Source organism: Clostridium aciditolerans (assembly GCF_016316925.1).
GTDB classification, from domain to species: domain Bacteria; phylum Bacillota; class Clostridia; order Clostridiales; family Clostridiaceae; genus Clostridium_AM; species Clostridium_AM aciditolerans.
The window spans coordinates 273-57,943 of record NZ_JAEEGB010000018.1 but is presented as its reverse complement, the minus strand read 5'-3'; the positions used below and the strand labels follow the sequence as shown (position 1 = coordinate 57,943).

Below are 57,671 nucleotides of genomic sequence, written 5' to 3'. Positions count from 1 at the left end.
GCTTTACCTTCTGCTTCAAGTAGCTGAGATTCTTTTAGACCTTCTGCACGTCTAATATTTGCTTCTTTCTCTGCTTCTGCTTGTAATATTTTTGATTGCTTCTCACCTTCTGCTCTTGCTATAGCACTTTGTCTAGCACCTTCTGCTTCAAGAATTACAGCTCTCTTATCTCTTTCTGCTTTCATCTGCTTTTCCATAGCCTGTTGAATTTCTCCTGGTGGTATTATGTTTTTAATTTCAACAGATAGAATTTTTATTCCATAAGCATCTGTAATATCGTCAACAACTTTTAAAAGCTCAGAATTTATCATATCTCTTCCTGATAAAACTTCATCAAGTGCCATATTTCCTACTATGTTTCTCATGTTTGTTATAGTTGAATAAATTATACCTGATTTGTAACTCTCTATGTTATAAATTGCATCTTTAGGATTCATCACTTTATAAAATATAACATTGTCTACTGATATCTTTACATTATCCTTTGTAATAACATTTTGAGGTTCAATATCAAGTATTTGCTGCTTTGTTGAAACCTTTTGTCTAACAAAATCTGCAAATGGAATTACTAAATGCCAACCTGGTTCTAATATCCTGTGAAATTGACCAAATCTTTCAACTACATACACATATCCAGTATTAACAATTTTAATAGAAGACATAATAGTAGCAATTATAAAAAACAGAATAATTAAAAATAAAATTTTTCCAAACATTTTCCATCCTCCTAAATCTTTTTAATAATTATCTTATTTCCTTCAACGCCTATAATTTTCGCCTTGTCTCCCTTTTTAACCATCTCACCTTCATTTTTAGCTACCCAATATACTCCATCTATTTTTACAGCCCCATTGCTTACTATGTCTTCATCCACAACAATTTCTTTTCCTAAATAGGTCTGTTCTCTAGTTGGTGTAGGCTTTACAGACATCTTAATACTCTTTTTAGCCATTGGATACCCAACAGCCATTAATATAGCACTTATTGCTACAAATATAATAGACTGAACTGCAAAGGAACAACCTAGTATTTGTGCTATAATTGCTGCAATAGCTCCAATTGTAAACCAAACAAATATAAAAGCACTAGTTATAATATCTACGAGCAGAGCTATAGCACCAATAACTACCCATAAAATAATAGTACCTGTCATAGCAACTCCCCCTTCCTTATTACATAATCTTTATAATATATATGCCTCATCTTATATAAGTTATGTTTTTATAATACAGTATGTTATAAATTAAATAAAGTTTTGTTTAATATCAAAATGTGATATTAAATACCGTTTTATCATATAAATCGCAGTTCTGGACAAGCTCTCTTACATTCTCTTGAAATATTTACAATTTGCATATAATTGTATCTTAAACATCTTCCCAAAATAAGAAGTCAAAGATGCAACTTTGAAGATGCCTTATATATTACTTTCTATACTATGTCGAACTTCTCCTGTAAGTGAATTAATATAATTTGACAATTTATCTTTTGTAATTGATAATTATATTGAAATAGGCTGACAATATTATTTAAGTAAGGCATCTGAAATAAAATAACAAGTCAAATATACTAGCATACTGACTAGTTATCTTTTTGAAAATGCCTAATACAAAAATGCTAGTTATATAGCATACAGCATTTAATAAGGGGATGATATAATGCCAATGGCTGACTTTATAAGAGTAGCAGCTGCCTGTCCAATAACAAATGTAGCTGATATAGAGTTTAATTTAGAAAATATTAAAAAATGCATAGATACAGCCGTAGAACAAAATTCTAAACTTGTAGTTTTTCCTGAACTGTGCATAACATCCTATACCTGTGGCGATCTATTTGAACAAAAACTATTACTTACTAAAGCCATAGAGGGCTTACAGCATTTATGTAACTATTCTAAGGGAAAAGACATACTTATAGCAGTAGGCGCACCTCTTACATATAATTATTGCTTATATAATTGTGCATATATAATTTTTGAAGGAGAAATTCTTGGAATAGTACCTAAGAGCTTTATACCAAATTATACAGAGTTTTATGAGAAAAGATGGTTTACGGAAGGGGTAGGTCTTATTGATGAAGAGGTAGATTTATTCTTTCAAAAAAATATTCCCTTTGGAACTAATTTAATTTTTACTTGTGGAGATTTTAGATTTGGTTTTGAAATCTGCGAGGATTTATGGACTGTCATTCCTCCTAGCAGTTATCTTACTTTAATGGGTGCTAACGTTATAGGTAACTTATCCGCATCAAATGAGGTAGTAAGCAAATCAGAGTATAGAAAAGAGCTAGTTAAATCTCAAAGTGGAAGATGTATAAGTTCATACATTTATGCTTCCAGTGGAGTTTTTGAATCTTCCACAGACTTAGTTTTTAGTGGAGATTTGCTCATAGGTGAAAATGGAGCCCTATCAAGCTATAATGATAGATTTCAAAGAGAAAATCAAGTTATAACATCTATTATAGATATTAATAAATTAAATAGTGAAAGACTTAAGAATGTAAGCTTTAGAGACAGTATCAAATTACTGCCTTTTAAGCCCTTAAATATAGAATTTGAATTTAAAAATATTAATTATGGCATATTCGATAGATATATTGATAAGCATCCATTTGTGCCTTCAAATGAAGCTGAAAGAGAACTGCGCTGCAAGGAAATATTTAATATACAAACCTCAGCTTTAGCAAAACGAATTATACATACAGGACTTAAAAATGCAGTAATTGGTATATCTGGCGGGCTGGACTCTACATTAGCTCTTCTAGTTATAGTAAAGACCTTTAAAATGCTGGATATTCCAATGGAAAACATAATAACAGTAACTATGCCTGGCTTTGGAACCACAGATAGAACATATAATAATGCTATTAACCTGTGTAAAAATCTTGGCACAGAACTTAGAGAAATAAATATAGTTCCTGCTTGCCTTCAGCATTTTAATGATATAAATCACCCTGCTGAGAAACATGATGTTACATATGAAAATGTTCAGGCAAGAGAAAGAACTCAAATACTTATGGATATAGCTAATAAAGAAGGTGGTCTTTTAATCGGAACTGGTGACCTATCCGAGTTAGCACTAGGTTGGTGTACCTATAATGGTGATCACATGTCCATGTATGGTGTAAACGCTTCTATTCCTAAAACACTAGTTAGATATTTAGTTAAATATGTAGCTCAAAAGGAAGTAAGAGAAGAAATATCAACTATACTAATGGATATACTTGCTACTCCTGTAAGTCCTGAACTTTTACCTAAAGATAGCGAAGGAAATATAGCTCAAAAGACAGAAGATATAGTTGGTCCTTATGAATTACATGATTTCTTCTTATATAACTTTATAAGACATGGCTCTACTCCTGAAAGAATATTATTCTTAGCTAAACATGCATTTAAAGGAGATTATGACGAAGCAACTATAAAAAAATGGCTGGATACATTTATAAGAAGATTTTTTACCCAACAATTTAAACGTTCGGCAATGCCTGATGGACCAAAGGTTGGTACTGTTAGCCTTTCTCCTAGAGGTGACTTCCGAATGCCCTCAGATGCAAGCTATAGTCTTTGGAAAAATAGTTTTTTATAAAGGTTACTTGGTCGAAAGTTAACTTATACCACGTAAATTATTGATGATATTTAGATAACACAAAATTTTTAAGAGGACAATTGACAGAGGACAGTGGACAGTGAAGGTGAGTTTTCTTCCTTACGTCAGAAAACTAATTTATTTTTGAGCTCGTTTCACTAATGTGAAACATCGACTTATAATATAATTAAAGATTTTTCGTAGTGTAACGTAGAAAAATCATCCTTCATTGTCCTCTGTCAATTGTCCTCTGTCCTCTAAAAAATGCGACCCATTTTTTTACTTTACGAATTGAATGCCTATAACTAAAGTAATAACTTTTTATAACTTTAATCATAGGTTAACTTTGTTTTTGCTTAGTTTTTCTTTTAGCTCTAAAACTATATATTATGAAAATAACAATAGGCATAATGAAAAAATTTATAAGGCACATAAAATCATAAAATTCTAAAAACTTAAATAATCCTATCAAACTATTAGTAGTACATAAAGCACCTATATATACAAGTGCTGATATTGTATAAGGTAAAAATCTTATATTGCATATCTTTTCTATTTTCAACTCTTTTAAAATAAGTAGTGTACAAAAAAGAGTTGCTACATATTTTGCAAACCAGCCTGATATAACCTGAAATATTACATAAAATTCCCCGCTAGCAATAAAACCAAAATAGGATATTAACTGTGTTTGTATAAGCTTAGGAAAAATTATAATGTTTGCCCTTTCAATAGAAAAAGTGGTTAGAATTCCATTTGTTGAAACGATTATCATCTGTACAACAAAGATAAGGGTGAAAATCGCACATCTACGTACTCTTTCTTTCTCTTTGATTTGAGCTAGATATGGTAAAGCAATTGCTGCAGATGCATATAGCCCTAAAGCCTTTGCTGTTCCTATAAAAAAATCTAAACTTATACCTTTTTCAAAGACGGGAAATAATCTTCTGTATTCTTTAAAATGATAAGTAAGTATATAAAGGTTTATTCCGTTTATTACAGAAATAATTATACTAACCATTATTACTATAATTACAGAGTTTTTTCCTTTTAAGACTGAATATAATCCTGGAAGAACAATAAAAAGTGCAATATACCAATTAGGACTTTCAACAAATAAATTATAATGTACAACACTGGTTTCAAGTGAGGCACTTCCCAATAAAGATAAAAACAATGTGACTAAAAATAAAATTAGAAATATCCTTCCTAATAGTCTCCCTATAGCATATGTATATATTTCATATAAGCTAAAACATTTATTTTTTACACATACCTTTATTATATAGTTAAAGTAAAATATTATAATTATCCCCGCGATTGTAACGGAAATCCAACTCTCTTTTTTAGCATGCCTCATGAATACTTGTGGATAGGTCTTAAGTGCTGGTATTGTTGTAGCACATATTATAAAAAATAGATGTTTAAAGTTTAACTTATCCATTACCATTCTCCGTTCTTTATTGTAAATATTGCTACAAAAATATTATTTACTAAACAATGAATGTTATCCTAAAAAAAACAAATAATAAAAATGGTGATGTTTATGAATGAATACTTACAATATATATATTTAAAGCTAAAATCTAGCTCAGACTTTAAGCATAGGGAATTAAAGTGTAACCTTGGCACTATTAACTTATTTTTTATAGATAATCTTTGTGATTCCAAATTCATAAGTGAATATATTATTGCCCCATTTATTAGAAATGATAATATAAAGGCAGATATAGAGGACGTAAAAAAGAATGTTCTTTATAGTAATTCTATAGGAGATATTAAAACAAAAGAAGATGCAGTCATTCATATTTTATCTGGTGATGTAGTTATAGTTTTTGATTTTATAAGTTCAGCAATATATTGTGAGGCTAAAGGATTTAGTAAAAGAAGCATTTCAATACCAATAGCAGAAGCGGTATTAAAGGGTCCTAGAGAGGGTTTTAATGAAGTTATAGTAGATAATATTTCATTAATAAGAAGAAAAATTAAAAATGGAAACCTAACTGTTGAACTTCAACTTTTAGGTGAGAAATCTAACACTACTGTAGCCTTAATATACCTTAAAGGCTCTGCTCCTAATAACTTAGTAGATTATATAAAGAAAAAGCTATCAAGTATTAATCTAGATTTTTTATTAGATATAAATTATATACAAGAGCAGTTACAATGCAAATATACCTGCTTTGATACTATAGGATATACCGAAAAACCAGATATAGCTTCATCTAAAATATTAGAGGGAAAAGTTGTAGTCTTAGTGGACGGAACTCCTTTTGCATTAATTGCACCATATTTTTTTATAGAAAACTTTCAAACCGCTGATGATTATTATTTAAATAAATATTACTCAAATTTTACAAGATTATTAAGAATATTTGCCTTTATGATATCCTTGTTTTTACCTGGTATATACGTAGCATTAACCACACATCATTTTTCGCTAGTTCCTTTAGAGTTTATATTTAGACTTGCTGCATCTAGAGCTGATGTTCCTCTTCCTCTTGCAGTTGAAGTAGTAATAATGACTTTTTTCTTCATATTTTTAAGAGAAGCTGGTATAAGATTGCCTCAACCCATAGGGCAGGCAATTAGTATAGTAGGAGCATTAATATTAGGTGATGCAGCAGTTGGAGCTGGACTCGCTTCACAAAGCACAGTAATAATTGTTGCACTATCAGCTATAACCTCCTTTTTAACTCCTAAGCTTAACACTGCAATGATATTCTGGGAATTTATCGTTATAGTTTTATCATCATTACTTGGACTTATGGGATTTTTTATGGCAATTTTTATATTTTGTGCACATGTCGGTTCACTAAACAGCTGCGGTTATTCTTATTTTATGCCATTTACTACATCAGAACAATTTGATTATAGAGATTTAGCCGCAAGAGATAATCTTCAAGATATTTCTAAAAATATGCTACAAACAGATGAGGATGAAAGAAAATGAAAAAAATTCTTTTATATTTTCTTATTTTAAGTACATTTCTTTTTAACGGTTGTTTTAACTATACAGATATAGATAAAGTAATATTTACAACTTCTGTAATAGTTGATGTAGATGAAGAAGGTATGCCAGTAGTATATGAAGAAGCTTTTAAGCCATCAAGAGGTGGAAAGGCTTCCTCAGGAAAAGGCTCGAGGGTATTATTCCAAGGTACTGGAAAGACTCTCTTTGAAACCTTTAGAAATCTGAATTTATCTTCAAGCTATAAGCTTAACTATACTCAATGTAGAGGTATTATATTTACAGAAAAAGCTGCTGAAAAAGGACTAGACCGCTTCATAGATGTGTTTGATAGAGGTCAGGAATTCGTCATACGATCTGATATTGTAATTTATAAAGGGGATCCAGTAGCATTGATTAATGCTAAGCTTAAGGAACAAGATTATATAGGCTTGTTCATACACGATCTTATTTATAATACTCCTTCCTCATCCCGAGGAACTATACTAAGCTTAAATGATTTTTTAAATAAAAATTACTCTCAAAATAATACTTGTGTTGTACCAATGATAGAATTGAAAAAGAACCAGTTGGAGGATAAGGTTGCAATAAGTGATGGAGCTATAATAAAAGATTATAAAATGGTAGGAAGACTTCGAGAAGCTGAAACTGAAAGTTATAACTTTATAATCGATAATATAAAGGGAGGAACTTTGGAGGTGTCTAACCCCAATTGTTCTAATAACTTTGTAACCTTAGAAATTCTGAGGAATAAAACAGATACAAAGGTATATTATGACGGTAAGACAGTTACTCTAAGAAAAATAATAAATACAAGAGCAATTATAACTGAAGCTCAAAAGAGTTTAAACTTTGATCAAGATACAATTAATGATATTCAAAAGAATGCAGAATCAAATATAAGAAAGTTTTCTTTACAGCTATTTGATGAATATAAAAAGAAAGGTCTTGACATATTTGATGTGGCAGAGAGCTTTCATAGAGCATATCCTCATAAAAAGGTTGAAGGTAACATAATGTATAAAACTGAACTATTAGTTGAACCACACGTATTTGTAGAAGGTTCCACAGATACAACTAATTTTAGATAGAAAGTGGTAAACTGCTTTTGTTACCACTTTCTAAAAATCATTAAGTATTACATGAATCTCTACATCTTTATTTATAAATATCAACTAAAAGACCTGCTATATCATCAATAGTTGCTGCTACACCTAAATTTTCTTTTTGATCATTGACAAGCATTTGTGTAAGCTCTTCAAGCTTTTGATCAATTGTTTCTACTGTTATGAAATATTGTGTTTGCCAAAAGCTTATATCCTTTTTTACTTTGTACATGTAATTTAATACAGATTCAAGATAATCTTTTATCATTTTTTTATAGGACTTAACATCTGAATAACATTTAGTTATTGCAAGTCTGTTTCCTTTTTTCTTTATATTATCAAACATTTCCTTAAGTTGTTGTTCTGACCTTCTTTCCATTTGTGAGTTAAAGCTTTGAGAAAAATCTTTTTTAACAGTTATGGATTTCTTCTCAGCAGGAACACTGGTTGTTCTTCCTACTCTTGATATTTCCATGTTTTTACCTCCACGTTTTTATACTAATATGTATATCGATAGATATCTTAATTATATAAATATTATATCTAATATTTATATAAATTCCATAAATAATTTTTTTCTAGGGAAACTAACTAGAAAAAAATGAGGATGACTCATTTTTTAACTTTGAGTCATCCTCACCGTAATTAATTTATATTATAGTCCTTTTTCATAAGCCTCTACCATCTTCTTAACCATTTGTCCTCCAACGGAGCCATTTTCTCTTGAAGTAAGGTCACCATTATATCCTGGTTTTAAATCTACTCCAACTTCTCTTGCAGCTTCCATTTTGAATATATTTAATCCCTCTCTAGCTTCTGGTATTAATGCTCTATTCCCTCTACTTGCCATAGTAAGTTCCTCCTCATTAAATTAATTAAATTTTTAGTATAAAGTTAAGCTTTAACTTTATACTAAAAGTTTGTACAGTTTTTAAATTTATACTCTATTTAATTGCATGTAAAAATGTAAGTGTTTATTTTTATATCCTTAAAATTACTCTTATACTTTTTCTTTAACCTGCACATCCTAAAAACTGAGGTGAATATTTATGGAAAAAAATAATAACACAAATAACCAAAATTCTGCTACTGAACAAAATGTCTCTGAATCAGGCTCTCCTATAAGCGGAATGTCTGCTGAAGAGCTCTACAGGCAAAAAGAAGAATATGATGCTAAATTTACACTTTACAAAGGATCTATACCCAATAGATAAATATGAAAATAGTCTTAGTGATCATAAATAATTGTTAAACTCATTTAGTTTTTACCTTTAGATAAAGAAGACTGATTATTTTCAGCCTTCTTTACTTTTTATAAACTTTAATATAAAGTGGTATTAAATGGATTGCTTTAAAATTATTTTAAATCCTTAGCAATATTCTAATACACATTGGAGTGAGTTTCATGAGAAAATACTTTATAATATTTTGGAGCTTTTTTAAAATAGGAGCATTTACTTTTGGTGGGGGTTATGCAATGATTCCCTTAATAGAAACAGAAGTTGTTAAAAACAAAAAATGGGTTAATAAAAATGAATTTTTAGATATATTAACAATATCCCAATCCTTTCCTGGCGCTCTTGCTGTCAATACCTCTATATTTATAGGTTATAAAATTAGAGGTGTACTTGGAGCAATCCTTGCGCTTCTTGGGACTATTCTTCCATCTTTCTTAATTATACTTTTTATAGCTGCTTTTTTTATGCAATTTAGGAACTACTATTACGTAAATTTAATATTTAAAGGCATAGGAGCTGCAGTGCCAATGTTAGTGTTAATCGCCGTAGTTAGTCTTTCCAAATCACTAAAAAAAGACTATATAAATTTATTTATAATAGTAGCTACAGTTATTTGCATTAATATTTTCAAAATCCATCCAGTAATAACTATAATTATAGCTGGTATATATGGTTATCTATTTTTAAGAAAGAGAGTTGAATAACTATGCACATAATACTTCAAATATTTTGGACATTTTTAAAAATAGGAGCCTTTAGCTTTGGTGGCGGATATGCAATGCTGCCTTTAATTGAAAGAGAAATTGTTTCAAATCATCATTGGATCAATTATAAAGATTTTATAGATATAATAGGTATTTCTCAGATGACTCCTGGGCCTATTGCCATAAATTCTGCTACCTTTGTAGGATATAAAGTTTATGGTTTTTATGGAAGTGTTGCTGGAACTATAGGTGTTGTCACCTTCTCTTTTCTCCTTGTTTCTATAGCAACCCATTATATAATGAAATTTAAAGAATCCAAAGCAATGAAATCCGTGCTTCTTGGAATGCGCCCTGCTCTTATAGGTCTTATAATATCTGCTTTTTTATCTCTAGCCAAGGAATCTTATCATGATGTAAAAAGTGTTTTTATAGGAATTTTTATTATGGCTTTACTATTATCCAAAAAGCTTCATCCAATCCTAATAATAGCTGTTTCAGGCATTGCAGGTATATTAGTTTATAAATAAAATATAAAAGAAGTTGCTGTATTCATCAGCATACTTCTAATTTTTATTTATCCTTATATTAATTCCATTTTTATCGCATCTTATAAAATCATTTTTAACTACTATATTTCCGTGCAAGTCACTTCTTAAGACCAGAGCTCCCTTGTTATGTATTCTTCTTATTATATTATCATCTGGTGTTCCTATACCATCACAAGTCACAATAGCAACCTTGGGTTTTACAACGCTTATGAAGTTTTCTGTACTGCTAGTGTCTAATGAATGATGTGGTACCTTTAGAATATCACACTTTTCAATAGCACCCTCTTTTAACATATCTTCTTCCTCATTTTTTTCACAATCAGCAGCAAATAAATATTTTATTCCATCTATTTCTCCCTTTATTACTACTGAATTATTATTTTCTATCATGTCATCCTCTTTCAAAGGCCCTACTGCTTCTAGTTCCACCTTCCCTTTTTTTAGTTTCCAACCCTCACCTATATTTTTTACTTTTGCTCCACTTTGAGCTAATCCTTTATATAGATTAATTTTTATTTCATCATAATGATTAGGTATTAGCACATCTTTTACTTTTTTACTTTGAACTAATCTTAAGAGCCCACCATAATGGTCATCATGATAGTGAGTAAGTATAATCGTGTCTACTTTATCTATAGAATTCGATTCTAGGTATTTTAAAATTCTATCAAAATAGTATGCTGCTCCTGTATCTATTATATAATTTTTATTCCACGCTTTAATTAAAATACAATCACTCTGCCCTACATCTAAAAAGTGAACTTCATATCTATCCTGTTTAGCATAACCAGTGCCGCTAATCAGGACTATAATCGTTAGAATAAATATAACTATCCTTTTTTTCATCTGATCACCCTCGTGGAGAATATTTTATTATATAGTTTTTTATGTTTATAAAAATTTATCCCAAAACTTGATTAAATAAAAAAAAATTTATATAACCAACTACAGTTCGTAAAATAAAAATTTTGCGACGCAATTTTTTTGAGAGGACAGAGGACAATTGACAGAGGACAGTGAAGGAGGATTTTTCTCCATTACACTACGAAAAATCTTTAATTATTTTTCAACACTAGGCGACTTTGTCGCAAGCCGTTAGGCTGTATCAATTTGTCAATGCTCTGTTTCAGATGCTTATTTAATAGCTATATTCAAAGGTTAAAAATTACAGGCTGCGCCAAACTAATGTCAGAAAAGCCATAAAAGCTTTTTCAAGAAAGAAATTTTAGTGAACTTATTTACTTCTACGTAAAAAGTTAACGGCACAAGTACGCCCTTTCGGGCTACGGGCGAAGCCCTTTAGGAATAAAAATTTTAACTGAATCATAATGGAAAATTTTAAAAAAATAAATTATCCACTAGAACTTGACACAAACTATTTTTGAGACTCGTTTCACTAATCTCAAACATCGGCTTATAATATAATTAAAGATTTTTCGTAACATAGTGGAGAAAAATCCTCCTTCACTGTCCTCTGTCCTCTGTCAATTGTCCTCTGATAAAAATTTTGCGTCGCATAATTTTTAAATTACGAATTAAAGATAGTCAAGCTTCAGCTATGCAAGATTTAATATATACTTAAACTACTGATGCTAATATTAGTAGCTCTTCATTATCTCTATATATTTTATCAAACTGAGTTAATGGCAGAGGATTTTTTCCTTTACCTACTTCTATAGTAAATCCAGGCCTCCTAAATTCTTTAATAAACCAATCCTTATACCCTGCGTAAGAAGTTATTCCAGTGGTGCTCTCTAAGGAATAACCACTTACTTGTGAAAATAGTGTTCCTATTTTTTTAGATTCAGGAGGAGTCATTTCATCATATTGCCAATAGATAACCTCTCCTTGAGAATGATAAGCTAAAACTAATCTAAAATTATGTGCCCTTGTAAAGTTAACAACGGCCTTAGTTTCCGGCTCCGACTCTGGATAAGGTCCTGAATATCTTGTTGGACCAGGTCCATGTACTCCGTAAGCTGCCTCTGCTTCTTTTGATAACTCCCATGATGCATTATAATTATGATTTAGATCTACACCTCTTATATTAGCTTCCCAATTTTTCGAAAAATCAGTGCTTCCATTGTTCCATTTTATCAAATCATTATAATAAGGGTTATTTCTACTAAGACCGTTAATTACTAAATCGACTCCGTCTGGATTTACCATAGGCATTATAAATATAGCACTTCTACCCCATATTTCACTTATATTATAACCTCTTATAGTTCTAGCTTCTGTATAAGCTTTAGCCATATTTTCTATGAATTTCATTAGAAGCGGTGCAGTAATCCACTCTAATGCATGATGTGCCCCGTTATAAAAGACCTGATTAGGACCATCACCAAGTCTAACATAATATAGCTCTCTTCCAAGTACACTATTTCCTGCAGAACCTAATTCTATAAATGGATACCTAGCCTTTAATCCCTGTAAATCGCGTTTTAATATATCGTAAGTATAATTAACATTAGTATCAACAACATCAATTCCATAGTGTACTACAATCTTTGATCCAGGCCTTAAGTTATAAGGGTCGATTCCTGGATTAGCTACTATTATTTTATAGAGCTGTGTATAATACTTTGCCGCAATACTATAAAGCGTATCACCACTTTTTATAGTGTAAGTATCATAACCAACTATAAATTTTTCCAGTGCATTATAAGTAGCTGGTCCTATGATTCCATCTGAAGTCAAGCCATTATCCCTTTGAAAGGCTCTTACAGCTTCTTCTGTCATTCTTCCGTATACACCATCTACCGGTCCAGGATTATACCCTATTTTCTTTAAGACTGCCTGTATTTTCATTACCTCAGTTCCTCTAGAACCTAATTTTAATATCTCCATACTTATTCACCTAATATTGATTACTAATAACATTTTATAATTATACTTTTAATTAGGTGAACAAAAAATTAAAATACCAAGGAATAAATATTTTATCTCCCTTGGTATTTTCAGAATCCTATTTATATGCTTCAGCTTCTTCTAAATAATGCTCTGCTGCTCCTTTAACATATTCCTTTTCTTCTTCTGAAAGTTCTCTAATAACTTTTGCTGGTGACCCCATGCATAAGACTCCAGAAGGTATTTTTTTATTAGGTGGTACAAGACTTCCAGCACCAATCATTGTTCCTTCTCCTATTTCCGCGCCGTCTAATATAATTGATCCCATGCCGATTAATGAATGGTTTCCAATTTTACATCCATGTAAAACTACATTATGGCCAACAGTTACGTAATCCCCCACCTCAGTAGGTGTACCACTAATATTTGCATGAACAGTGCAATTGTCTTGGATATTTGAGCCTTTTCCAATATGAATAGTATTACTATCACCCCTAATTACTGCTCCAAACCATACACTTGCCTTTTCATCTAAAGTTACTTTTCCAATAACTTCAGCGCTATCAGCCACAAAACAACTCTCATGCACTTTAGGAGTTTCATCCTTAAAATTTCTAATCATCTAATCATCTCCTAATCTATAAAATTTAGATATAATAAAATCTTGTCTAAAATACTTATCCTATTATATAAATTATACCTAATTTTTCAAATTAGTTAAATGATTAAACAAAATATCCATGGGTAAAATTATATTTAATATATTCTACAAATTAATAAATACTTGCGATTAATAACTATTAACCGTGAAATTTGCTCGATTATGTAAAATTGTTATTGTTGAATTTAATATCCATGTAGTCTATAATAATATCATCACTACATGTAGTGGTTATTTTTTTCTAATACCACTACATGTAGTAAGATTGTATATATATTCCTGTATATTAAGTTTCCATTATATGCAATTTATATATAAACTATTTATATTAACACATACAAGGAGGTAGCTTGGGTTGAGTTACATAAAGGATTTACTAAAAAGATATTACACAAAGGATTTGTCAAAGGATAGCAGTAAAACAGTTTTCGATTTATTTAAATGGAAAAAAGTCGACGTATTTTTAAAAGATCATAAAACTGGCAAAGTATTAGTTGATATGAAAGACTTAGAGTTTCCTGAGCATTATTCTCAAACAGCCTGCGATATTATAGCTTCAAAGTACTTTAGAAAAGCAGGAATACCTAATGAAATTGGCTATGAAAACAGCATGAAAGCTGTAGCACATAGAATGGTTAACTTCTGGTGTGAAGCACTAAAAGATGAAGGTATCATAAAAACGGATGAAGAGGCTTCTATTTTTTATGATGAATGTGTCTATGGTCTATTAAATCAGATGTATGCACCTAATTCACCTCAGTGGTTTAACACAGGGCTGGCTCAGTCTTACGGAATAAAGGGAAATAAACAATCAAATTATTACTTTGATGAAAAGGAAGGCAAAGTCGTTGAAAGTCCAGACAACTATTCAAGAACACAGGCATCTGCTTGTTTTATATTGTCCATTGAAGACAAACTTTTAGGACATCATTCAATCTCTGAACAATATGTTACAGAAACTAAGCTTTTTAAGGGTGGATCAGGCACAGGCACAAACTTTTCATGTATAAGAGCGAAAGGTGAAAAGCTATCAGGTGGCGGAGTATCCTCAGGGCTTATGAGCTTTTTAAAGGGTTTAGATAGAAATGCTGGGGCTATAAAATCTGGCGGAACTACTAGAAGAGCTGCAAAAATGGTATGTCTTGATATAGACCATCCAGAAATCATGGATTTTATTACCTGGAAAGCAAAAGAAGAGAATAAAGTTAGAGCTCTTGGAAAGATGGATTATGACATAGATATTGATGGCGAAGCATATGAAACAGTTTCAGGTCAAAACAGCAATAATTCCATAAGACTTTCTGATTACTTTATGAAAAAAGTTGATAATCTGGATAAAGAACCTGATGCAACTATCGAACTTAAGGGCAGAGTGGATTCAAAATTAAATAAAGTGACAAAGGTTTCAGAGCTATGGGAATCATTTAATTTTTCCGCTTGGCAGTGTGCAGATCCTGCACCTCAGTTCAGCGATACCTTTAACGCTTGGCATACATGTCCTGCCGGAGAGGACGGAATTCTAAATGCTCCTTATAATAAAATTAATTCTACAAATCCTTGTGGAGAATACGCATTTTTAGATGACTCCTCCTGTAATTTAGCTTCAATAAATATATATAAATTTTATAATATAGATACAGGTAAATTTGATATAGACGGGTATTTACATATAATAGGACTTACACAACTAATACTTGAAGCTTCAATACAATGGGGCCAATATCCTACAGAAGATATAGCAAGAAAAACGTATATGTTCAGACCAACAGGCTTAGGTATATCTAACATTGCATCGCTTTTTATGGTGATGGGATACCCTTATGATTCCAAAGAAGCTAGAGCCTTAGCTTCATCCTTAATTGGTACTTTAACAGGATATTCTTATTATGTATCCTCAATTATGGCAAAGGAAGTAGGCTCTTTTGAAAAATTTGAAATCAATAAGCCTTATATGATGAGAGTTATTAGGAATCACTCAAGAGCTGCGGGAGTAAATTCTAAGCTTTTAGTTAACCAAGGTATAAACATGGACTTTTCTGATGAATTTGAAGGATTAAACTATGATCCACTAAAAGTAAATCATGAAATTTTAGAAAAAGAAGGTCTAAAATATATTAGCCATACTCTTAAAAATGCTTGGGTTAAAGCACTAGACTTAGGGTCAAAATTCGGCTATAGAAATGCACAGGTTTCAGTTATAGCTCCTACTGGTACTATATCTTTTGCTATGGATTGCAGTGCTACATCAATAGAACCATTCTTTAGCCATATCGTTTATAAAAAGCTTTCTGGCGGAGGATTCTTGACAATAATAAATCCAGTTATAACCGCTGCATTAAAAAAGCTTGGCTATACTAAGGATCAAATTAGCGATATTTTAGATTACGTAGTACAAAAAGAAACTGTAACAGAGAATGGATTTACTTATGAGAAAATATTAGATGGTAAAATTGAAGGAGCACCTCATTTAAAAGATGAGCACCTAGCTATATTTGATACATCAAATCGCTGCGGAAGTGGTGAAAGATATATAGCTCCAACGGGCCATGTACTTATGGTATCCTGTATAACTCCGCTTATATCTGGGGCAATATCCAAAACTGTTAATTTACCTAAGACAGCACCGGTAGATGATTTTAAAAATGTTATTTTATCCTCCTGGAAGTTAGGAGTTAAAGGAATTACGTTATACAGAGATTCCTCAAAGGCATCACAACCATTAAATACGAGTTTAACTGACGCCTCCGATTCAAAGCTTGAGAACTTAACTTATAATCAGCTTCTCGCGCGTGCTAAAGAACTTCAAAAAGGGGTTAGATATTCAAGACGTGATAAACCTGTAGGCATACGTCGTGGCACTACGCATCCAGCTCAAATAGATGATGTTAAAATATACACTACAGTTAATAGACGTGAAAATGGTGAAATCTCTGAAATATATATAACTACAGATAGAGAAGGAACTATAATTACAGGATTATTAAACTCATTATCTAAATCAATATCTGTAATGCTTCAATATCATGTACCTCCTCAAGATATAGCAAGAATGCTTAGAGCTCAAAAGTATGAGCCATATGGTTTTGTGCAGAAACATCCTTATATCAAATATGTTACTTCTATATCTGATTTAATTAGTAAGGTAATTGATATTGAACTTGGGGATTTCTCAAGATGTCAGGTTAAGCCTGAAAATTATGGTGAAGATAGTTTATCTACTAATTTTGAAACGGCTGTGGCTTCATCTGAAACATGTGAAAATAACTTTAAAACAAAAAAGGTAGATGGAGAAAGACTTTATGGTTTTAGCTGTCCAACTTGCGCAAGCACTAGAATGGTACGAAATGGTACCTGCATGGTTTGTCTTGACTGTGGTTCAACTACAGGCTGTAGCTAAAAGCCAAGATATGTTCTAAAAATTGAATATTTATACCTAAGTTAAAGGCACTATTTATTAAATTATTATATAAATAGTGCCTTTTTTTAATACATAATTATAAAATGAAACCTGTTATAAAATCAATGTGCTTATTTCAACAGTATCCTTTGAAGATAATCCCATGCCATTTGCTTCATCAGTATCTACATGAAATTCTAAGCTATAATTAGGATTTACTCTAACTACTACCTCACCCAATATCCCTTTTCTTTCTCCAGAAATAGCTACACAAACTTTTTGACCGTTTGTTACATTAAATATTTGTGCATCCTCAGGTGCCATATGTATATGTCTCTTAGCAATTATTGCTTTTTCTTTTAAAACAATACTTCCTTTAGGTCCGGCAATACAAACTGTTTCATTTGCAGCAAATTGTCCTGGTTGTTTTAGATCTTTTAATTTACTCATCTGATAACCTTCACCAAAAAGTATCTCTAAATCAAACTGACTTAAATGAATATGACGATTAGAAATACCTACAGGGATTTTCTTTGTTTCTGCATTAGTTCCTAGGTGCCCATTTATATTATTTGCTATATTTATTGCTAATTCTTTATCATTATTCATAATTTCATATCCTTTCAAACATTTTAGCAGTTGCAACCTCTGATTCTATAATAATTGCTGTCAATCCTCTTGCCTTAATCATCCTTGGTGCATCCTGCCTCACTCTAGTATCTCTCTTTTTTATTTAATATACTATTTTACGTCTACCATCCTCCATGCAGTTTTATCCAGCATATGCTCTCCTACAGATGTTGTAGCGTTTATAAACATATGATTAAATTCTCCTAAGCTTTTACCTGGAATAATAATGTGTATGAATTTTCCTGATATCGAATGATTTGCTCCCTCTATATTTGTTATTGAAATACTTGAATTATTTTCAGCCACCATCTTATTATCTTTTATTTTAAGACTAAGCCTAGATGTTTTATCTTTATTAAAGAGTATAGCATTTACATCATAGGTAGTTAGCTCTTCGATTTCTGAATCTGCTTCTAAAAAAATATGTAAATTATTTTCTTTAGAAACTTCTGCGTACACTCCTGTAATATCTGCATTTCTACTAATCTCCAAAGTTAATGTATCTTGCAATGGATCAGTAATTATTTTATTTCTCTCTTCAGGTTTTATCTCATTATCATTTCTCACATTTTTTATACTATTGAAATTTGGGTATTCGCCTAAAAGCTCATTTTTTCTCTCAAAAGCAGTTATAAGCGGCTTTAATGCTCTAAATTGAGTTTTATAATCTTGAATAGCTTGAGCTTTTTCTTCTATATCATTGTTATTCATATCTAAAGCATACCAATTAGTACCTATACCTATTAGCTTTTTTGGTGGCACTAAATAAAGAGAGGTATTTCTTTCGAGTGGTGTTGGCCAATCACCTCTGTGCACGAGATATAACCATAATTTTTTAGGTGTGTAATTCATAGCTGTTAAAGTATATTCAACAAAAGCGTTAACCGCCCAATGATCTGGATGTCTATCATTTGGATGAGGCATAACTATATAGTTTGGTTTATACTCTCTAATTATTTTAGTCATGTCAGCAACTACATTTTCCCCAGCATAAGTAACATCCTTTGTATAACTATTAGAATAAGGGGACTTATTCGATTGAGTAAAGCTACTCGTATAAGGATTACTTTTATCCCAATTATAATTCCAAAGATATGCCATTCCACCATCTGGATATCCTAAAAATATTATATTTTCTTCAGGTAACCCAAGTCTTTTTAATGCATCTATACTTTCCTGTTGTCTTGTGTAACCAAATTTCACAAAATCACTTTGTTTAGGAAATGGATTAAGATAATCTAGCTGCACGGCACTCTTAAAACCATCGCCATTAGTAATTAATACAACCTTTACCTCAGCACCATTTTCAATAGATTTCTTTATAAATTCTCCAGCTCCTAGTACTTCATCATCATTATGTGGAGAAAATACTATTACCTTTGATCCCTTTTCAGGTAATTGCATACTGCTCATATTAAATCTTACAAAATAATTAGAAATGAATTCTCTGGAAAAAAATATAATAACACAGGCTGTGATAACAATTGCCAGGATTGTTATCACTCTCCTTGCTAATTTTCCTATTTTCATATATATCCCCTTTAAATTTTAAAAATTATACCTCTTTTTTGTCAAACACATAATAACCCATTGTAAAAAAGATTGCCGCATAGGATAACATCATAAATAGAGTGTTAATGTTTCTTAAAAAACTAGTATTCCCTACTGACCAAATTGAATACCAGTTTAAATAAGATGTAAAAATAATATTATTAAGTCCTTTTATAAATAATGATAATATTTTAATACCAATAAAAGATAAAACACATGTAATTAACGCTCCACTGCTACTTTTAAAAAACTGTGCTATAAAAGCCGCAAATATAGACAAAACTACTGCTGGAATTATATCAATAAAATATGCAAAAATAATTTGTGAAATACTCTGAATCATAGGGCCTTGATGTAAAAACATTATAGAAATCATAGATACAATAAGAACAACTAATAAGTTTATAATAATATATACAGCTATTGCCGCATTCTTAGAAGTAAAAATTTTCAATCTATTTATAGGCCTTATAAGTACTAATTTCAAGGACCTATCTCCAACTTCGCCTGAAAATAATTCTGACACTACCATAAATATAAATAAAGGTAAGAATACATTAGTAAATATGCTTAATGTCATCAACGGAAAACTCAAAGAATCTAAAGCTACAAATACAAGCTTTGCTTGAATACTGGAAATAAAAAAAGCTGATAGAAAGCATATAATAGCTGTAATTGCTAAAAATACTGTTATCTTTTTCTTTAGGAAAAGTTTTTGAATTTCATTTATTATATTTGCTTTAAGGCTATTCATTATCTTCATTTCTCCTTTCAGTCGAAACACTGGGTGATTTTGCTCGTTTCCACCAGCAAAATTACCCGTTAAAGTCCATTTAGGACTTTAACCTCCTTTTATTTATCTCATCCATATAGAAATCCTCTAAGGAGGCATACTTTTCTTTTATATTATTTATTTCTTCTCCTGAATTTATTAATTTACCTTTATGAATTATAGCCACTTTACTGCACATAAGCTCTATCTCGTGTACAAGGTGACTGGATATAAAAAATGTTATTTTTTTCTCACTAGCTAACTGGATTATTAAGTTTCTCATTTGAACTGTGCCTTCTATATCTAATCCATTAGTAGGTTCATCTAAAATTACCAACTCAGGTTTAGACAAAAGTGCTGAAGCTAAGGCCAACCTTTGTTTCATCCCTAAAGAAAATTTAGATACTTTCTCATCTTTAAATTCCTTTAGTTCAACCATTTCAAGTATTTCATCTATATCAGATTCTTTAATATTACTATAGAATCTAGAAGCTATTTTTAAATTGTTATATGCACTCATATATTCATAAGCATCCGCTGTTTCAATAATTGCTCCTACTTTCCCTAGAGCTTTTTCAAATTGAGTCTTTATATTAAAACCTAAGATTTTAACTTCCCCACTCTCAAACATATTTAATCCCATAATTGACTTCATTACCGTAGTTTTACCTGCACCATTTGGTCCAAGAAAGCCAAAAACATCTCCTTTATAGACATCAAAACTTATATCTTTTACCCCTCTTCCATTCTTATAGAGCTTAGCTAAATTCTTTACTTCTAAAACCTTTTCCATACTATTTCCCCTCTACAAATAATATTAAAAATTGAGCAAGATGTTAACTTGCCCAATTCTTACAGTATTGATCTTTCTCTTATTAGATTTTTCGGGAATCCAATCGTTAATCTCTTTCTCTAAATTGCCCAGTTATAGTTTTTACTTGTTTTCCAGTTAAATCAACAGTGTCTGGAGTTGTACTGTTTATATTTGATAAATCTAAAGTAGCATCTATAGTAATCTCATGTGTTTTTCCCTGAGCATCTGTACCTGTTAAAACTATTTTAGCAACTTGATTGTCAAGTATATCGTTCTTATTGATATCTCCATTTACTTGTACAGACTTGATTTTTATATTGCTTTGAAGCTGTGGAAGTATGTTTCTTAAATTAACATCTCCAGCTTTATTATTGTGAATTGGTTCATCACTATTTTTAACCATAGCCATTGATGCTAAAGCATTTACTAATGGTGTTACTTCATTTTCATTTAAATTTATAGATACTTTTTTGCTACCATCATTATTATCAGCTGTAGATACATTATTTTTCATGTTACCTACTAAAGTATCAACTACAGTTTCTACACTTTTAGCTATTTCAGGATTTTCAGCCTTGTCTTTTTTATTTGTATTTTTATGTTTATTTTCTCTTACATTGTATACATCACTATTACTTGATTTAGAAATACTTTTTCCATCCTGTGTATATGTGCTAAAGGTTTGGCTTCCATTTCCTGATTTTACTGTAGTTACTTGACTCATACCATTAGAAGCTAAATTAATTTTAGCATTAGTACTCATGTCAATTATATTGCTACCATTATCAGATACAGATACTTTTAAATTTGCAGTTTCATTCTTTACGTTTTTAGTATCCTTTATAGCTGCTTTATAAGCTTCATAACCTGATAGTTGTGAAGCATTCGCATAGGCAGTTCCAAAAAGTACAGTTCCACCTATAACTAAACTAGTTACCATTGCAATAAGTTTTTTATTCATATTTTATCCTCCAAGCCATTATAAAATTTAGAAAGTATGTGTGACCTTCTATGTATTAATCATAGTGCTCTATCATTAAATTCACATTAACTAATTCTTAAATTTTCCTAAAGAGGAATAATGAATTCATAAGATATAAATAGGCCTTGAACATTTAAAAAGTTCAAGGCCTATTTATGTGGTTTCAAATAATAGTAATATACCAATCAATTCATTCTATATATTCTTCTACCTAAATCTCTTCATTTTCTTCATTGTCTAAATAAAGTTCTTCAGAATCACGATCATAATTAAAAAGTTCAGCATATCTACCCCAGTCTATTATAATGTCCATTATTCCTTCCATTTCATGCTGTGGGAAATGCTTCTTAAATAACTCCTTAAAAAACTCTTCCTTCATGGTATGATTTCTCTTATTGTTTAAAACATTCATTATAAGTCGGAAAGTAGATATATTCTCTAGTTGCTTTCTGAACAGTTCTTTACTTTCATCTTTTTCTAATTCTACGAACTCTCTTCCAAGCTCTGTTATAAAAATATCTCCTTCTCTTACCTCTGCAAAGTTAAGCATAGAAATACCTTCTATATTAGGAAGAAGATCATCTATTTCCATCATTAAATCTCCTCCTAATTGGTATATGTCCATCTTTCCTCCATTATCATCTATAAGTTCAAGGAGACCTGACATCACACCTACATGGGCATTTGGAATCTGAACTGGCTTTTCCCCAGCTTCTTTTTCCTTACCTGAACTTATGCTTTTACTTAACTTTTCCTCTTCGTTATCCTCAATTTTCCCCTTAATTAATAGCTTATACACACTATCTACTAGCCTTTCAAACTCCGGTGATTTTCTATTCCTCGGATGCGGAAGATCTATCTTTATCTCTGCAATTATATGTGCAGGATTTCTACTAAGCATTACAATCTTATCTGCCATAAGCACTGCTTCTTCAATACCATGAGTAATCATTATAATGCTTTTTATAGGCATTCTTTTTTCCTGCCATAATTCAACTAGTTCCGTTCTTAAATTCTCTGCAGTTAAAAAATCTAATGCTGAAAAAGGTTCATCTAAACATAAAAGCTTTGGCTCTACTGCTAATGCCCTAGCAAAGCCTACTCTTTGCCTCATTCCACCAGAAAGCTCTTTAGGATAAGCTTCCTCAAATCCATCAAGACCTATTAGACTTATAAGTTCTTCAGCCTTTCTTCTCATATAATCCTTTGGGAATCCTTTAGCCTTAAGTCCTAGCTCAACATTTTCACGAACAGTAAGCCATGGGTAAAGGGCAAAGGTCTGAAAAACGATAGAAGCATATGGATTTACTCCAGTTACTTTTTGTCCATCAAAAATCACTTCACCATTATCGGGTTTTACCAAACCAGTTATAGTCCTCAAAAGTGTTGATTTACCTGATCCAGAAGGGCCTAGTATAGCTATATATTCACCTTCATTTATAGTTAAATTTATATCTTCTAAAGTAGGCTTATCTGAGCCACCAAAATATTTTGTAATTCCTTTAACCTTTATAAACTCTTTTGCATTCTTCATATTTCCCACCCCTTTATAGTTCTATTTTAAATTTTTCTTCTGATAAGGTATATAATCTTTTCCATAGGGTTTTATTAACCCCAACTACCACAATACACATAACTAAAGTTCCTATTAGAAGTAGAGGGTAATTTCCTTTTTCTGTCGCTTCTGATATAAGAGCTCCAAGACCTATTGTTGATACAGTTCTTCCTCCGAAGTTAACATACTCCGACACAATACTTGCATTCCAACATCCACCAGTAGCCGTTACCATACCAGTTAAAAGATAAGGGAATATTGAAGGAAGAATAAGTATCTTCCATTTTTTCCATCCAGTTACTCCAAAAGTCTTTGCCGCCGCTTTTAAATCTTCAGGAATAGCCATTGCTCCAGCAATTACATTAAATAATATATACCACTGAGTTCCCATAAGCATCAAAAGCACAGAAGCAACATTCAAGCCGCCAAGTTCATTCATAAAAAATACTAATATAACAGGGAAAAGTGCCGTTGCAGGGATTGATGCTACAACCTGAATAATTGGCTGCAGAATATTTGCAATTTTTTTGTTCATACCTATAGCCACTCCTACAGGTACTGTCCATATTAGTGCTATAATTTGAGCTGCAATAACTCTTAAAAAGGAGTAACCTACAGCAGGTAGTATTCTTCCCCACTCATCTTTTGAAAGTTGCATTAACAGCTTAAAAGCATTGAATCCTGAATATAAAAGTAATCCACAAATTAATATTCTAAAAATCCATTTAACTGTAAAACCTATACCTTTGCCTTTAGTTTCTTCTCTATTTGAAAGTTTTACTACAAATTTATCTATAAAATTATTTATTTTTTCTGCAAAAGGTTCAAATATTTTTTCAAGTAAAAATTCAATAATTACAGATCTTCTTAAAAGAGTAAGAACAAAGGATCGAGGTGCTTCATTTGATTCAGTGAGCTCTATTTTAAACTTATCTGCCCAAACAGTTACAGGTTTCCAGAACAATTGATCTAAAAGAACAATAACAAGTATTAATGCAGCGATTCCCCATGTTAATGCTCTAGTATTTCCTTGGCTTGCTGCAGTTTGTAAAAAAGAACCGATACCTGGCAGTCTAAAGTCCTTACCCTTTAATGTAAACATCTCACAAGCCATAAGAAAGAACCATCCACCTGCCCAAGACATCATACTATTCCAGACCAATCCAATAATTGAAAATGGAACCTCTAACTTTTTAAAATTCTGCCACTTATTTAATCCAAATACGCTAGAAGCTTCTTTTAAATCCTTAGGTAGTATTTTTATAGAATGATAAAAGCTAAAAGTCATATTCCAAGCCTGACCTGTAAATATTAATATAATACAAGATAATTCCAAACCTACATTATTATTAGGGAATACCGCTATCAGGCCTAAAACTACAGCTGGTAAAAATGATAATACTGGTATAGATTGAAGTATGTCTAACACTGGTACCATTATCTTTTCAGCTTTTTCATTGTGTGCCGCAATATATCCATATACAAGTGTGAATATTAAGGATAAAATATATGCTGCTGTCATTCTACCAACTGATTTTAAAACATACATTGGGAGATTTCTTATATCCGTTGAAACCTGTATTCCACTAGTGCTTACGTTCCCTCTTATTCCTGGGGAAATTGCTAGATATAATACTGATGCAATTGCTAGAAATATAATTATATCGAGAAATCCAAATTTCCTGTTAACTATTGTCTTTTCTACTTTCATTTTACTCACTCTCCTTCTTATTTAATCAATAATTATCACCATCCTCTGTATCCATAACCACCGCCACCTTTCATTGACTTAGACCTATGACGGAAAACACACTAGCTTACTTACTAGTTATTTTCTTTCATATGATCCTTATATAGAAAAAAATAAAAGAGCCCTAAAAAAGGCTCTAAAACTCCAAATACGAATAAATAAACATTCTTACAAATATCCTTCGTTGAGCTTTAGCACTATATAGCTTTGAGTTAAACTCAGCTACATTAAGTAAAACCTTAATCCGGCAGTACCTGTTGACCCATTGGCATCTTTCGATATTTTTGGGCAGTAGCGTATATCTAGTATAGGAGCCTCACCTAACAATATATTATTTAATTTTTGTCTAAATTTATCATACCTTGTAAGTATAGATTTTTTTATTCAGTTTGTCAATAAAATATGTAGTTTTTCCTGTTAAGTTTAATTTACATGTAAAGTTATATTTTAGGATAATAATTAAAATCAGAATTTTTATCGACTAAATGTTTTCGTATAGTATCTAACACTATAGGAATACCTATTTTAATTTTGTCCTCATTAACTTTACTTATACTAATTCTAAAATAATTATTAGTTTTATATTCTCTTAAAAAGCATGTACTTGTATCTAATAATTGTATATTCTTATTGGATAATGTGTTTATTATCTTCTCATATCTCAACTCATTATCTACGTATATACATGCAAAATATCCTGATTTAGGTACATTCCATTTTATTTTAGGATGTTGAAATAGTGAAATCGTATCTTTTAAACAGCTCATTCTATCGGAATATAATTTACTGATTTTTTTCCTATGTTTATTAAACATCCCACTCTTTAAGTAAATTTCCAAAGCACCTTGAGATAAGATTGGGCTATTCATATCCACCCATTTTTTGTATTCTAGGAAAGTATTCATTAGCAGCTTAGGTAGTACAACTGCTGCAATTCTTAAACCGGGAACAAGAATTTTTGAATAGCTTTTTAGATAAATAACCTTTGAAGAAGTGTCATAGGCAAACATAGGATCTGATTTTTTATCTATTTCTAAATCCGCCATGATATCATCCTCAATTATATATACATTATATTTTTCCGCCATTTTAACTATTGCTTCTTTTTCTTCTCTAGTATATGAGTTTCCTGTTGGGTTATGAAACCTAGGAATAGTATAAAAAAATTTAATATTACCGTATTTAAATAGCTTTTCTAATTCATGAAGATTAATACCACTTAATCCTCTTTCAATTCCTAGAGCAGAAACATTGTTTAATTCTAGAGATTTAATTATTCCATAATAAGTTGGTTGTTCAACAAGAACATTAGACTTTCCATTTGGAAATGGCATGGTTGCTAAAATATTTAAAGCTTGCTGAGATCCTGTAGTTATAACAATATTATATGACTTGGTGAATATTTGATATTCTTTAAGATGGTCAGCTAAAACTTGAATTAACGAATTTAACCCACGAGGATCACAATAAGTAAATAGCGTTTCTTTATAAAGTTCTATAGCATTATTTAAACAGTGTTGAAAATTTTTATAGGGCAGAGTATCAATATCAGGAGCTCCTGAGGAAAAGTCAATTAGAGGATTTTCAAAAGAATTATCACTGGAGAAATCACTTTCTAATACATAATATCCACTTTTAGATAATGAATAAATGATATGTTCCTTTTCGAGCTCATTATATGCTTTTAAAACAGTACCGATACTGCATTCAAATAATTGAGATATACTTCTTAGAGAAGGTAATTTTTTCTTTGCTGTAAGATTTCCATTTAAAATCTCATTTTTAATATATTGAACAATCAGCTGATATTTTAGCAATTTAAACAGCTCCCTTAATTTTGTACTATAACAGTTATAAATTTTGTTTGTTGATACTTTAATTATACTATAATAGTATGAACTTATAATAAATGTTTACTAAGTTTAAAGGGGATGTTAATATGAAAAATGCTATTAAAACTGTGAGAGTTGCGGCAGTCCAAGCGGCTCCGGTTATTATGGATCTTGACGCTACTGTTGAAAAGACTTTGGCTTTAATCAAAGAAGCAGGAAAAAAGGGTGCAAACATAGTAGTTTTTCCTGAAGCATTCATTTCCGCTTATCCAAGAGGACTTTCCTTTGGATTTGTTGTCGGCAGCAGAACAATGGAAGGACGTAAAGATTGGCAGCGTTACTATGAAAATTCTGTATCAGTACCTAGCGATGTTACAGACATTCTCGGAAAAGCAGCTCAAGAAGCTGGAGTATATTTATCTATAGGAGTTATAGAAAAGGATGGTGAAGGACTAAATAATACTCTTTACTGCACAAACCTGTTCTTTGGGCCTGATGGAAAACTTTTAGGGAAGCATAGAAAACTTAAACCTACAGGCACAGAGCGCTGTATTTGGGGGGAAGGTGATGGAAGTACTCTCACAGTGTTAGACACACCTTATGGCAAAATGGGTTCCTTAATATGTTGGGAAAACTACATGCCATTAGCTCGTATGGCCTTATATTCTAAAGGCGTAACTATTTATATTGCTCCTACAGCGGATTCAAGAGAAGAATGGCAGTGTACTATGAGGCATATAGCCTTAGAAGGCCGATGTTTTGTAATCGGATGTAATCAATATGTTGAAAAAAACATGTACCCAACAGATCTAAACTATTATCATGAATTAGAATCTCAACCAGAAGTTATGTGCCCTGGCGGCAGCTGTATAGTTAATCCTTTTGGAAAATATGTAGTTGATCCTGTTTATAATAGAGAAGAAATTTTAATTGCTGACTTGGAATTAGATGAAGTTGTACAAAGCAGAATAGACTTTGATGTAGTTGGTCATTACTCAAGACCAGATGTATTTGAACTTATTATTCATGAATAACATACCTATTAAAACTATTTTAAGCTTGTCTTAAATAAACATTTATGTTAAAATTAGCAGGAAAGTAATTATTGTTAAAAATTTAATAAAATATAGGTGCAGTTAATACACTGCTTAATAGGGAAGTTGGGTGAAAATCCCTCACGGTCCCGCCACTGTAAAAGAGAAGTTCTTATAATAATGCCACTGGCGTAGTCTGGGAAGGCTTATAAGAATGATGATACTTGAGTCAGGAGACCTGCCTATATCGTTTGTTATTCTTTAACCTTACGTGGATATAAGGTGAATAATTATTACTGAATGCTATAATTTAACTAAAAATAGTTAACATCTGTTGCTTTTTTAGATTTTATTATTGATTTAGATAAGTTATTTAATCCCTTTAACGTAAGTTAAAGGGATTTTATTTATTTAAAAATTAATTAAGGGGGAATCATTAATGAAAAAAAGACTATTATTTATTTATGTATTGGCATTGGTGCTTTCAGTTCCATCAATAGCCTATGCAATGCACATTTCCGAAGGATTTTTACCTCCTAGCTGGTGCATATTCTATTTTATACTCTCTGCTCCATTTTTTATTTTAGGTATGAGAGACATAAGAAAAGCTACATTAAGAAACAAAGACATAAAAATGCTTCTTGGCCTTGTAGCTGCATATTCTTTTGTACTTTCAGCGATGAAGATTCCATCAGTTACAGGAAGCTGCTCCCATCCTACAGGTACCGGTTTTGGCGCAATTATTTTTGGTCCATTTGTGATGGCTGTTATTGGTGTATTGGTACTAACCTTTCAGGCTATATTCCTTGCCCACGGAGGTATCACAACTCTTGGCGCAAATACTTTTTCAATGGGCATAGCAGGTCCAATAGTATCTTACACAATATATAGGCTTCTAAAACATAAAAACAAAAAAATTGCAGTGTTTTTAGCAGCTAGTATTGGAGATCTTGCTACATACTTTATAACATCAGTTCAGCTTGCACTTTCTTTCCCTGCTAAAGATGGAGGAGTGTTTATATCTTTTATAAAATTTGTCTCTATATTTGCAGTAACTCAGCTTCCACTAGCTATAGTTGAAGGAATAGTGACAGTTATGATATTTGAGTTTATAGAGAAACATTCAAAGAGTGAATTACTATCATTAAACGAGGTGATTTAATATGAAAAGGAAAAATCTATTACTTATTTCTTTTTGCATTATACTTATCGTAGGTTCTTTTATCATAGGCTCTAAAGGCGAGTTTGGAGGAGCTGATGATCAAATAGAAGGAGTAATTTCTGAAGTAAATAAAGAGTATACACCTTGGTTTAATCACATTTGGGAACCACCATCTGGTGAAGTAGAAAGTTTTTTATTTGCATTCCAAGCTGCTGCAGGCGCAGGCTTTGTAGGATATTATATTGGTACGAAGCATAATATTAAAAATAATAATGTACGAGAAGCTAACTAGCCTAGAAAAAAATATAGTGATTTTGTATTTAAAATACAAAATCACTATATTTGAATAAAAAAAAAGCCTACATGGGGGAGCATGCGGCTAAATAGGGGATATTGTTTAATGAAAAGCTTATTAACATCAATAAAACCCGGTGTCCTATTGATGTTTTTCGACTTCATTTACAATATTATAATAGCATTAATTGCATAATCAGTCAATATATTTTCAAAAAATATTTTTTTCGACATTATTCCAAACATTATTCGACATATCTCATCCTGAAATTATCTAGAATTCTTATCTCCTATAAAATTTAATACTTATATTCATTTAAAAGTATTTAACTAAGCAACTAGATGCACTATATACTCCTATGCAAGTCAACATTTTTATATAGGAAGACTAACTAGAAAGTTAACTTTCGGACTTATAACCCTATATAAAAATAAAAAGTTCCTAGTAAATACTAGAAACTTCTTACAATTACTTCTTTTGATTATTTTTTACTCTATTTGGTTTAGCTTTAGGCTTTATAACAACATTACTTTTACTATTTTTTGTATTTCTTGCCCCTCTATTAGCTGTATTATATATAGCTCCACTTCTCAAATCTACAAACCATAAAAACAGTACTATGAATATCGCCGATTGAACATACTGCCACACAGTACCATTTATATTATATTTAAAATATGCAGCTATCACAGTCGGTACAAAGAATGCCGCTATAGCCAACCCCAAAATCAGCCACTTATTTGGATGTAATTTTGATAACACATGGATTTTTAATTGGTTATAAACTACTAAGAATATAATTACAAAAAATAAAATTTGAAATGCAACTTGTAACCATAATGGCATTTTATTTTTCCCCCTTTGAATTAGTATATATTACTTCTATTATTATACACTTTTAAATTTATAGCAATACCTTTATAAATAGCTTGTTAAGTATTACTGTAATTTTTTCATAATTACGTTATAATAATATTGAAATATTTTTATAGTATATTAAAATATTATTAAATGACTATACTAAATATTATATGTATCTTCAAATTAATATTAATAAAAGTATTTTTTATTAATACAATAACATTTAGATTATCAAATTAACAAAAATTTCTGTTATAATAAAATTACTTACTTTGTTAATATTATACCAATTATAGAAATCATGTTATACAATAAATGAGGAGTGGTAACAAATGAATTTAAAGGTTAACGGATTAGACGATTTGGATCTTCAAATTTTGGATATACTTATCAAAGACTCAAGAACGCCATTTTTAGAAATAGCAAGACAATGCCATGTAAGTGGAGGAACTATTCATGTTAGAATGAAAAAAATGGAGGATATGGGTATTATAAAAGGCACAAAACTTATAGTGGATAATTCAAAGCTAGGTTACGATGTCTGCTGCTTCATTGGAATTTATCTCGACAAAGCTAGATCCTACAATTTTGTACTTGATCAATTGAAATTAGTAAAAGAAATTGTTGAGCTTCATTATACTACCGGTCAATACTCAATCTTTGTAAAGGTTATCTGTAAAAACATTGCAGATCTTCAAAACTTGTTAATGAATAAAATTCAATCAGTAGAAGGCATTCAGAGAACAGATACATTCATATCTTTAGTTCAATCAATTGATAGAAATATGGAACTTAATATATTAGATAAATAAATTATAATTTTAGGGAAATTTTTTCCCTTTTTTTATTCTTTACTTATATTTTTTAAAAATTTGCGAATACTATTGTTGTACAAAATTATAAAGGAGATGTGAATATGAGAGCACTAGATGTTATTGCACTAATATTAGTTGTTATAGGTGCTATAAACTGGGGACTAATAGGATTCTTTCAGTTTAACTTAGTAGATTCATTATTCGGCACAATGTCTTCATTTAGCAGAATAGTATACGCACTTGTTGGCATAGCAGGATTATATGCTCTTTCATTTTTCGGAAGAGATAGAGACAGAACTAACGATCCAGGAGAAGTTAAATAATTATTAAAATTTAAAATATCTCTAAAAGGGAAAGAGGAAAGTCTTGTAAAAGCCTTTCCTCTTTCTATATTTAATTTAATAAAAATTTGGGGCAATATTATTTGAGCTCCACTTTAATGCCTCTATTTAAAGTATTGCTGTAGTCTATAAATTCATATACATCCTTATCAAATAATTCGCTGAATTTCTTTAGCTCCTCTAAGTATATATCCTCTATAGCTTTATTTTTTCCTTCACAATAAAGTACTATTTCTCCTATTACTTTATGTGCATCTCTAAAAGGCATTCCTTTATTTACAAGATAGTCTGCTGCTTCTGTAGCGTTAAGGAATCCTTTTTTAACTGCATTAAAAGTGTTTTCTTTTTTTACTTTTAATGAGGAGAGCATACCTCTCATAATTTTCAAACAGCTTAATATCGTATCTAAGGAGTTAAAAAACTGTTCTTTATCTTCCTGCATATCCTTGTTATAGGCAAGGGGAATGCCTTTCATAGTGGTAAGCAGTGCTATGAGTGATCCGTATACTCTCCCGGTTTTACCTCTTATGAGTTCTGCAGCATCCGGATTCTTTTTCTGAGGCATAATGCTGCTTCCAGTTGAGAATTCATCATCTATTTCAATAAAATCAAACTCTTTACTACTCCACAATATTAACTCTTCGCTTAAGCGACTTAAATGCATCATCATTATAGAAAAACAGGACAACAACTCTATAACATAATCCCTATCGCTTACCCCATCTAAAAAATTATCTACTGGCTTTTTAAAACCTAATTCTTTAGCAGTAAAACTTCTATCTATATTATAAGTTGTTCCAGCTAATGCACAGCATCCTAATGGACTTTCATCTAATATCTCAATGGCATTTAGCACTCTCTTTTTATCTCTCATAAGCATATTGTAATAAGCCATAATGTGATGCTTAAAAGTTACTACCTGTGCCCTTTGAAGATGAGTATATCCTGGCATTATACAGTCATTCTCTTGTCCTAGTTTTACTATTGTATCTTGAAGTGCTTCTATATTTTCGATCACTTCAAAAGCTTTTCCTTTTGCATACAGTCTTAAGTCTACTGCTACCTGATCATTTCTGCTTCTAGATGTATGCAGTTTTTTACCAACCTGACCTATTCTTTGTATAAGATTCATTTCAACAAAACTGTGAATATCTTCGTAGTCACCTTCTATTTCAAGGTTTCCATTTTCTATATCTGAAAGTATTGAATTTAATCCTTCTAATATGCTTTTACATTCTTCCTCTGTTAAAATTCCACACTTAGTAAGCATCTTAACATGTGCAGTGCTTCCTTGTATATCTTCATAATAAAGTGTTCTGTCAAAGCTTAGAGAACTATTAAAGTCCTCCATAAGCTTATTTTCAGCCTTCTTAAATCTTCCACCCCAAAGCTTCATGATTAAACTTCCTTATTTTTTTCCATCATAGCTTTAATCTTTAGCGGAAGACCAAATAGATTTATAAAGCCTTCTGCATCTTTGTGGCTATATGAACTTGCACCGAAGGAAGATATACTTTCATCATAAAGAGCATATGGTGTATCTATACCTGCTACCATTACATTACCTTTATATAACTTTAATTTTACTGAACCTGTTACATTTTTTTGAGTAGAATCTACAAAAGCATCTAATGCTTCTTTTAATGGTGTAAACCACAATCCATCATAAACTAATTCTCCATATTTTTGTGATACCATTTGTTTATAGTGGAAAGTTTGCTTATCAAGAGTTAATCTTTCAAGTTCCTTATGTGCTGCGTAAAGAATTGTTCCACCTGGAGTTTCATAAACTCCTCTTGATTTCATTCCTACTAATCTATTTTCAATTATATCAATTATTCCTATTCCGTTTTCTCCGCCTATTTTGTTTAATGTTTCTATTAATGCTACTGGTGCTATGTCCTCTCCATTTAACTTTGTAGGTATTCCTTGCTCAAAGTATACTTCTACATAAGTTACTTCATCCTTTGCCTTTTCAGGAGGAGTTGTCATAAGATACATACCTTGATTGTGCTCATTTTGCGGCTTCTCAAGTTCTCCGCCTTCATGGCTTAAGTGCCATAAATTTTGGTCTCTTGAGTATATCTTTGCCTTAGTTACAGGTATCTCTACTCCCTTAGATTTAGCATAATCTATAGCATCTTCTCTTGACTCTATATCCCATATTCTCCAAGGTGCAATTACCTTTATTGTAGGATCAAAAGCTGCTATACCAAGCTCAAAACGTACCTGGTCATTTCCTTTTCCTGTAGCTCCATGAGCTATATATTTTGCTCCTTCAGCATGTGCTATTTCAACTAATTTTTTCGCAATTAATGGTCTTGCAAAAGAAGTTCCAAGTAAGTATTTTTCTTCGTATACAGCTCCTGCTTTTATACCTTTAAATATATAATCTGTTACAAATTCTTCTACCACATCTTCTATATATATTTTTGAAGCTCCAGTTCTTAAAGCTTTTGCTCTAACCTCTTCCATGTTATCTTCTTGACCTACATTTACACAGGCTGCTATGACTTCTAAATCATAGTTCTCTTTAAGCCATGGAATTATTATTGATGTGTCCAATCCTCCTGAATATGCTAAAACAACTTTATCTTTCATGATAATTCCTCCCCTTTTTTAACAAGGAATTGAGAATGAGAATTTATTTTCATCCTCAATCCGATTTAATATCTTATTTATTTAAATGATTATTTTTAATTTACAATACTTTTTCTAAGAAAGATTTGGTTCTTAGTTCTCTTGGATGTGAAAATATCTGTTCAGGTGTTCCTTGTTCTACAATTTTTCCTCCATCCATAAATATAACTCTATCAGCAACTTCTTTTGCGAAGCCCATTTCGTGAGTTACAACAACCATTGTCATTCCTTCTTTTGCTAAATCTTTCATAACATTTAAAACTTCTCCTACAAGCTCAGGATCTAGCGCTGAAGTAGGTTCATCAAACAACATTATATCTGGATTCATAGCCAAGGCTCTTGCAATTGCAACCCTTTGCTTTTGTCCACCAGAAAGCTTTGATGGATAATAATCCATTTTATCAGCTAAGCCAACCTTTTCAAAAAGCTTTTTCGCTCTCTCTAACACTTCATTTTTCTCTTCTTTTTTTACTACAACCGGTGCTTCCATAACATTTTGTAATGCTGTCATATGAGGAAATAAATTAAAGTTTTGAAAAACCATTCCCATCTTTGTGGTTATCATTCGAAGCAGCTTTTTATTTTTAGGATTTAACTCTTCACCTTCAATAACTACTTTTCCACAATCAATTTCTTCAAGGTGGTTAAGACATCTTAAAAAAGTACTTTTCCCTGAACCTGATGGCCCTATAACAACTAGAACTTCTCCTTTTTTCACTTTCACATTTAAGTCTTTAAACACTACAAGGTCATTGAACTTTTTAGTCAAGTTTGTAGCCTCTATCATATACTCCTCTGGGCTAAACTCTATATAATTATTTAATACTGCATTTTCCATACTATTTCCCCCTCTAATCTCCTCTAATTCACGGGTTATCTATCCATAAACTTCTAACTTTTTCTCCATTAGTGAAAATGCTCCTGTAAATATAGTTGTCATTAAAAGATATAAGATACCTGCTGTTAAAAATACTTCTATTGGTTTAAAGGTAGTAGCATACATTTGCTGAGCTGATCTCATAAGCTCTACCATTGCTATTGTTGATACCAACGATGTATCCTTTAGCATTGCAATAAACTGATTACCCACAGGTGGTATTATCACCTTAAAAGTCTGTGGTAATATTATTCTTCTCATTGTATCTGTATAAGTAAATCCTAATGCTTTTGCAGCTTCAAACTGCCCTTTATCTATTGATTGTATTCCACCTCTTATTATCTCTGCCATATACGCAGCACAATTTAGTCCAAGACCAAGTACAGCTGCTGAAAAAGGCGTTAGTGTAATACCTATAAAAGGTAGTCCATAGTAAAAGAAAAACAATTGCAAAAGTAATGGAGTTCCTCTAAATATCCATGTATAAAAGCCAGAGATTGTCCTAAGTGCAACATTCTTTGATAGTTTTAAAAGCGCCAACAACACCCCTAGTATCGTTCCAAATATTATAGTAATAACTGTAAGCTCTACCGTCATTATGCTCCCCTTCAGCAAAATCGGTAATGTATTTTTAATTGCTAATATGTCCACTGCCCTCACTCCACTCTAACTTAATTTTTTAACTCCTTAATTTATATTATAATTATACATATAACGTAATAATTATTCAATACCTTTTTTGTATTTTATTTATTTTTTATGCAGAAGTAAATTTACTGTAATTTTTACAGTAATGGCCCATTTTCTATATTACACAAATAAAATCTTGCAATTTTTAATATATTGATACAGATTATATGCATATTTAAACTTTTATCCGCATATTTTTCCTTTAAATCTCTTAGATATTAATTGCATAAATATAATAATATATACTCTATAATTAAGGCTTATTTTTAAAAACTGCATACATAATTAATATTATCAATTTAAATTTAGATAAAATTCACTTATGGGGTTATTAACCAGAAAGTTAGCTTATACAAAGGGATATGTTTCCAAAGCCGAAGGTAGATTTAAAAACTTTGTGTCAATCTTAGTGAAGTGTTTTAAGACAACCTTAGCACCTTCGAGTTGTCTGAGCATAGCGAGTTTTTCGAAGGTTCTTAGGTCGTCTAAAACTCAAGCTTTAGATTGACTAAAAATTTTTAACGGACTGAAGCTTGGAAACATAGCCCGGGGTATAAGCTAACTTTCGGTCTATTACCACTGTATGCAAAAAATAAAAAAAGCCTTAGAATTTCTCTAAGGGCATTTTTTATCCGATGGCTACCCGCTCTAATACTCCCTAGGGAGTAAAGAGCGGCTATGCCCCTGGATAACGACTTCTAAGTGCTAAAGACACTAAGAATCCTGTTTATCTAGACATATTTCTGTATTTAATCATTGTATCTTTAAATAATTCACCTGTACTTGGTGGAGTGTAGGAAATTGCATTAGCACCAGCTTCTATCGTTTCTCTTATACTTTCTTCATTTTTCCCGCCTGTAGCTATTATAGGAAAGTCAGCATAACTTTCTCTTATCTTTCTAACTACCTCCGCCGTTCTACTGCCTGCAGCTACATTAAATATAGTTGTTCCGGATTCTATTCTGCCTTTTATGTCTTCATTTTCTGACACTACAGTAACTATAATAGGAATATCTATTGAATCTCTCATTGCTTGTATTACTTCATTAGATGTAGGACTGTTTACAACTACACCCATAGCACCTTTAAATTCCGCATCAAGTGCTAGGTTCACTACCCTTTTTCCCATAGTAAGTCCACCGCCGACGCCACAAAATACTGGTACATCAGATGCTGACACTAATACTTCTGTTATTACAGGCTGAGGAGTAAATGGGTAAACTGCCATTATTGCATCAGCATTATTATTTTTTATGACAGCTATGTCTGTTGTGAATATAAATGATTTTAACCTTTTACCAAATACCTTTATACCGCTAGCGGATCTTATTAATTGAGGAAGGTCTATCATTTTACTTCTAAGGGTTCCCTTTATCTCGGGTACAAACTTGTTTATTTTTTGGTTCATCTTCATCCTCCACAAAACCTTATTATTATATAATTTTATCCTAAGTGGAGAAATTATTCTATAAAAATTTTTTCTGCAATTCTTACCGATTCTCTTGCATCTCTTGCATAAAAATCTGCTCCAATCATTTGAGCATATTCCTCATTTAATACAGCTCCCCCTACGAAGACTTTACAATCAAGATTATTTTCTCTTAGTGCCTCTATAGTTTTTTTCATATTTATAACTGTAGTAGTCATAAGTGCACTTAATCCTACCAGCTTTATATTATCCTCTTTTACAGCTTCGACTACTTTCTCTATCGGCACATCTTTTCCCAGATCAATAACTTTAAATCCGTAGTTTTCCAAAAGGACTTTAACAATATTTTTACCAATATCATGGATATCACCTTTAACTGTTGCTAAAACTATCTTACCTTTTTCTATATTGTTTTTTCCGCTTTTAATCATGTTTTCTTTGATGACTTCAAAGGATTTTTTAACAGTTTCTGCAGATTGAATAAGCTGTGGCAGGAATATTTCTTTTTCATCATACTGCTCACCTACATAGTCTAGAGCAGGTATAATATATCCATTTACTATCTCCATAGGATCTTTCGTCTTTAGAAGTTCTTCAGTACTTAATACCGCTTCCTCTTCCATTCCATCAACTATTATTCGTTTTAAATCCTTAGTACTTTCCCCGGAAATAGCTTTTATTTGCTTTTCACTTTTCGTCTCAAGTCCCTTAGCTGAATATTTATTGATATAATTCTTACCTTCCTTATCTATATTTGCAAGTGCTTCAAAGGCATGTATTGTTGCCTTCATTTCCTCATCAGCACTGTTTATAATTGGTAGATCAAGTCCCGCTTGAAGTGCCAATGCGAGAAATGTTCTATTTAATATATCTCTTCTTGGCATACCATAGGATATATTGCTTACTCCAAGGACAGTTTTAACTCCAAGCTTTTCTTTAACCAACTTTATGGCTTTTACAGTTTCTAAAACTTCTTTCTGCTGCGCTGAAACAGTTAGCGCAAGGCAGTCAATAATTATGTCTTTCTTATCTATTCCATAATTTCTAGCTTCATTAACTATTTTTTCTGCTATTTCTAACCTTCCTTCAGCTGTATCTGGAATACCATTTTCATCTATAGTAAGAGCTATAACGCATCCACCATATTTTTTAACTATAGGAAATACCTTTTTCATAATCTCTTTTTTTCCATTTACAGAATTTATAATTGGTCTACCATTATAAACTCTAGCACCTGCCTCTAAAACTTCTGGATTGGGGCTGTCAATATCAATAGGAAGCTGAACTACCTTTTGAATAGCTTTCACTGCTTTAATCATCATTTTTCTTTCATCAATTTCTGGCAAACCTACATTTAAGCCTATAATAGCTGCTCCTTCTTCTTTCTGCTTTACAGCCTCGGCCTGTATATAGCTAACGCCTTCTTCTTTAAGTTCTTCTTTATAACGTTTTTTCCCTGTAGGATTTATTCTTTCACCAACAAGGTTTATCTTGCCATCTAAGATTATAGTTTCAGTACCAGAACAAATTGCCGTAAAGTTCTTAGACTCCCTTTCTAAAGGTAGTAGTCCTTCTACAGCCTTTAATGATTCCTTTATAAACTCAGGATTCGTACCACAGCATCCACCAAAAATTTGCACACCCTTCTGTGCCATAATTCTTATATATTTAGCAAATTCATTAGGTTCTATATCATAAACAGTTTTTTCTCCATCATATCTTGGAAGACCAGCGTTAGGTTGAACCATTACAGGAATAGATGCATATAGTAGAATTTCATCTATAATAGGCATAAGTTCTTTAGGCCCCAAAGAACAGTTTACTCCCAGTGCATCAACTCCTAACCCCTCTAATACAAATACCATGGTCTTTGGATCTGTACCCATTAAAGTTCTACCATCCTGCTGAAAAGTCATTGTACAAAATACAGGAAGCGAACTGTTCTCTTTTGCTGCAAGTACAGCAGCCTTAACTTCATACAAGTCAGACATAGTTTCTATTAAAATTAAGTCCGCACCTGCTTTTTCTCCAATTATTACTTGTTTTTTAAACAACTCATAAGCTGCTTCAAAGCTTAGAGTACCTGTTGGTTCCATAATTAATCCAGTTGGACCTATATCTAATGCTACTAATTTGTTACCAGCTGCTTCTCTTGCAATATTCACTCCTGCAGTAATTACCTGCTCAATAGAGTATTCAGAGGAACTGTACTTTAATTCATTTGCTCCAAAAGTGTTTGTAATAACTATATCTGAACCCGCATCAATATACTGCTTGTGTACTTTCTTTATTATTTCCGGATTTGTTATATTAAGAGTCTCTGGCAGCTCCCCAACCTTAAGTCCCTCTTTCTGAAGCATAGTTCCCATAGCTCCGTCGAAAAACGCAAATTTATTATTAAATCTATCTCTTAATAAAGTTTTAAATGTCATAAAAAACCTCTCCCTTTTTACTTTATTTATATTAGGCATCTTCAAGAATTAACTATCTTACGAAGTTCCTGTATATTTTCCATAATTTCTTTTACAGCATTATGTTTATTCATAGTATATAAATGTATCCCTTGAACATCATTACTTATTAAATCAACAATTTGCTCGGAAGTATATGCTATTCCTGCCTCTTTTAGAGCCTCAGGGCTATGCTCATATTTATCCATAATTCTTTTAATTTTTTGAGGAATAACTGCACCAGATAAGGCTGCTATACGTTCTATTTGTCTTTTATCTAATACAGGTATAATGCCTGTAACAATTGGAACATTTATATTATTTTTATATAACTCTTCTCTAAAATTATAAAAGTTATCATTATCAAAGAAAAGCTGAGTAATTAAAAAATCTGCACCTTTTTCCACTTTTTCTTTAAGATACTCTATATTTTTTCCTATATCAGCACATTCCACATGTCCCTCTGGATAAGCTGCTGCAGATATGCTAAAATCTTTTCTTTGGGATATCTCATAAATTAAATCCTTAGCATACTTAAAACTTTCTTTAATTATAAAACCCTTAGGAATATCCCCTCTTAAAGCAAGTACATTACCAATATTATTTAATTTTAAATCATTTAAAATACCATTAATCTCTTCTCTGGAAGAGGTTATACATGTAAGATGCGCTATGGTTTCTATGTCATACTTATTTTTTATAATTGAAGCAAGTTCAATTGTTCTACTTCTGCTGCTTCCTCCTGCACCATAGGTTACACTAATAAAATCAGGGTTTAACTTTTTTAATTCTTCAATAGTGCTATTAATACCTTCAAAATTTTTATCATCCTTAGGTGGAAATAATTCAAAAGAAATAGTCAATCTTTTATTCAAAAATATATCTTTAATAAACATACGTAATTCTCCTTTACTTTTAATAATTATAGGGAAACAAACTAGAAAATTGACTTACACAAAGGGATATGTTTCCAAAGCCGAAGGTAGATTTAAAAATTTTGTGTCAGTCTTAGTGAAGGGTTTTAAGAGAACCTTAGAACTTTAGAGTTGTTTGAGCGAAGCGAGTTCTCGAAAGTTCTTAGGTTATCTTAGAACACGCACTCTGTGTAAGCGACTATCACCAAATCAAAGATTTGGGATATCTGCTTAAGCTTTAGACTGACTAAAAGTTTTTAACGGACTGAAGCTTGGAAACTTAGCCCGGGGTGCAAGTCAATTTTCGACCTTGTAACCCTATAAACATAAAAAGGCTACTTTCCTATAAGAAAAGTAGCCCTAAATATCTTTTTCAAAATTTCAAGCCATTTTCTTATCTATCAGAATAAAAAATATTCTGCAGGAATTGACACCGATACATTCAAAACTAATGCCGGTTGTCGGGCTTCATAGGGCCAGTCCCTCCACCACTCTTGATAAGAACTTTTTATTTAATTCCATTTAACGCTAATAATAATACTTATTAGTTTAGTTGTCAATATATTTTTTCCGCGACTTATTTTAAACAACTAAATAAGTGTTAAACAAGGTATTGCTTACTATCAATAAGCTACGTATTCTTAATAAAATGATAATTGAAGTTTTATAATTTTTCATTAGATTATTCAATTCACAAAATAGCATATGCATAATTTTTTAAGTAATCAAATAATTTTTTAGTATGAAAACTCTAATCAGATCAAGGCTTAATGCAAGTTTTTAAATTTAACATTTCAATTATTTTTCAAAAACAGTATTGACAAAGTATAGTAATTCCTGTTATGATTTCATCAATTGAATACGGAACTTCTTATCAAGAGAGGCTGAGGGACTGGCCCTATGACGCCCGGCAACCTGAATATTTATTATTCAACGGTGCTAATTCCAGCAGGTTAAATACCTGAGAGATGAGGAGCTGAGGAGAAAGTGTATCTTCTTGCAGTCTCGTCTGCGAGAAGATTTTTTTATTTTAAATTTACAATTAAGCTAAATCTAGCTTCATCCCTTTATAAATTACAAAACTTTAATATAGAAGTTCCGTCCAAAATTAATTTAAAAATAAATTATTTTTTAGGAGGTTAAAGTCCTAAATGGACTTTAACGGGTAATTTTGCTAGGTAAAGGTTCTAAATGAATTTTTACCTAGCGAAATTACCCCGTGTTCCGATTAAAAGGAGGAATTAACAATGACAAAAAAATTATCTTTTGACACTCTTCAAATACATGGAGGACAACAGGTAGATAGTGCTACCAAATCAAGAGCATTACCAATATATCAAACAACTTCTTATGTTTTCGACGATGCACAAGACGCTGCAGACTTATTTGGTTTAAAAAAGTTTGGAAATATATATACACGTTTAGGTAATCCAACAAATGATGTTTTCGAGCAAAGAGTTGCTTTACTCGAAGGTGGGGTCGGAGCTGTAGCTACTGCTTCAGGAATGGCAGCAATCACTTATTCAATATTAAATATTGCTGGTTCAGGCGACGAAATAGTTGCTGCTGCAACTCTTTATGGCGGTACTTATTCCCTATTCGTTCATACTTTTAAGAACTTTGGAATTAAAGTCAATCTTGTAGATCCAGATAACCTAGAAGAACTTGAAAAAGCTATAAATGAAAAAACAAAAGCCGTTTATATAGAAAGTATAGGCAACCCAGGAATCAACATAATTGACATTGAAGCTGTTGCTAATATTGCTCATAAGAATGGTATCCCTCTAATTGTTGATAATACTTTTGCATCACCATATCTTTTAAAGCCAATTGAATTTGGTGCTGATATTGTTGTACACTCCGCTACTAAATTTATTGGTGGTCATGGTACATCAATAGGTGGTGTAGTTGTTGATTCAGGAAAATTCAACTGGGATAATGGAAAATTCCCTGGTCTTGTAGAACCAGATGAAAGCTATCACGGACTTAAATATGTAGAAACCTTTGGAAACCTAGCATATATCCTAAAGGTTAGAACAGCTCTTTTAAGAGACTTAGGAGCAGCTATCTCTCCATTTAACTCCTTCTTATTAACACTTGGTCTTGAAACTTTATCCTTAAGAGTCCAAAGACACGTAGACAATGCTAAAAAGATTGCAGAATTTTTAAGCAATCACCCTAAAGTAGAATGGGTAAACTATCCTGGATTAGAAGGAAACAAATATTATGATTTAGCTAAAAAATACCTTCCAAAGGGACCTGGTTCTATATTTACCTTTGGAGTAAAAGGTGGAGCTGAAGCAGGCAAAAAAGTAATAAGCTTAGTAGAAATATTTTCACACTTAGCTAATGTTGGAGATGCTAAATCACTAATAATTCATCCTGCTTCTACAACTCACTCTCAGCTTGATGAAGAGCAGTTGCTACAAGCAGGTGTTAAACCTGAACTTATAAGAATTTCCATAGGTATTGAAGATGCAGATGATTTAATTGCTGACCTTGAAAATGCACTAAGCCAAATTTAAATATTCTTAATTTCAATTCGTAAAGTAAAAATAATACGACGTATTATTTTTATCAGAGGACAGAGGACAATTGACAGAGGACAGTGAAGGAGGATTTTTCTCCGCTACACTACGAAAAATCTTTAATTTAGCGGTGTTTTGCATTAGCAAAACAAGCCTAAAAAAATAAATTAGTTTTCTGACGTAAGGAAGAAGACTCACCTTCACTGTCCTCTGTTCACTGTCAATTGTCAACTATAAAAGTTTTGCGTCGCAAAGTTTTTAATTGGAGGTATGTATCTTGAGCGAATTTACTTATAAGAAAGATATTTTTAAGGAGTATTTAACCTTTAGCCAAGACAAAAGCTTCCTTCTGGAAAGCGGAAAAACCTTTGGTCCTATAACTATATGCTTTGAAACTTATGGTAAATTAAATAGAGATAAGAATAACTGTATACTTATAACTCATGCTTTAACTGGAGATTCTCATGTAGCTAGTCATGATGAATTGGACAGTGCTGGTTGGTGGGAGGATTTTGTTGGACCTGGTAAAATATTTGATACTGATAAATACTTTATAGTATGTTCAAATGTGCTTGGTGGGTGCTGCGGTTCCACTGGACCTTCATCTATAAATCCTGAAACTAATGAACCTTATGGTATAAATTTCCCTATAATTACGGTTAAAGATATAGTTAATGCTCAAAGAAAACTCTTTGATTTTTTGAACATTAATCATATTCTAGCTGTAGTTGGTGGTTCAATGGGAGGCATGCAGTCCCTTCAGTGGTCAGTTTCTTATCCTGATTTTATGGATGGAATTATAAATTTAGCTGCTCCACTTAATTTAAGTACAGAAGCAGTAGGAATTAACCATATTATGAGAAAGTCCATCATGTGGGACCCTAACTGGAATAATGGAAATTACTATGGTTCAGATTTCCCTGCCAAGGGTTTATCTATAGCAAGAATGATTGCTATGTTAACTTATCAGACTAGAGATTTGATAGATAAAAAGTTTGGAAGAAAGATCAAAAATAATATAGATGACTTTTTTAAAAGCCTTGATGCCGAATTTGAAATAGATAGTTATTTGAGTTATCAAGGAGAAAAACTTGTACAAAGATTTGATGCAAATACCTACTTATATTTTACCCGTGCAATGGATTTATTTGATCTTAGACGCGAATATGGATCTTATGCAAAAGCACTAAGTTGCATTAAAGCTAAGTTTTTACTTGTAGCTATAAGTTCCGATACTCTTTTTAATATAAGTGAACTTAGGAGAGCAAAAGATATACTAAAATTAAGCAGTGTAGACCTTGAATACAATGAAATTCAATCCGATTATGGTCATGATTCTTTTTTAGTAGAAGTAGATAAATATAAAGATTGTATATCAAATTTTCTTGATACACTGCATGATGAAATAAACTATAGAGAAACCTGGAAAGAATTTGAGTATTCTACCGGTAATATTTAATTTATACGATATTCTATTATAATTCATAAAATAAGGAGGTATTTTTAATGGCATCAATAGCAGTACTTGGCTATGGAGTTGTAGGAACTGGTATAGCTAATCTTATAAATAAAAATAAAGAGAGATTTAAATCCATTACCGGTGAAGAATTAAATATATCTAGTATACTTGTAAAAGATAAGAACAAACATGAACAAAAACAAAACTATCATCTTGTAACAGATAGTATAGAAAAAATATTTAATAATCCTGTAGATATAGTAGTAGAAGTTATGGGTGGACTTCACCCAGCTTACGAATATGTAAAAAAAGCTCTCAAGCTAAAAAAACATGTAGTAACTGCAAACAAAGATTTAATTGCAGAATATGGTGAAGAACTATTAGACATAGCCTCAGACAATGGTGTAACTTTAAATTTTGAGGCAAGTGTTGGCGGAGGCATTCCTATATTAAAACCTCTTATGGAATCCTTAGCTGGTAATAAAATTTTCGAGATTCAAGCTATTTTAAATGGAACTACAAATTTTATTCTTTCAAAAATGTACGCAGAAAATATGGGTTACAAAGATGCTCTTAAATTAGCACAAAATCTAGGATTTGCCGAAGCCAATCCAGATTCTGATGTATTAGGATATGATGCTGCAAGAAAACTATCCATTCTTTCAACTATTGCATATGGCATGAAAGTCAACTGGGTGGATATAAATATAGAAGGAATTACAGATATCGATGAAATAGACTTTGAGTATGCAAAATTAAATGGATATATTATAAAACTATTGGCTATCAGTAAAAATAAAGATGAGAAAATTTATGGTTTTGTAAAGCCAGTTATGATAAAGTCCGATTCTTATTTAAGCAAGATAGATAATGAGCTTAACGGAATAGTTATTGAAGGTGATGCAGTAGGAAACGTATTTTTCTCCGGCAAGGGTGCTGGAATGCTTCCAACAGCTAGCTCAGTATTTGGCGATATAGCAGATATAATTCAGAATAAAAATAAGAAAAATATAAAATTTAATGACAAAGAAGCTTATATCGAGAAATATTGGGATGAGAAATCTGATTGGCTTGTACGAATAAAAACTAATGACAGGTTAAATACTATATGTAATCTATCTGAGAGCTTCAAAAATTGTCATATGTATACATCAAGTGTTACTCAAAGGGATGAAGTAGCAGCAATAATTCGCAATGAGCCCGAATTCACCTTAGATTCAACATTTGAAAAACTCTCTAAACTATCTTATGTTACTAAAATAAAAAAATTTATGATATTATAAATTACTATAAGGAAACTGACAATAAAGTTAACTTATAGGTGAGGATATATTTACAATTCAGCAGTAAGATTAAATACTTTTTCTATGAGCCTTAGCGAAGGATTACAAAAAAAGACTTAGAACTTATGAGGAAGTGAGTTATAAAAATGAAACTAATTTATACTATAGGACACTCATCACATGATAATATATATTTTCTTGGGCTTCTTAGAAAATATAATATAAATTGCATAGTTGATATTAGAAGTGTTCCTTTCTCAAAATATGTTCCTCATTTTAATAAAAATGTGATAAAAAAATTCTTAGATTCTAATAATATTAATTACGTATATATGGCTGACGAATTCGGAGCAATCCGTGAGGATAAAAATCTATTCAATCAAAAAGGATACTTGGATTTTGAAATAATAAAACATACAAAGAGCTTTAAAGATGGCATAGCACGGCTCAACACCGGAATAGATAAACAATTTATAATTTGTCTAATGTGTACAGAAAAAGATCCTTTGGATTGCCACAGAAGCATAATGATAGCCCCAGAGCTAGTAAAAAATGAATTTATGGTAAATCATATACTCCCAGATGGCAGTATAGAGACTCAACAAGAATTAGAAAAAAGATTGCTTCAATTATATTTTCCTACACATATTCAACAAGATTTATTTTCTACTATTGAAAAAAATATTGAAAAAGATTTATTAGAAAAAGCCTATAGATTACGAAACTCAGATATAGGCCATAGATCAAAATAACAAAACACAACTGCTATATGAACAGTTGTGTTTTTGTGTTAGCTTTTAAAAGCCATTATACATATTTCAACTAAATTAGGATCGAACTGTTTTCCTGAACATCTTTTTAGCTCTTCGATAGCTTCAGCAACTGTCATTCTTACCTTATACGGCCTATCATGAGTCATTACGTCAAAGGCATCAACTATAGCTAATAATCTTGAAAGTAATGGTATTTGCTCTCCCTTAAGCCCTTTAGGATACCCCGTACCATCATACCTTTCATGGTGTGTCAATATTCCATATGCTATATGCATTAGATCTGGCGTTGATGCTGCTATTCTATATCCTATTTCAGAATGATTTCTCATAATTTCCCACTCTTCATCATTTAGTTTTCCTGGCTTATTTAATATTTTGCTATCTATCCCTATTTTCCCTATATCATGCAACCTAGCCAGTAAATAGAGTTCATCTAATTTATCAGTACTTAAACCTAAAATTCCACCTATTTTTACACACAAATTATATATACGATAAGCATGCTCCTTTGTTTCATGGCTTTTTTCTTCTAAAGTTCTAGTTAAAGAAGCTATTATACTGTTTCTAGCACTTCTATCTTCTAATAGTTTATTCCTATACATTCTCTCTTCAGCTTCTTTAATTATTTCATTTATGTCTTGGCTTGCATCATATTTAGTAGAACATCCCAATGCAATATTAACATATATAGAACCTATCTTTCTATTTGAACATTCATTTTTTATAGCTAAACATATTTCATTAGCCTTTATACTATCTATATTTTCTAAAATTACTACAAATTCATCTCCACCATAACGTGAGATTAAAGCGTTAGGGCCTGAAATATCCTTGAGAATATTTGCAGCTTCCGCTAATAATTTGTCTCCTTGAGCATGTCCAAGAGTATCATTTGCTATTTTTAGTCCATTTAAATCACCCATTATTATAGAAACAGGTAAACTGCTACTTTTGCTTACTTTTTCAATAACGTATTCATAATATCCCCTATTGAATAAACCGGTCAACTTATCATAATAATTTAGATATCTTAATTCCTCTTCTTGCTTCTTTTTATCAGTTATGTCAGTTATTATTCCTGTCATTCTCTTAGGATTGTTATCTTTATCATATCTTACAACCTTACACTGGTTTAAAATCCACTTATAGTCATCTGATTTAGTTCTCACCCTTTGTTCTATAATGTGTATATTAACACTCTTTCCCAGGCTATTTTGAAAACACTTTAAGGAATAATCTAAATCATCCTCATGAACTATCTTCCTCCATACCTCACTTGAGTTAGGTAGTTCACCCTGAGAATATCCAAGGATAGTTAGAAATTTTTCATCAAAGTATATATAATTATTTTCTATATCCCAGTCCCAAAAGCCTGCATTTGCTCCTTCTAAAACTAGTTTTAGTTGCTTTTCGCTATCCTGTATCTTTTTATTACTATATTCAATTCTCTTAATCATACTATTTATTTCTATAGATAGCTGAGTTAGCTCATCATTTCCTTTGACTCTAATTTTAGATATTTTATCATCGTTAAGCTCAATATTACTTACTTCTCTGCTCATGCTTTCAATAGGCTTAATAATATGTACTCTTAAAAGGGTTAAACACATAACAAAAACTAGAACTGCGAAGATTACAACTAATAAAATATAAAAATATAATGACTTTATTCCTTCATTATAAAGCGTTCTATTTTCATGTATCTTTATTGCAAATATAGGATTATTATCAGTTCCTCTTATTATAGAGTATCCTGTTATATTATTTTTGTCATTAATCTCTATTAAAGCATCATCTTGATCTAATATTCTTACCCTTGAATCATTACCTATGAACACACCATAACGATTATCACTGCTTCTCGCTTCTTCTATTGATAAATTTGCATCAATTATATGTTCTCCCTTGTCTATGAATCTATCTCTTATGTATCTTCCAATAATTACGGTACCTCCTATAGGAGCTTCATACTTTGAATCAGTTATAGGTCTAAAGGATATAATCATAGGTTGTCCATTTACAGAAATTATTCCTGATCCCACACTATACACGTTCATATGCTGACTTAATTCTCTACTATTCTTATTAATAAAATCTATTACCTCTCTTGGAGTTTCTATATCCTTTCCCTGCTTTGAATCGTAAACCTTTATATATTTTAATTTATCAGAGTTATCTAAAACTGCAAACATATCAATTCTTGAATTTTCTAGTGAATTGTAATTAAGGTTTTCTAATACATATTTTCTAGATGGATTTTTTACAAACTCTAATGTATCGTCCCATGCGGAAAAGTCTGCAGATACAACATTTAGACTATCTCTACTATCACTAATTAGATATCGTACACGTTTTATATCCTGCAGAACACTTTCTTTTTCTTGATGTCTTATATTACCCAAAATATAATGGTAAGATGCTGCACAAGCTCCAGATATCAATAACACCAAAAGTATCAGTAAAATTACACGTACTTTATTATTAATTTTCAATACAGACACTCCACCTTCTATAATTAAAGTTACCACTATCTATTATATTCAATATTATATATTAATTTATAACTTTATGGAACCTAATCCATAAAATTATAAATTCCAATTTACTCTGTGAGCTTGCTCGTAAGTTGTTTTATAAAAAGCTACAAAAGAGCCTTACCTTAATTTTATCCGATGGATAACGAATTCTAAGATAAGACTCTTTTTCTTATTTCATTTCTTTTATAATCGCCTCAGTAAATTCTGATGTCCCTGCATTTCCTCCAAGGTCTGGGGTTACATGCATACCGTCTCTTACAACTTTCTCAATAGCTTTTTCTATCTTCGCCGCTGCATCAAATTCTCCTATATGCTTAAGCATCATTATGCCTGATAAAACTGTAGCTATTGGGTTGGATTTGTTCATCCCTGCAATGTCTGGAGCAGAGCCGTGTGCCGGTTCAAACACTGCACCATTTTCCCCTATATTTGCTCCTGGAACCATTCCTAATCCTCCGACGAGCCCTGCCGCCATGTCAGAAAGTATATCACCATATAGATTAGGCATCACAAGTACATCATATTTTTCCGGATCTAAAACAAGCTTCATACTCATTGCATCTACAATAACATCTTCAAATTCTATGTCACTATATTCCTTAGCTATATTTCTTGCGCACTTTAGAAAAAGACCATCAGACAACTTCATTATATTAGCCTTATGAACAGCTGAAACCTTTTTTCTATTGTTCTTTCTAGCATATTCAAATGCCGCTCTTACTATTCTATCACTTGCTTTTTTAGAAATAATTTTTATACTTTCCGCTATTTCATCACTTACCATATGCTCTATCCCTGCATATAAATCCTCTGTATTTTCTCTAAAAATAACTAAGTCTACATTTTCATATCTTGATTTTATTCCAGCATAAGTCTTTATAGGTCTTATATTGGAATAAAGGTTTAATGTCTGTCTTAATGTAACATTTACGCTTTTAAAACCTTTTCCAACAGGAGTAGTTACCGGACCTTTTAGTGCCACCTTATTTCTTTTTATACTTTCTAAAACATATTCAGGAAGAGGTGTTCCAAACTCTTCTATAACTTCTTCTCCAGCCTTTACCACATCCCACTCTATATTTGCTCCAGAAGCATCAATAATTTTTCTTGCCGCCCCTATTACCTCTGGACCTATTCCATCTCCTGGTATAAGTGTAACTTTATGATCCATAAAATCGCCTCCAAAATTTAATGACTGGCCTTAACTAAGTTAAGCAATCCACCTACTTTTATCATTTTCTTTTGTTTATCTGTAACATTTAATAGCATTCTATACTCTTCATTTTTACTATTATTCTTAACAATAATTATTCCTTTATCTACTTGGTCAATAGTATCTTCAATCAAAAGTTCATCCATAGTATCTATTTTATTGTAGTCTTCCTCATTTTCAAATATAAGAGGCATAATACCGTTGTTTATAAGGTTGGCCATGTGTATTCTAGCAAAAGATTTAGCAAGTACAGCTTTAACTCCAAGATATAATGGTGCTAAGGCCGCGTGCTCTCTACTTGATCCCTGCCCATAATTATCTCCACCAACTATAAATCCACCACCATATTGTTTAGCTTTACTTGGAAAATCTTTATCACATGGTGTTAAACAATACTCTGAAAGATAAGGAACATTTGATCTATAAGGTAAAAGCTTAGCATTTGAAGGCATAATATGATCTGTAGTTATGTTATCATGAACCTTAGTTAATACCTTTCCTTCTACTATACTTTCCAATGCTTTTGCTTTAGGGAATGGTTTTATATTAGGTCCTCTAACTACTTCTACGTCTTCACCTTCTACTGCTGGAGGAAGTATTAAATTATCATTTATAATGAATTCCTTTGGCATTTCTATATCAAAAGCTTCTCCCAGTTCTCTTGGATCTGCTATATAACCTTTTAATGCAGAAACAGCTGCAATTTCAGGACTAACTAGATAAACATTTGCAGATGTTGTGCCAGATCTTCCCTCAAAGTTTCTATTAGAAGTTCTAAGAGATACACCATTTGTAGCAGGTGATTGTCCCATGCCTATACAGAATCCACAAGCTGACTCTAAAATTCTTGCTCCTGCATCAATCATTGTAGCTAAAGCTCCATTTTTAGCAAGCATATTTAAAACTTGCTTTGATCCTGGTGCAATAACTAATGATACTTTTTCATTTACAGTCTTTCCTTCTAATATTTTAGCTACCCTCATCATATCCGCATAAGATGAATTTGTACAACTTCCTATACATACCTGATCTACTTTTATATCCTTTAATGAAGCAGCAGATGCAACATTATCAGGACTATGAGGACATGCTACTAGCGGTTCTAACTCTGATAAATCTATTGTGACTTCTTCATCATATACTGCATCTTCATCAGCCTTTAATTCTATAAAATCTTTCTCTCTGTCCTGCGCTTTTAGAAACTCATATGTTACCTCATCACTTGGAAATAATGATGTTGTTGCTCCAAGCTCAGCGCCCATATTTGTTATAGTAGCTCTTTGTGGTACAGATAAAGTTTTAATTCCATCTCCAGAGTATTCAAATACTTTCCCTACTCCACCTTTAACAGTAAGTCTTCCTAAAAGTTCTAATATAATATCCTTAGCGGATACCCAATCTCTTAACTCTCCTATTAGATTCACCTTAACTATTTTAGGCATACTAATGTAATATTCTCCACCGCCCATAGCTACAGCAACATCAAGTCCACCTGCTCCCATAGCAAGCATTCCTATTCCACCACCTGTAGGCGTGTGACTATCTGAGCCTAAAAGAGTATCTCCTGGAACACCAAATCTCTCTAAATTTACTTGATGACATATTCCATTACCAGGCTTCGAAAAATATATTCCGTGTTTTTTAGCTACGGTTTGAATATATAAGTGGTCATCTGCATTTTCTGGACCTGATTGAAGTACATTATGATCAATATAAGCAACTGATCTTTTTGTTTTTACCTTGTCTATCCCCAAAGCCTCAAATTGTAGGTATGCCATTGTCCCAGTTGAATCTTGAGTTAAGGTTTGATCTATTTTTATGGCGATTTCTTTTCCAGCAATCATTTCACCTTTTACTAGATGACCTTTAATTATTTTTTGAGCAACATTTAATCCCATTACTACTCCTCCATCCACATAAATTGCCGTATATTAATTAGCTTGCTCTATTCTTTTCATTTATTTCAGGCATTATCCTATCCATCAATAACTCTAATTCATTGTTACCAATAATAGTTGTCCTACCCTCTGCATATTGCTCATCTACCCATTCCTTCATCTCAGCTACTCTTGGATCTTTTTTATCAATCTTATCTCCATCTTTTAATCTATAATAAGTGTTAATCCAAGCAGCAATTCCCGCAAGTCCTGAATATTGATTAACTGCAACTACCACTGGTCTTCCAAGTATCTTATCTGTATCAAATATATTATATATTTCTTCATCTTTGAGTATTCCATCTGCATGTATACCAGCTCTTGTTACATTAAACTGGCTTCCTATAAAAGGAGTTCTCGGTGGTATATCATATTTCATTTCCTTTGAAAAGTACTCTGCTAATTCTGTTATGACATGAAGCTTCATGTTTCCAGTTGTACCTTTTAGTTGCGCATATTCAAATATCATAGATTCTAGCGGACAATTTCCTGTTCTTTCACCTATTCCTAAAAGTGATGTATTTATTGAGGATGCGCCATAAAGCCATGCTGTAGTTGAATTACTTACTACTGCATTAAAATCGTTATGACCATGCCATTCTATACACTCTGAAGGAACAGCACAGTTTGTTCTAAGTCCATGAATAAGTCCTTGTACACTTCTTGGAAGTGCTGTACCGCCATATGGAACGCCAAGTCCTAAAGTATCACAAACTCTTACTTTTATAGGAACATTTGCTTCTTTTGAAAGTTCCATAAGCCTATTTACAAAAGGCACTACAAAGCCATAAAAATCAGCCCTAGTTATATCTTCTAAATGACATCTTGGGCGTATACCATTTTTTAATGCTTCTTCAACGATAGACAAATACATATCCATAGCCTTTTGTCTTGATACATTTAGCTTTTTAAATATATGATAATCTGAGCAAGACATAAGCATTCCCGTTTCCTTTATGCACATTTCTTTTACTAGTTTAAAATCTTCCTTGTTAGCTCTTATCCATGACGTTACTTCTGGAAACTTATATCCTCTTTCCATACAAACTTGTGCCGCTCTTCTATCTTTTTCTGTATATAAAAAGAACTCAGTTTGTTTAATTATTCCTGAATTATTATCTAGCTCATGAAGATAATCAAATATTCTTATAATCTGTTCAGCAGAATAAGGCGGCATGGATTGTTGTCCATCTCTAAAGGTAGTATCTGTAATCCATATATTTTCAGGTAAATCCATAGGAACCTGTATTTGATTGAAAGCCACCTTAGGAACATCAGAATAAGGGAATATATCTTTATAAAGATTTGGAACATCTACATCCTGTAAATAATGCTCATATGAAGATTTTTTTATAATACTCATGTTTATCCTCCTTAACTTTAAACATATTGGCCTAATATCGAAAAATCCCATTTTGAATGATTTTCATTCAAAAATTGCATTAATGCTATCTGTGAACATTTTCATTTTTGTTATTAATTATTCTGTTTATTTGTATATTTATTAATTTTACCTAGTAACATCAATAACTATTAGCATATTTATGCCTATATTGTAACATTTCCATTTTGTATTGGCAAATAAAAATTTTTATATTATTGTAATTTTAATTCGTCATTTTTTCACATTTAGCTTTTTCACTTAAAAATAGGACCTTTTTGTTTTGAAATTGGCACCATGCGTTGCTGTTGACTTATTTTCATATATCATTAATATTAAACTCTTATTACAATATACCTCAAAAATTTTTATATTTTTTTATTTTTTATCAATATTATTAAAAATAAGTTTTAAAAATCAAAAAATCTTCAATCGTAAAAGGTTGAAAATTGTAATATTTTTTTTATTTAAGCTTAAACTAAAAGATATATTTATCATTTAGTTAGCATATGGAGATGAAATTTATGTTTGAAAATATAAAAGAAGGTATAGTCTATAAAAATCTTTTAAATGGGGAATGGATTAAATCTAAAAGTGAATCAACCATAGATGTGCACTCTCCAGTTAATGGTGATGTTATTGGAAAAGTGCAGGCTATGACAAAAGATGAAATTGATAAAACAATAGAAAATTCTAAAATAGCACAAAAAAACTGGGCAGAAAAGCCACTAAATGAAAGGGCTGCAGTATTGCATAAATGCGCAGACCTTTTAGAAGAGAACATATCTGTATTATCTGATTTTCTTCAGAAAGAGATTGCAAAAAATAAAAGTTCTGCAATATCTGAAGTGAAAAGAACTGCAAGCTTTATAAGATTTACTGCAGACGAAGCAAAACACATGGAAGGCGAAACTATAACAGGAGATAATTTTCCTGGGTTTAAAAAAAATAAAGTATCCGTTGTTCATAGGGTGCCTTTGGGAACAGTATTGGCTATCTCCCCATTTAACTACCCAATAAATCTTTCTGTATCAAAAATTGCTCCTGCCTTAGCAGCAGGAAACAGTGTAATACTAAAACCTCCTAGTCAGGGTTCTATAAGTGCTTTGTATGTTGCTGAACTATTTAATAAAGCTGGAATACCAAAAGGTGTGCTGAACACAGTGACAGGTAAGGGCTCTGAAATAGGAGACTATATTGTTACCCATCCTGGAATTGACTTTATAAATTTTACAGGGAGTACAGAGGTAGGTAAGCATATAGCAGTAATTGCAGGTATGGTACCTATGCTTATGGAACTTGGTGGGAAAGATGCTGCTATTGTGCTTGAGGATTCAGACTTAAGAGATGCCGCAAAGGATATAGTTGCAGGTGCTTATATATATTCTGGTCAAAGATGTACAGCTATTAAGCGGGTTCTCGCTATAAATGATATATCTGATGAACTTGCACCACTTATGCTAGAAGAAATAAAAAATCTTAAAGTTGGAATGCCAGAAGATGACTGTGAAGTAACCCCTCTCATTAATAATTCTGCTGCAGATTTTGTACAAGAATTGATTGATGACGCCTTAAAAAAAGGCGCAAAATTACTTATTGGTAATAAACGAAAAGAAAATCTAATGTACCCTACTCTACTTGACAATGTTACTACAGACATGCGCATTGCTTGGGAAGAGCCTTTTGGTCCGGTTTTGCCGATATTAAGGGTACAGAGCGTTGAAGAGGCCATAGAAATTGCTAATAAGTCTCAGTATGGTCTACAATCTTCTGTTTTCACTAAAAACATAGATTATGCTTTTCACGTCGCAAGTAAGTTAGAGGTTGGTACTGTCCAAATTAATGATAAGACTGAGAGAGGGCCTGATCACTTTCCATTCTTAGGTGTTAAAGCTTCTGGTATGGGTACTCAAGGAATAAGATATAGTATTGAAGCCATGAGTAGAAAAAAAGTTATTGTACTTAACATTCATGAATTTTCTTAAGAAACTTTAAAGAAATTTTTGAGTTGTACACTTTATATAGGGAAACTAACTAGAAAGTTAGCTTATACGGTTGTATAAGCTAACTTTCAGCCTTTTACCCCTATATTAAACAGTTTATTTAATATTATTTATAATAATTTTTCTTACATCTTCAGCAAGACTATTTTGCTGTTCTTTTGACAGTTCTTTTGGATATATAGGTTTTTCTATAGTAATTCTAACTTTTCTTTCATTCTTACCATATTCACTATTTCTTTCTAGTAACTTATAGCTCCCATCAATAGTTACCGGTACCACAGGAACCCCTGCTTTTAAAGCTAGCTTCATGCTTCCCTTTTTAAATTCACCTACTGTTGCTCCTTTACTTCTAGTGCCCTCTGGAAAGATGACCATACTATGTCCTCTTTTAAGTATTTCTACTCCTTCGTTCATAGATTTCATAGATTCACGTATATTGTTTCTATCTATGAATATACAGTTTATCTGTTTCATCCAGTAACTAAAAGTTTTAAATTTAAGAAGTTCCTTTTTAGCAATAAAACCTACTGGTCTATCAAAAATATTCAAAAAAATTGGTATATCAAAATTTCCTTGATGATTTGATACATAAAGACATGTTTCTTCAGTAATGTTTTCTTTTCCTACTACTTCAATATCAGCATGTACTTTATTTAGCACATGATTACTCCACTCTTCAACGGTTTTATTTATACATTGCTGAACATCTTCCTCACTACCATGTTTTTTTAACTTTTCTAATTTAAACTTCTGTATCATTGTCTTTCCCATGTAAATCGAAAAATCTAAATAAAATAAAAATGTTTCCATGAATAAAATTTCTCTCCTTCAGTTAAAATCTTTCCACATCTATATAATGTTATATTATAGCACATTGTTCGCATGATAGCTAATTACTCAATAGGTAAGCTTATAATCAAGACTCTCTCTTTACTTATTCATATAAAATGTTAAACTTATGTTTGTACTACAAATTTATGAAAGGAGATGCATTAGTTTGAAGCGTTTTAAATCCCACTTAAAAATCATGATTGCGCTTTTATTATCAGTATTTATATTTGCTGCATGTAGTGGTTCTAATCCGGCTGGGGGTACTTCAACTGGAGGTACTTCAAATGCAGATACCAAAAGTTCTATAAAAATAAGTTACATAGATGTTGGACAAGGAGATAGTGCTTTAATACAAGTTAATGGTAAGAATTTGCTTATTGATGCTGGAACAAACGAAAGCACTAATAAACTTATCTCTTATCTAGATAAGCAAAACATAAAGAAGCTCGACTATGTGGTTGCTACTCATCCTCATGAAGATCATATAGGTGGAATGGATACTGTAATAAAAAAATATGATATCGGAGAATTTTATGCTCCAAAAAAGCTAGCAAATACTAAAACCTTCGAAAGTATGATGAATGCACTAAAATCTAAAAACTTGAAGATAAATGTTGCTAAGGCTGGAGTTAACTTAGATTTAGGTAAAAATGTAAAATGCGAAATGATTGCTCCTAATGCTGATAACTACGAAGATGTTAACAATTACTCAGCTGTCATTAAAATAACCTATGGTAATTCAAAATTTCTATTTACAGGAGATGCTGAAAAGCTAAGTGAAAAAGAAATATTGAACAAAAACTATGATATATCTGCTGATGTCCTTAAGGTAGGCCATCACGGAAGTTCCTCATCATCATCAAAACCATTTTTAGATAAGGTTACACCTAAAATAGCTATAATAAGCTGTGGTAAAAATAATGACTATGGACATCCTCATCGTGAAACAATGAATGAGCTAACCAAAAGAAAAATTCAAGTATATAGAACGGATGTAGATGGAACTATTGTGCTAAGAAGTGATGGAAATAAAATAATAAAACAATAAAAAATAAAAGGAAAGTCAACTGTGACTTTCCTTTTTATAACTTTATTATATATATGTTTTTAAATTATAAAAGACTGTCTTTAAACAGTCTTACCATTTTAGATTTATAAAATATCAAAAAATAAAAATGGCTCCGTGGAGAGGATTCGAACCTCCAACCCTTCGGTTAACAGCCGAATGCTCCACCATTGAGCTACCACGGAACGCTTTACCTGGCGACGACCTACT

The 57,671-nt window shown here is 31.6% G+C and carries 47 protein-coding genes, 1 tRNA gene and 4 riboswitches (1 of these 52 only partly in view); of the genes, 18 read left to right on the top strand and 30 right to left on the bottom strand.

Going from position 1 to position 57,671, the window contains the following annotated elements; translation table 11 throughout:
* Window positions 1-716 carry the 5' portion of an SPFH domain-containing protein gene (locus I6U51_RS15710; RefSeq protein WP_211143536.1) on the bottom strand. The gene continues 226 nt to the left of window position 1, outside the view, so the window shows 716 of its 942 coding nt (coding positions 1-716); the start codon lies at window positions 714-716; its stop codon lies off the left edge, out of view.
* Between the two features lie 11 nt (window positions 717-727).
* A complete protein-coding gene (locus tag I6U51_RS15705) occupies window positions 728-1,153 on the bottom strand; it encodes an NfeD family protein (protein ID WP_211143535.1) in 426 nt (141 codons plus the stop codon).
* Between the two features lie 505 nt (window positions 1,154-1,658).
* Here I6U51_RS15705 and I6U51_RS15700 point away from each other — a divergent pair.
* The gene (locus I6U51_RS15700; protein WP_211143534.1) at window positions 1,659-3,584 is read left to right on the top strand and encodes an NAD(+) synthase; all 1,926 of its coding nucleotides are present in this window, start codon (window positions 1,659-1,661) and stop codon (window positions 3,582-3,584) included.
* A gap of 340 nt (window positions 3,585-3,924) precedes the next feature.
* Here I6U51_RS15700 and I6U51_RS15695 read toward each other — a convergent pair whose 3' ends face one another.
* Window positions 3,925-5,025, bottom strand: a complete 1,101-nt coding sequence (locus tag I6U51_RS15695) for an endospore germination permease (protein ID WP_211143533.1) — start codon at window positions 5,023-5,025, stop codon at window positions 3,925-3,927.
* A gap of 102 nt (window positions 5,026-5,127) precedes the next feature.
* On the opposite strand from I6U51_RS15695, the gene I6U51_RS15690 reads away from it, so the two are divergent.
* Together I6U51_RS15690 and I6U51_RS15685 are read left to right on the top strand one after the other, a co-directional pair.
* The gene (locus tag I6U51_RS15690) at window positions 5,128-6,534 is read left to right on the top strand and encodes a spore germination protein (RefSeq protein WP_211143532.1); all 1,407 of its coding nucleotides are present in this window, start codon (window positions 5,128-5,130) and stop codon (window positions 6,532-6,534) included.
* On the top strand, window positions 6,531-7,643 hold the full coding sequence (locus I6U51_RS15685) for a Ger(x)C family spore germination protein (protein ID WP_211143531.1): 1,113 nt from the start codon (window positions 6,531-6,533) through the stop codon (window positions 7,641-7,643). The genes I6U51_RS15690 and I6U51_RS15685 overlap by 4 nt, the downstream gene beginning before the upstream one ends.
* A gap of 67 nt (window positions 7,644-7,710) precedes the next feature.
* Here I6U51_RS15685 and I6U51_RS15680 read toward each other — a convergent pair whose 3' ends face one another.
* The gene (locus I6U51_RS15680) at window positions 7,711-8,133 is read right to left on the bottom strand and encodes a YaaR family protein (protein WP_211143530.1); all 423 of its coding nucleotides are present in this window, start codon (window positions 8,131-8,133) and stop codon (window positions 7,711-7,713) included.
* A 180-nt stretch (window positions 8,134-8,313) separates the two neighbouring features.
* Entirely contained in the window at window positions 8,314-8,508 is a 195-nt protein-coding gene (locus I6U51_RS15675) for an alpha/beta-type small acid-soluble spore protein (RefSeq protein ID WP_211143529.1), read from the bottom strand.
* 199 nt (window positions 8,509-8,707) lie between these two features.
* Between I6U51_RS15675 and I6U51_RS15670 the strand changes: the two genes are divergently transcribed.
* The 3 genes from I6U51_RS15670 (at window position 8,708) to I6U51_RS15660 (ending at window position 10,127) form a co-directional block, all read left to right on the top strand.
* Window positions 8,708-8,872 (top strand): hypothetical protein, encoded by a 165-nt coding sequence (locus I6U51_RS15670; RefSeq protein ID WP_211143528.1) that lies wholly within the window; start codon window positions 8,708-8,710, stop codon window positions 8,870-8,872.
* Between the two features lie 191 nt (window positions 8,873-9,063).
* Window positions 9,064-9,600, top strand: a complete 537-nt coding sequence (locus I6U51_RS15665; RefSeq protein WP_211143527.1) for a chromate transporter — start codon at window positions 9,064-9,066, stop codon at window positions 9,598-9,600.
* Between the two features lie 2 nt (window positions 9,601-9,602).
* Window positions 9,603-10,127, top strand: a complete 525-nt coding sequence (locus I6U51_RS15660) for a chromate transporter (RefSeq protein ID WP_211143526.1) — start codon at window positions 9,603-9,605, stop codon at window positions 10,125-10,127.
* A gap of 36 nt (window positions 10,128-10,163) precedes the next feature.
* Here the strand turns inward: I6U51_RS15660 and I6U51_RS15655 are convergent, their stop codons facing one another.
* The 3 genes from I6U51_RS15655 to I6U51_RS15645 form a co-directional block, all read right to left on the bottom strand.
* Window positions 10,164-10,994 (bottom strand): ComEC/Rec2 family competence protein, encoded by an 831-nt coding sequence (locus I6U51_RS15655; RefSeq protein ID WP_211143525.1) that lies wholly within the window; start codon window positions 10,992-10,994, stop codon window positions 10,164-10,166.
* 732 nt (window positions 10,995-11,726) lie between these two features.
* Window positions 11,727-12,998 carry a M14 family metallopeptidase gene (locus I6U51_RS15650; protein ID WP_211143524.1) on the bottom strand — a complete coding sequence of 424 codons (1,272 nt, stop codon included), beginning with the start codon at window positions 12,996-12,998 and terminating at the stop codon, window positions 11,727-11,729.
* A gap of 118 nt (window positions 12,999-13,116) precedes the next feature.
* Complete coding sequence (locus I6U51_RS15645) at window positions 13,117-13,620, bottom strand: gamma carbonic anhydrase family protein (protein WP_211143523.1); 504 nt, start codon at window positions 13,618-13,620, stop codon at window positions 13,117-13,119.
* 394 nt (window positions 13,621-14,014) lie between these two features.
* Between I6U51_RS15645 and I6U51_RS15640 the strand changes: the two genes are divergently transcribed.
* Window positions 14,015-17,056 carry a vitamin B12-dependent ribonucleotide reductase gene (locus tag I6U51_RS15640; protein WP_211143522.1) on the top strand — a complete coding sequence of 1,014 codons (3,042 nt, stop codon included), beginning with the start codon at window positions 14,015-14,017 and terminating at the stop codon, window positions 17,054-17,056.
* 114 nt (window positions 17,057-17,170) lie between these two features.
* Here the strand turns inward: I6U51_RS15640 and I6U51_RS15635 are convergent, their stop codons facing one another.
* From I6U51_RS15635 to I6U51_RS15600, 8 genes are all read right to left on the bottom strand, one after another.
* Complete coding sequence (locus tag I6U51_RS15635) at window positions 17,171-17,665, bottom strand: PduL/EutD family phosphate acyltransferase (RefSeq protein WP_211143521.1); 495 nt, start codon at window positions 17,663-17,665, stop codon at window positions 17,171-17,173.
* A 132-nt stretch (window positions 17,666-17,797) separates the two neighbouring features.
* A complete protein-coding gene (locus I6U51_RS15630; protein ID WP_211143520.1) occupies window positions 17,798-19,216 on the bottom strand; it encodes a PIG-L deacetylase family protein in 1,419 nt (472 codons plus the stop codon).
* 25 nt (window positions 19,217-19,241) lie between these two features.
* On the bottom strand, window positions 19,242-19,991 hold the full coding sequence (locus I6U51_RS15625; protein ID WP_211143519.1) for an ABC transporter permease: 750 nt from the start codon (window positions 19,989-19,991) through the stop codon (window positions 19,242-19,244).
* Between the two features lie 79 nt (window positions 19,992-20,070).
* Window positions 20,071-20,802, bottom strand: a complete 732-nt coding sequence (locus tag I6U51_RS15620; RefSeq protein ID WP_211143518.1) for an ABC transporter ATP-binding protein — start codon at window positions 20,800-20,802, stop codon at window positions 20,071-20,073.
* A 106-nt stretch (window positions 20,803-20,908) separates the two neighbouring features.
* Window positions 20,909-21,784 (bottom strand): hypothetical protein, encoded by an 876-nt coding sequence (locus I6U51_RS15615; RefSeq protein WP_211143517.1) that lies wholly within the window; start codon window positions 21,782-21,784, stop codon window positions 20,909-20,911.
* A gap of 232 nt (window positions 21,785-22,016) precedes the next feature.
* On the bottom strand, window positions 22,017-23,339 hold the full coding sequence (locus I6U51_RS15610) for an ABC transporter ATP-binding protein (RefSeq protein WP_211143516.1): 1,323 nt from the start codon (window positions 23,337-23,339) through the stop codon (window positions 22,017-22,019).
* A 13-nt stretch (window positions 23,340-23,352) separates the two neighbouring features.
* Window positions 23,353-25,071: an ABC transporter permease gene (locus I6U51_RS15605; RefSeq protein ID WP_211143515.1), complete on the bottom strand. Its 1,719-nt coding sequence runs from the start codon at window positions 25,069-25,071 to the stop codon at window positions 23,353-23,355.
* Window positions 25,072-25,279: 208 nt separating this feature from the next.
* Window positions 25,280-25,445, bottom strand: a riboswitch (M-box (ykoK) riboswitch).
* A 105-nt stretch (window positions 25,446-25,550) separates the two neighbouring features.
* Window positions 25,551-26,927, bottom strand: coding sequence for an aminotransferase-like domain-containing protein (locus I6U51_RS15600; RefSeq protein ID WP_211143514.1), 1,377 nt, complete (start codon window positions 26,925-26,927; stop codon window positions 25,551-25,553).
* A 122-nt stretch (window positions 26,928-27,049) separates the two neighbouring features.
* Here I6U51_RS15600 and I6U51_RS15595 point away from each other — a divergent pair, with 122 nt between their 5' ends.
* The 3 genes from I6U51_RS15595 to I6U51_RS15585 all read left to right on the top strand — a co-directional run bounded on the left by I6U51_RS15595 (window position 27,050) and on the right by I6U51_RS15585 (window position 29,430).
* Entirely contained in the window at window positions 27,050-27,976 is a 927-nt protein-coding gene (locus tag I6U51_RS15595; protein WP_211143513.1) for a carbon-nitrogen hydrolase family protein, read from the top strand.
* A gap of 77 nt (window positions 27,977-28,053) precedes the next feature.
* A riboswitch (cobalamin riboswitch) is annotated at window positions 28,054-28,236 on the top strand.
* A 179-nt stretch (window positions 28,237-28,415) separates the two neighbouring features.
* Window positions 28,416-29,138: an energy-coupling factor ABC transporter permease gene (locus I6U51_RS15590; protein WP_211143512.1), complete on the top strand. Its 723-nt coding sequence runs from the start codon at window positions 28,416-28,418 to the stop codon at window positions 29,136-29,138.
* Window position 29,139: 1 nt separating this feature from the next.
* Window positions 29,140-29,430 carry an energy-coupling factor ABC transporter substrate-binding protein gene (locus I6U51_RS15585; RefSeq protein WP_211143511.1) on the top strand — a complete coding sequence of 97 codons (291 nt, stop codon included), beginning with the start codon at window positions 29,140-29,142 and terminating at the stop codon, window positions 29,428-29,430.
* Between the two features lie 471 nt (window positions 29,431-29,901).
* Here the strand turns inward: I6U51_RS15585 and I6U51_RS15580 are convergent, their stop codons facing one another.
* Window positions 29,902-30,279, bottom strand: a complete 378-nt coding sequence (locus I6U51_RS15580) for a hypothetical protein (RefSeq protein WP_211143510.1) — start codon at window positions 30,277-30,279, stop codon at window positions 29,902-29,904.
* A gap of 347 nt (window positions 30,280-30,626) precedes the next feature.
* On the opposite strand from I6U51_RS15580, the gene I6U51_RS15575 reads away from it, so the two are divergent.
* Both I6U51_RS15575 and I6U51_RS15570 read left to right on the top strand, forming a co-directional pair.
* Window positions 30,627-31,106, top strand: coding sequence for an Lrp/AsnC ligand binding domain-containing protein (locus tag I6U51_RS15575; protein ID WP_211143509.1), 480 nt, complete (start codon window positions 30,627-30,629; stop codon window positions 31,104-31,106).
* A gap of 104 nt (window positions 31,107-31,210) precedes the next feature.
* Window positions 31,211-31,432: a DUF378 domain-containing protein gene (locus I6U51_RS15570; protein WP_178906728.1), complete on the top strand. Its 222-nt coding sequence runs from the start codon at window positions 31,211-31,213 to the stop codon at window positions 31,430-31,432.
* A 97-nt stretch (window positions 31,433-31,529) separates the two neighbouring features.
* Here the strand turns inward: I6U51_RS15570 and argH are convergent, their stop codons facing one another.
* The 7 genes from argH to metF all read right to left on the bottom strand — a co-directional run bounded on the left by argH (window position 31,530) and on the right by metF (window position 40,432).
* On the bottom strand, window positions 31,530-32,846 hold the full coding sequence (argH, locus tag I6U51_RS15565; protein WP_211143508.1) for an argininosuccinate lyase: 1,317 nt from the start codon (window positions 32,844-32,846) through the stop codon (window positions 31,530-31,532).
* A gap of 2 nt (window positions 32,847-32,848) precedes the next feature.
* A complete protein-coding gene (locus tag I6U51_RS15560; protein WP_211143507.1) occupies window positions 32,849-34,051 on the bottom strand; it encodes an argininosuccinate synthase in 1,203 nt (400 codons plus the stop codon).
* A gap of 100 nt (window positions 34,052-34,151) precedes the next feature.
* Entirely contained in the window at window positions 34,152-34,928 is a 777-nt protein-coding gene (locus tag I6U51_RS15555; RefSeq protein ID WP_281395985.1) for an amino acid ABC transporter ATP-binding protein, read from the bottom strand.
* Window positions 34,929-34,967: 39 nt separating this feature from the next.
* Window positions 34,968-35,618: an ABC transporter permease subunit gene (locus I6U51_RS15550; RefSeq protein WP_211143506.1), complete on the bottom strand. Its 651-nt coding sequence runs from the start codon at window positions 35,616-35,618 to the stop codon at window positions 34,968-34,970.
* 766 nt (window positions 35,619-36,384) lie between these two features.
* Window positions 36,385-37,071 (bottom strand): beta/alpha barrel domain-containing protein, encoded by a 687-nt coding sequence (locus I6U51_RS15545; RefSeq protein ID WP_425489767.1) that lies wholly within the window; start codon window positions 37,069-37,071, stop codon window positions 36,385-36,387.
* Between the two features lie 47 nt (window positions 37,072-37,118).
* Window positions 37,119-39,518 carry a homocysteine S-methyltransferase family protein gene (locus tag I6U51_RS15540; RefSeq protein WP_211143504.1) on the bottom strand — a complete coding sequence of 800 codons (2,400 nt, stop codon included), beginning with the start codon at window positions 39,516-39,518 and terminating at the stop codon, window positions 37,119-37,121.
* Window positions 39,519-39,559: 41 nt separating this feature from the next.
* Window positions 39,560-40,432, bottom strand: a complete 873-nt coding sequence (gene metF / locus I6U51_RS15535) for a methylenetetrahydrofolate reductase [NAD(P)H] (RefSeq protein WP_211143503.1) — start codon at window positions 40,430-40,432, stop codon at window positions 39,560-39,562.
* 409 nt (window positions 40,433-40,841) lie between these two features.
* Window positions 40,842-40,954, bottom strand: a riboswitch (SAM riboswitch).
* A gap of 364 nt (window positions 40,955-41,318) precedes the next feature.
* Window positions 41,319-41,425: riboswitch (SAM riboswitch) on the top strand.
* Window positions 41,426-41,697: 272 nt separating this feature from the next.
* Between metF and I6U51_RS15530 the strand changes: the two genes are divergently transcribed.
* The 4 genes from I6U51_RS15530 to I6U51_RS15515 all read left to right on the top strand — a co-directional run bounded on the left by I6U51_RS15530 (window position 41,698) and on the right by I6U51_RS15515 (window position 46,472).
* A complete protein-coding gene (locus I6U51_RS15530) occupies window positions 41,698-42,975 on the top strand; it encodes an O-acetylhomoserine aminocarboxypropyltransferase/cysteine synthase family protein (protein WP_211143502.1) in 1,278 nt (425 codons plus the stop codon).
* Window positions 42,976-43,255: 280 nt separating this feature from the next.
* Window positions 43,256-44,437, top strand: a complete 1,182-nt coding sequence (gene metX / locus I6U51_RS15525) for a homoserine O-acetyltransferase MetX (protein WP_211143501.1) — start codon at window positions 43,256-43,258, stop codon at window positions 44,435-44,437.
* Between the two features lie 47 nt (window positions 44,438-44,484).
* Window positions 44,485-45,720 carry a homoserine dehydrogenase gene (locus tag I6U51_RS15520; RefSeq protein ID WP_211143500.1) on the top strand — a complete coding sequence of 412 codons (1,236 nt, stop codon included), beginning with the start codon at window positions 44,485-44,487 and terminating at the stop codon, window positions 45,718-45,720.
* A gap of 146 nt (window positions 45,721-45,866) precedes the next feature.
* Window positions 45,867-46,472 carry a DUF488 domain-containing protein gene (locus I6U51_RS15515; RefSeq protein WP_211143499.1) on the top strand — a complete coding sequence of 202 codons (606 nt, stop codon included), beginning with the start codon at window positions 45,867-45,869 and terminating at the stop codon, window positions 46,470-46,472.
* Between the two features lie 38 nt (window positions 46,473-46,510).
* On the opposite strand, the gene I6U51_RS15510 is transcribed toward I6U51_RS15515, so the two are convergent.
* The 4 genes from I6U51_RS15510 to I6U51_RS15495 all read right to left on the bottom strand — a co-directional run bounded on the left by I6U51_RS15510 (window position 46,511) and on the right by I6U51_RS15495 (window position 53,543).
* Window positions 46,511-48,985, bottom strand: coding sequence for an HD domain-containing phosphohydrolase (locus tag I6U51_RS15510; RefSeq protein ID WP_211143498.1), 2,475 nt, complete (start codon window positions 48,983-48,985; stop codon window positions 46,511-46,513).
* Between the two features lie 214 nt (window positions 48,986-49,199).
* Window positions 49,200-50,201, bottom strand: coding sequence for an isocitrate/isopropylmalate dehydrogenase family protein (locus I6U51_RS15505; protein WP_211143497.1), 1,002 nt, complete (start codon window positions 50,199-50,201; stop codon window positions 49,200-49,202).
* 17 nt (window positions 50,202-50,218) lie between these two features.
* Window positions 50,219-52,141 (bottom strand): aconitate hydratase, encoded by a 1,923-nt coding sequence (locus I6U51_RS15500; protein ID WP_211143496.1) that lies wholly within the window; start codon window positions 52,139-52,141, stop codon window positions 50,219-50,221.
* Window positions 52,142-52,178: 37 nt separating this feature from the next.
* Window positions 52,179-53,543, bottom strand: coding sequence for a beta/alpha barrel domain-containing protein (locus I6U51_RS15495; protein WP_211143495.1), 1,365 nt, complete (start codon window positions 53,541-53,543; stop codon window positions 52,179-52,181).
* Window positions 53,544-54,085: 542 nt separating this feature from the next.
* Between I6U51_RS15495 and I6U51_RS15490 the strand changes: the two genes are divergently transcribed.
* A complete protein-coding gene (locus I6U51_RS15490) occupies window positions 54,086-55,546 on the top strand; it encodes an NADP-dependent glyceraldehyde-3-phosphate dehydrogenase (RefSeq protein WP_211143494.1) in 1,461 nt (486 codons plus the stop codon).
* Between the two features lie 114 nt (window positions 55,547-55,660).
* On the opposite strand, the gene I6U51_RS15485 is transcribed toward I6U51_RS15490, so the two are convergent.
* A complete protein-coding gene (locus tag I6U51_RS15485; protein ID WP_211143493.1) occupies window positions 55,661-56,374 on the bottom strand; it encodes a lysophospholipid acyltransferase family protein in 714 nt (237 codons plus the stop codon).
* A gap of 187 nt (window positions 56,375-56,561) precedes the next feature.
* On the opposite strand from I6U51_RS15485, the gene I6U51_RS15480 reads away from it, so the two are divergent.
* The gene (locus I6U51_RS15480) at window positions 56,562-57,443 is read left to right on the top strand and encodes a ComEC/Rec2 family competence protein (RefSeq protein ID WP_246517383.1); all 882 of its coding nucleotides are present in this window, start codon (window positions 56,562-56,564) and stop codon (window positions 57,441-57,443) included.
* A gap of 128 nt (window positions 57,444-57,571) precedes the next feature.
* Here I6U51_RS15480 and I6U51_RS15475 read toward each other — a convergent pair.
* A tRNA-Asn gene (locus I6U51_RS15475) sits at window positions 57,572-57,646 on the bottom strand.
* Window positions 57,647-57,671: the final 25 nt, after the last annotated feature.

What these genes read in the sequence shown, in the direction of transcription:
- I6U51_RS15705 (WP_211143535.1), bottom strand. Translation starts at nt 1,153, where the DNA reads ATGACAGGTACTATTATTTTATGGGTAGTTATTGGTGCTATAGCTCTG.
- I6U51_RS15700 (WP_211143534.1), top strand. Translation starts at nt 1,659, where the DNA reads ATGCCAATGGCTGACTTTATAAGAGTAGCAGCTGCCTGTCCAATAACA.
- I6U51_RS15695 (WP_211143533.1), bottom strand. Translation starts at nt 5,025, where the DNA reads ATGGATAAGTTAAACTTTAAACATCTATTTTTTATAATATGTGCTACA.
- I6U51_RS15690 (WP_211143532.1), top strand. Translation starts at nt 5,128, where the DNA reads ATGAATGAATACTTACAATATATATATTTAAAGCTAAAATCTAGCTCA.
- I6U51_RS15685 (WP_211143531.1), top strand. Translation starts at nt 6,531, where the DNA reads ATGAAAAAAATTCTTTTATATTTTCTTATTTTAAGTACATTTCTTTTT.
- I6U51_RS15680 (WP_211143530.1), bottom strand. Translation starts at nt 8,133, where the DNA reads ATGGAAATATCAAGAGTAGGAAGAACAACCAGTGTTCCTGCTGAGAAG.
- I6U51_RS15675 (WP_211143529.1), bottom strand. Translation starts at nt 8,508, where the DNA reads ATGGCAAGTAGAGGGAATAGAGCATTAATACCAGAAGCTAGAGAGGGA.
- I6U51_RS15670 (WP_211143528.1), top strand. Translation starts at nt 8,708, where the DNA reads ATGGAAAAAAATAATAACACAAATAACCAAAATTCTGCTACTGAACAA.
- I6U51_RS15665 (WP_211143527.1), top strand. Translation starts at nt 9,064, where the DNA reads ATGAGAAAATACTTTATAATATTTTGGAGCTTTTTTAAAATAGGAGCA.
- I6U51_RS15660 (WP_211143526.1), top strand. Translation starts at nt 9,603, where the DNA reads ATGCACATAATACTTCAAATATTTTGGACATTTTTAAAAATAGGAGCC.
- I6U51_RS15655 (WP_211143525.1), bottom strand. Translation starts at nt 10,994, where the DNA reads ATGAAAAAAAGGATAGTTATATTTATTCTAACGATTATAGTCCTGATT.
- I6U51_RS15650 (WP_211143524.1), bottom strand. Translation starts at nt 12,998, where the DNA reads ATGGAGATATTAAAATTAGGTTCTAGAGGAACTGAGGTAATGAAAATA.
- I6U51_RS15645 (WP_211143523.1), bottom strand. Translation starts at nt 13,620, where the DNA reads ATGATTAGAAATTTTAAGGATGAAACTCCTAAAGTGCATGAGAGTTGT.
- I6U51_RS15635 (WP_211143521.1), bottom strand. Translation starts at nt 17,665, where the DNA reads ATGAATAATGATAAAGAATTAGCAATAAATATAGCAAATAATATAAAT.
- I6U51_RS15630 (WP_211143520.1), bottom strand. Translation starts at nt 19,216, where the DNA reads ATGAAAATAGGAAAATTAGCAAGGAGAGTGATAACAATCCTGGCAATT.
- I6U51_RS15625 (WP_211143519.1), bottom strand. Translation starts at nt 19,991, where the DNA reads ATGAATAGCCTTAAAGCAAATATAATAAATGAAATTCAAAAACTTTTC.
- I6U51_RS15620 (WP_211143518.1), bottom strand. Translation starts at nt 20,802, where the DNA reads ATGGAAAAGGTTTTAGAAGTAAAGAATTTAGCTAAGCTCTATAAGAAT.
- I6U51_RS15615 (WP_211143517.1), bottom strand. Translation starts at nt 21,784, where the DNA reads ATGAATAAAAAACTTATTGCAATGGTAACTAGTTTAGTTATAGGTGGA.
- I6U51_RS15610 (WP_211143516.1), bottom strand. Translation starts at nt 23,339, where the DNA reads ATGAAGAATGCAAAAGAGTTTATAAAGGTTAAAGGAATTACAAAATAT.
- I6U51_RS15605 (WP_211143515.1), bottom strand. Translation starts at nt 25,071, where the DNA reads ATGAAAGTAGAAAAGACAATAGTTAACAGGAAATTTGGATTTCTCGAT.
- I6U51_RS15595 (WP_211143513.1), top strand. Translation starts at nt 27,050, where the DNA reads ATGAAAAATGCTATTAAAACTGTGAGAGTTGCGGCAGTCCAAGCGGCT.
- I6U51_RS15590 (WP_211143512.1), top strand. Translation starts at nt 28,416, where the DNA reads ATGAAAAAAAGACTATTATTTATTTATGTATTGGCATTGGTGCTTTCA.
- I6U51_RS15585 (WP_211143511.1), top strand. Translation starts at nt 29,140, where the DNA reads ATGAAAAGGAAAAATCTATTACTTATTTCTTTTTGCATTATACTTATC.
- I6U51_RS15580 (WP_211143510.1), bottom strand. Translation starts at nt 30,279, where the DNA reads ATGCCATTATGGTTACAAGTTGCATTTCAAATTTTATTTTTTGTAATT.
- I6U51_RS15575 (WP_211143509.1), top strand. Translation starts at nt 30,627, where the DNA reads ATGAATTTAAAGGTTAACGGATTAGACGATTTGGATCTTCAAATTTTG.
- I6U51_RS15570 (WP_178906728.1), top strand. Translation starts at nt 31,211, where the DNA reads ATGAGAGCACTAGATGTTATTGCACTAATATTAGTTGTTATAGGTGCT.
- argH (WP_211143508.1), bottom strand. Translation starts at nt 32,846, where the DNA reads ATGAAGCTTTGGGGTGGAAGATTTAAGAAGGCTGAAAATAAGCTTATG.
- I6U51_RS15560 (WP_211143507.1), bottom strand. Translation starts at nt 34,051, where the DNA reads ATGAAAGATAAAGTTGTTTTAGCATATTCAGGAGGATTGGACACATCA.
- I6U51_RS15555 (WP_281395985.1), bottom strand. Translation starts at nt 34,928, where the DNA reads ATGGAAAATGCAGTATTAAATAATTATATAGAGTTTAGCCCAGAGGAG.
- I6U51_RS15545 (WP_425489767.1), bottom strand. Translation starts at nt 37,071, where the DNA reads ATGAAGATGAACCAAAAAATAAACAAGTTTGTACCCGAGATAAAGGGA.
- I6U51_RS15540 (WP_211143504.1), bottom strand. Translation starts at nt 39,518, where the DNA reads ATGACATTTAAAACTTTATTAAGAGATAGATTTAATAATAAATTTGCG.
- metF (WP_211143503.1), bottom strand. Translation starts at nt 40,432, where the DNA reads ATGTTTATTAAAGATATATTTTTGAATAAAAGATTGACTATTTCTTTT.
- I6U51_RS15530 (WP_211143502.1), top strand. Translation starts at nt 41,698, where the DNA reads ATGACAAAAAAATTATCTTTTGACACTCTTCAAATACATGGAGGACAA.
- I6U51_RS15520 (WP_211143500.1), top strand. Translation starts at nt 44,485, where the DNA reads ATGGCATCAATAGCAGTACTTGGCTATGGAGTTGTAGGAACTGGTATA.
- I6U51_RS15515 (WP_211143499.1), top strand. Translation starts at nt 45,867, where the DNA reads ATGAAACTAATTTATACTATAGGACACTCATCACATGATAATATATAT.
- I6U51_RS15505 (WP_211143497.1), bottom strand. Translation starts at nt 50,201, where the DNA reads ATGGATCATAAAGTTACACTTATACCAGGAGATGGAATAGGTCCAGAG.
- I6U51_RS15500 (WP_211143496.1), bottom strand. Translation starts at nt 52,141, where the DNA reads ATGGGATTAAATGTTGCTCAAAAAATAATTAAAGGTCATCTAGTAAAA.
- I6U51_RS15495 (WP_211143495.1), bottom strand. Translation starts at nt 53,543, where the DNA reads ATGAGTATTATAAAAAAATCTTCATATGAGCATTATTTACAGGATGTA.
- I6U51_RS15490 (WP_211143494.1), top strand. Translation starts at nt 54,086, where the DNA reads ATGTTTGAAAATATAAAAGAAGGTATAGTCTATAAAAATCTTTTAAAT.
- I6U51_RS15485 (WP_211143493.1), bottom strand. Translation starts at nt 56,374, where the DNA reads ATGGAAACATTTTTATTTTATTTAGATTTTTCGATTTACATGGGAAAG.